Annotated in this window: 46 protein-coding genes (1 of these 46 running past the window's edge); 26 read left to right on the top strand and 20 right to left on the bottom strand. The window is 64.9% G+C overall.

Annotated features, from left to right (window positions below; genetic code table 11):
- A protein-coding gene (locus tag HXX15_RS08540) for a cytochrome b/b6 domain-containing protein (RefSeq protein WP_296515024.1) crosses the window boundary here: on the top strand, positions 1-357 show its 3' portion. Its footprint begins 210 nt before the window's first position; only the last 357 of its 567 coding nucleotides appear in the window; its start codon lies off the left edge, out of view; the stop codon is at positions 355-357.
- Positions 358-370: 13 nt separating this feature from the next.
- Here HXX15_RS08540 and HXX15_RS08535 read toward each other — a convergent pair whose 3' ends face one another.
- The gene (locus HXX15_RS08535) at positions 371-4,096 is read right to left on the bottom strand and encodes a DUF3971 domain-containing protein (RefSeq protein WP_296515022.1); all 3,726 of its coding nucleotides are present in this window, start codon (positions 4,094-4,096) and stop codon (positions 371-373) included.
- 194 nt (positions 4,097-4,290) lie between these two features.
- Between HXX15_RS08535 and HXX15_RS08530 the strand changes: the two genes are divergently transcribed.
- Positions 4,291-5,058 (top strand): redoxin domain-containing protein, encoded by a 768-nt coding sequence (locus HXX15_RS08530; RefSeq protein WP_296515020.1) that lies wholly within the window; start codon positions 4,291-4,293, stop codon positions 5,056-5,058.
- A gap of 92 nt (positions 5,059-5,150) precedes the next feature.
- The gene (locus HXX15_RS08525) at positions 5,151-6,521 is read left to right on the top strand and encodes a M23 family metallopeptidase (protein WP_296515018.1); all 1,371 of its coding nucleotides are present in this window, start codon (positions 5,151-5,153) and stop codon (positions 6,519-6,521) included.
- Here the strand turns inward: HXX15_RS08525 and HXX15_RS08520 are convergent, their stop codons facing one another.
- From HXX15_RS08520 to HXX15_RS08505, 4 genes are all read right to left on the bottom strand, one after another.
- Positions 6,522-7,403, bottom strand: a complete 882-nt coding sequence (locus HXX15_RS08520; protein ID WP_296515016.1) for an NAD(P)-dependent oxidoreductase — start codon at positions 7,401-7,403, stop codon at positions 6,522-6,524. It lies immediately after the preceding gene.
- Positions 7,404-7,405: 2 nt separating this feature from the next.
- Positions 7,406-8,537, bottom strand: a protein-coding gene (prfB, locus tag HXX15_RS08515) for a peptide chain release factor 2 (protein WP_296515014.1) whose coding sequence is annotated in 2 segments (ribosomal slippage) — positions 7,406-8,467 and positions 8,469-8,537 — 1,131 coding nt in all. Because the reading frame shifts where the segments join, the coding sequence is not laid out codon by codon here.
- 78 nt (positions 8,538-8,615) lie between these two features.
- Positions 8,616-11,108: a penicillin-binding protein 1A gene (locus HXX15_RS08510; protein WP_296515011.1), complete on the bottom strand. Its 2,493-nt coding sequence runs from the start codon at positions 11,106-11,108 to the stop codon at positions 8,616-8,618.
- 195 nt (positions 11,109-11,303) lie between these two features.
- A complete protein-coding gene (locus HXX15_RS08505; RefSeq protein ID WP_296515009.1) occupies positions 11,304-12,608 on the bottom strand; it encodes an N-acetylmuramoyl-L-alanine amidase in 1,305 nt (434 codons plus the stop codon).
- Positions 12,609-13,305: 697 nt separating this feature from the next.
- On the opposite strand from HXX15_RS08505, the gene HXX15_RS08500 reads away from it, so the two are divergent.
- A complete protein-coding gene (locus HXX15_RS08500) occupies positions 13,306-16,374 on the top strand; it encodes a ribonuclease E/G (RefSeq protein WP_296515007.1) in 3,069 nt (1,022 codons plus the stop codon).
- 89 nt (positions 16,375-16,463) lie between these two features.
- On the opposite strand, the gene dctA is transcribed toward HXX15_RS08500, so the two are convergent.
- The 3 genes from dctA to HXX15_RS08485 all read right to left on the bottom strand — a co-directional run bounded on the left by dctA (position 16,464) and on the right by HXX15_RS08485 (position 19,821).
- Entirely contained in the window at positions 16,464-17,792 is a 1,329-nt protein-coding gene (gene dctA, locus HXX15_RS08495) for a C4-dicarboxylate transporter DctA (protein ID WP_296515005.1), read from the bottom strand.
- Between the two features lie 117 nt (positions 17,793-17,909).
- Positions 17,910-18,464, bottom strand: a complete 555-nt coding sequence (locus HXX15_RS08490) for a biotin transporter BioY (RefSeq protein ID WP_296516882.1) — start codon at positions 18,462-18,464, stop codon at positions 17,910-17,912.
- Positions 18,465-18,612: 148 nt separating this feature from the next.
- Positions 18,613-19,821, bottom strand: a complete 1,209-nt coding sequence (locus tag HXX15_RS08485) for an aminotransferase class I/II-fold pyridoxal phosphate-dependent enzyme (protein WP_296515003.1) — start codon at positions 19,819-19,821, stop codon at positions 18,613-18,615.
- A gap of 125 nt (positions 19,822-19,946) precedes the next feature.
- On the opposite strand from HXX15_RS08485, the gene HXX15_RS08480 reads away from it, so the two are divergent.
- The 5 genes from HXX15_RS08480 to HXX15_RS08460 all read left to right on the top strand — a co-directional run bounded on the left by HXX15_RS08480 (position 19,947) and on the right by HXX15_RS08460 (position 25,394).
- The gene (locus HXX15_RS08480) at positions 19,947-21,359 is read left to right on the top strand and encodes a M48 family metalloprotease (RefSeq protein ID WP_296515001.1); all 1,413 of its coding nucleotides are present in this window, start codon (positions 19,947-19,949) and stop codon (positions 21,357-21,359) included.
- A gap of 214 nt (positions 21,360-21,573) precedes the next feature.
- Positions 21,574-21,948 (top strand): BA14K family protein, encoded by a 375-nt coding sequence (locus tag HXX15_RS08475; RefSeq protein ID WP_296514999.1) that lies wholly within the window; start codon positions 21,574-21,576, stop codon positions 21,946-21,948.
- 315 nt (positions 21,949-22,263) lie between these two features.
- On the top strand, positions 22,264-22,893 hold the full coding sequence (locus HXX15_RS08470) for a peroxiredoxin (protein WP_296514997.1): 630 nt from the start codon (positions 22,264-22,266) through the stop codon (positions 22,891-22,893).
- Between the two features lie 378 nt (positions 22,894-23,271).
- Complete coding sequence (locus tag HXX15_RS08465) at positions 23,272-24,474, top strand: ABC transporter substrate-binding protein (RefSeq protein WP_296516881.1); 1,203 nt, start codon at positions 23,272-23,274, stop codon at positions 24,472-24,474.
- A gap of 155 nt (positions 24,475-24,629) precedes the next feature.
- On the top strand, positions 24,630-25,394 hold the full coding sequence (locus tag HXX15_RS08460) for a DsbA family protein (protein WP_296514995.1): 765 nt from the start codon (positions 24,630-24,632) through the stop codon (positions 25,392-25,394).
- A gap of 120 nt (positions 25,395-25,514) precedes the next feature.
- Here HXX15_RS08460 and HXX15_RS08455 read toward each other — a convergent pair whose 3' ends face one another.
- A complete protein-coding gene (locus tag HXX15_RS08455; protein WP_296514993.1) occupies positions 25,515-25,739 on the bottom strand; it encodes a hypothetical protein in 225 nt (74 codons plus the stop codon).
- 489 nt (positions 25,740-26,228) lie between these two features.
- Here HXX15_RS08455 and aroQ point away from each other — a divergent pair, with 489 nt between their 5' ends.
- The 8 genes from aroQ (at position 26,229) to HXX15_RS08415 (ending at position 34,967) form a co-directional block, all read left to right on the top strand.
- On the top strand, positions 26,229-26,696 hold the full coding sequence (aroQ, locus tag HXX15_RS08450; RefSeq protein WP_296514990.1) for a type II 3-dehydroquinate dehydratase: 468 nt from the start codon (positions 26,229-26,231) through the stop codon (positions 26,694-26,696).
- Between the two features lie 39 nt (positions 26,697-26,735).
- Positions 26,736-27,230 carry an acetyl-CoA carboxylase biotin carboxyl carrier protein gene (gene accB, locus HXX15_RS08445; protein ID WP_296514987.1) on the top strand — a complete coding sequence of 165 codons (495 nt, stop codon included), beginning with the start codon at positions 26,736-26,738 and terminating at the stop codon, positions 27,228-27,230.
- 120 nt (positions 27,231-27,350) lie between these two features.
- Complete coding sequence (accC, locus tag HXX15_RS08440; protein WP_296514985.1) at positions 27,351-28,706, top strand: acetyl-CoA carboxylase biotin carboxylase subunit; 1,356 nt, start codon at positions 27,351-27,353, stop codon at positions 28,704-28,706.
- A gap of 182 nt (positions 28,707-28,888) precedes the next feature.
- Positions 28,889-30,418: a CHASE3 domain-containing protein gene (locus tag HXX15_RS08435; protein WP_296514983.1), complete on the top strand. Its 1,530-nt coding sequence runs from the start codon at positions 28,889-28,891 to the stop codon at positions 30,416-30,418.
- Entirely contained in the window at positions 30,415-30,855 is a 441-nt protein-coding gene (locus tag HXX15_RS08430; protein ID WP_296514981.1) for a response regulator, read from the top strand. The genes HXX15_RS08435 and HXX15_RS08430 overlap by 4 nt, the downstream gene beginning before the upstream one ends.
- Positions 30,852-31,937 (top strand): histidine kinase dimerization/phosphoacceptor domain -containing protein, encoded by a 1,086-nt coding sequence (locus tag HXX15_RS08425; protein WP_296514979.1) that lies wholly within the window; start codon positions 30,852-30,854, stop codon positions 31,935-31,937. The genes HXX15_RS08430 and HXX15_RS08425 overlap by 4 nt, the downstream gene beginning before the upstream one ends.
- A gap of 97 nt (positions 31,938-32,034) precedes the next feature.
- Entirely contained in the window at positions 32,035-33,462 is a 1,428-nt protein-coding gene (locus HXX15_RS08420) for a caspase family protein (RefSeq protein ID WP_296514977.1), read from the top strand.
- Positions 33,463-33,731: 269 nt separating this feature from the next.
- On the top strand, positions 33,732-34,967 hold the full coding sequence (locus HXX15_RS08415; RefSeq protein WP_296514976.1) for a sodium:proton antiporter: 1,236 nt from the start codon (positions 33,732-33,734) through the stop codon (positions 34,965-34,967).
- A gap of 191 nt (positions 34,968-35,158) precedes the next feature.
- On the opposite strand, the gene HXX15_RS08410 is transcribed toward HXX15_RS08415, so the two are convergent.
- From HXX15_RS08410 to HXX15_RS08395, 4 genes are all read right to left on the bottom strand, one after another.
- Complete coding sequence (locus tag HXX15_RS08410) at positions 35,159-36,979, bottom strand: radical SAM protein (protein WP_296514974.1); 1,821 nt, start codon at positions 36,977-36,979, stop codon at positions 35,159-35,161.
- 190 nt (positions 36,980-37,169) lie between these two features.
- Positions 37,170-38,399 (bottom strand): cytochrome c, encoded by a 1,230-nt coding sequence (locus HXX15_RS08405; RefSeq protein WP_296514972.1) that lies wholly within the window; start codon positions 38,397-38,399, stop codon positions 37,170-37,172.
- An 8-nt stretch (positions 38,400-38,407) separates the two neighbouring features.
- Positions 38,408-40,171: a GMC family oxidoreductase gene (locus tag HXX15_RS08400; RefSeq protein WP_296514970.1), complete on the bottom strand. Its 1,764-nt coding sequence runs from the start codon at positions 40,169-40,171 to the stop codon at positions 38,408-38,410.
- A 4-nt stretch (positions 40,172-40,175) separates the two neighbouring features.
- Positions 40,176-40,925: a gluconate 2-dehydrogenase subunit 3 family protein gene (locus HXX15_RS08395; RefSeq protein WP_296514967.1), complete on the bottom strand. Its 750-nt coding sequence runs from the start codon at positions 40,923-40,925 to the stop codon at positions 40,176-40,178.
- Positions 40,926-41,106: 181 nt separating this feature from the next.
- Between HXX15_RS08395 and aat the strand changes: the two genes are divergently transcribed.
- A complete protein-coding gene (gene aat, locus HXX15_RS08390) occupies positions 41,107-41,784 on the top strand; it encodes a leucyl/phenylalanyl-tRNA--protein transferase (RefSeq protein WP_296514965.1) in 678 nt (225 codons plus the stop codon).
- A 164-nt stretch (positions 41,785-41,948) separates the two neighbouring features.
- On the top strand, positions 41,949-43,661 hold the full coding sequence (locus tag HXX15_RS08385) for a thiamine pyrophosphate-binding protein (protein ID WP_296514963.1): 1,713 nt from the start codon (positions 41,949-41,951) through the stop codon (positions 43,659-43,661).
- 164 nt (positions 43,662-43,825) lie between these two features.
- Here the strand turns inward: HXX15_RS08385 and HXX15_RS08380 are convergent, their stop codons facing one another.
- Positions 43,826-44,734 carry a DUF2155 domain-containing protein gene (locus HXX15_RS08380; RefSeq protein ID WP_296514960.1) on the bottom strand — a complete coding sequence of 303 codons (909 nt, stop codon included), beginning with the start codon at positions 44,732-44,734 and terminating at the stop codon, positions 43,826-43,828.
- Between the two features lie 252 nt (positions 44,735-44,986).
- Here HXX15_RS08380 and HXX15_RS08375 point away from each other — a divergent pair, with 252 nt between their 5' ends.
- The 3 genes from HXX15_RS08375 (at position 44,987) to HXX15_RS08365 (ending at position 47,323) form a co-directional block, all read left to right on the top strand.
- Positions 44,987-45,766: an SDR family NAD(P)-dependent oxidoreductase gene (locus HXX15_RS08375; protein WP_296514958.1), complete on the top strand. Its 780-nt coding sequence runs from the start codon at positions 44,987-44,989 to the stop codon at positions 45,764-45,766.
- Between the two features lie 68 nt (positions 45,767-45,834).
- Positions 45,835-46,782, top strand: a complete 948-nt coding sequence (locus HXX15_RS08370) for an alpha/beta hydrolase (protein ID WP_296514956.1) — start codon at positions 45,835-45,837, stop codon at positions 46,780-46,782.
- A 160-nt stretch (positions 46,783-46,942) separates the two neighbouring features.
- Positions 46,943-47,323 carry a hypothetical protein gene (locus HXX15_RS08365; protein WP_296514954.1) on the top strand — a complete coding sequence of 127 codons (381 nt, stop codon included), beginning with the start codon at positions 46,943-46,945 and terminating at the stop codon, positions 47,321-47,323.
- Between the two features lie 55 nt (positions 47,324-47,378).
- Here the strand turns inward: HXX15_RS08365 and HXX15_RS08360 are convergent, their stop codons facing one another.
- Positions 47,379-48,101 (bottom strand): hypothetical protein, encoded by a 723-nt coding sequence (locus tag HXX15_RS08360; RefSeq protein WP_296514952.1) that lies wholly within the window; start codon positions 48,099-48,101, stop codon positions 47,379-47,381.
- 162 nt (positions 48,102-48,263) lie between these two features.
- Here HXX15_RS08360 and HXX15_RS08355 point away from each other — a divergent pair, with 162 nt between their 5' ends.
- On the top strand, positions 48,264-48,797 hold the full coding sequence (locus tag HXX15_RS08355) for a cytochrome b (RefSeq protein WP_296514949.1): 534 nt from the start codon (positions 48,264-48,266) through the stop codon (positions 48,795-48,797).
- 5 nt (positions 48,798-48,802) lie between these two features.
- Here the strand turns inward: HXX15_RS08355 and HXX15_RS08350 are convergent, their stop codons facing one another.
- Positions 48,803-49,741, bottom strand: a complete 939-nt coding sequence (locus HXX15_RS08350) for a GlxA family transcriptional regulator (protein WP_296514947.1) — start codon at positions 49,739-49,741, stop codon at positions 48,803-48,805.
- Between the two features lie 96 nt (positions 49,742-49,837).
- On the opposite strand from HXX15_RS08350, the gene HXX15_RS08345 reads away from it, so the two are divergent.
- On the top strand, positions 49,838-50,545 hold the full coding sequence (locus HXX15_RS08345) for a DJ-1/PfpI family protein (protein ID WP_296514944.1): 708 nt from the start codon (positions 49,838-49,840) through the stop codon (positions 50,543-50,545).
- Here HXX15_RS08345 and HXX15_RS08340 read toward each other — a convergent pair whose 3' ends face one another.
- Entirely contained in the window at positions 50,546-50,953 is a 408-nt protein-coding gene (locus tag HXX15_RS08340; RefSeq protein WP_296514942.1) for an NADH:ubiquinone oxidoreductase subunit NDUFA12, read from the bottom strand.
- Between the two features lie 231 nt (positions 50,954-51,184).
- Here HXX15_RS08340 and HXX15_RS08335 point away from each other — a divergent pair, with 231 nt between their 5' ends.
- Positions 51,185-51,721, top strand: a complete 537-nt coding sequence (locus tag HXX15_RS08335) for a BA14K family protein (RefSeq protein ID WP_296514939.1) — start codon at positions 51,185-51,187, stop codon at positions 51,719-51,721.
- An 89-nt stretch (positions 51,722-51,810) separates the two neighbouring features.
- Here the strand turns inward: HXX15_RS08335 and HXX15_RS08330 are convergent, their stop codons facing one another.
- On the bottom strand, positions 51,811-52,710 hold the full coding sequence (locus HXX15_RS08330; protein WP_296514937.1) for a DMT family transporter: 900 nt from the start codon (positions 52,708-52,710) through the stop codon (positions 51,811-51,813).
- Between the two features lie 120 nt (positions 52,711-52,830).
- Positions 52,831-53,013: a hypothetical protein gene (locus HXX15_RS08325; protein ID WP_296514936.1), complete on the bottom strand. Its 183-nt coding sequence runs from the start codon at positions 53,011-53,013 to the stop codon at positions 52,831-52,833.
- 65 nt (positions 53,014-53,078) lie between these two features.
- On the opposite strand from HXX15_RS08325, the gene HXX15_RS08320 reads away from it, so the two are divergent.
- Complete coding sequence (locus HXX15_RS08320; RefSeq protein ID WP_296516880.1) at positions 53,079-55,262, top strand: lytic transglycosylase domain-containing protein; 2,184 nt, start codon at positions 53,079-53,081, stop codon at positions 55,260-55,262.
- A 338-nt stretch (positions 55,263-55,600) separates the two neighbouring features.
- Here the strand turns inward: HXX15_RS08320 and HXX15_RS08315 are convergent, their stop codons facing one another.
- Positions 55,601-57,049 carry a porin gene (locus HXX15_RS08315; RefSeq protein ID WP_296514933.1) on the bottom strand — a complete coding sequence of 483 codons (1,449 nt, stop codon included), beginning with the start codon at positions 57,047-57,049 and terminating at the stop codon, positions 55,601-55,603.
- Positions 57,050-57,671 lie beyond the last annotated feature (622 nt).

Here is a 57,671-nt window from a genome sequence, read left to right as displayed (position 1 = left end):
CTGCGGATCCTGTGGCAACGGGTGCATGGCGCGCCGGACCTTGTGCCGACCACACGCGTCACCGACGTCCTCGCCAGGATCAGCCACGGCCTGCTCTATCTGCTGCTGCTGGCGCTGCCGGCCTCCGGCCTCGCCATGGTGTTGACCGCCGGGCGCGGCGTCACCCTGCTCGGCATCCCGCCGCTGATGGCGCCATCGAAGGAATGGGCCGGGCTGGCACACAACATCCACGAAGTGATCTTCGTGACGAGCGTCGCGGTGGTCGGCATCCACGTCATCGCCGCGCTGTGGCATCAATATATTCGCCATGATGCAACGCTCGGCCGCATGGTGCCGTGGCTGCGCGGCAAGGCGTAACAGCAACGCGAGGTCAGTTGTTCGGCACCGGGAAATCGCCGTTGTTCTGCTTGCCGGTGCCGAACTCAAAGATCTTGCGCAGCACGCCCGGCGCCATCGCCGAAATCGGATTGACCCGCAGCACCGGCTGGCCGGGCGAGCCGATCACCTCGTAGGTGACGCCGATCAGTCCCTCATTGCTGCCGCCGCCGAGAAACAGGCCGACGATCGGAATCTGGCCGAACATGTTGTTGAGGCCGTACATCGGAATCAGGGTGCCGCTCATGCGGACCTGATTGCCGGGGTAATCGATCTTGCCCTCGATGGTGGCGCCGATGATCGGACCTTTCACCACGCCTTCGCGGATCGTGAGCTGGCCGTTCTGCCGGGTGAATTCGGCGCGCAGCCGCGAGAAACTCAGCCCGGATTGCGAGACGCTGGGTCCGTTGGCCGCGACCTGGTCGAGCGCCGATTCGCCCCTGACCGAGAAATCGCGGACATTGATCAGGCCTTCCTTCTGCCTCGGCTCCGTGGTCGGCACGTCCATCGCCAGTGCGAGCTGGCCGCCATACATCTTGCCGTAGGTATCGGTGAAGCGGAAGAACGCGCCGGCGTCGTTGGTTTCCAGATAGATCACTTCGCGGCCCTGGGCGCGGCCGCGAATATCGCCGCTCAGCGGGGTATCGCGGCCAAGTTTTCCGCTCAGCGTGAACGCCCGGATCGCTCCGTTGCGTTGGGACATCTTGACGTCGACGCTGCGCACGGCTTCGCCGAGAAACCCAGCCACCGCGCCGAGCTTGAGATCGAGGTCGAGGTCGATGCTCTTGGCCTTGGTCTTGCTGTCGGCTTCCTTGCTCGACATTGCCGACTTGATGAAGCCGCGGCCGTCGAACACGTCGCCACGCATCGTGACCTTCAGAACGCCGTCCTGGCCACGCTCCGCCTTCAAGGTGGTCTTGTCGCCTTCCGAGGGCGAATAGATCGGAAAATTCGCGTTCAGCAGGTCGCCATTCTGATCGACCTCGAGCGAGCCCTTGATCTGCGCACCGCCGCCGTCGATCACGATATCCTCGAAGCGGGTCGATTGCGGCTTCTGTACCACGTTGAACACGGCGCGGCTGGATTTGCCGGGCAGCTTGGTCCAGCCCGGCAGAATGTTGTCGAGCTTCAGCGCCGTCAGATCGGCGTCGATGCCGAGGCGGTTTTCGCGGTCGGCGCCGCCAATCTTGCCGATCAGCTTGATCGGAATCGCGCCGCTGACGGCGGGGCCTAGATCGATTCCGAGCCGGGCACGGCTGGCGTCGTCGAGCGTGGCCAGCAATTTGACATCGGCGTCGCCGTCGTTCGGCTTGCGGTAATCCAGCGTCGCCGGCTGGCCGTTGATCTTGACGTCGCCCTTGACCTGATAGCCCTGGTTGTTGGCGGTCACCTTCAGGCTGCTGGCTTCGAGCTTCTGGTTCATTACCAGCTTGTCGGCAGAAAAGCCGGTGAGTTCGGCGTTGACCGAATAGGTGGTGTCGGCCTTGGTCAGTTCGCGCTGGATCGGCATACCGAGCGCGACCTGCGCCGTCACGTTTCCCTTGCTGGTGTTGGGATCGATCGGCATGCCGCTGAATTCGCTGAGCCGGTCGGAGGCGAGGATCTCGGCGACAGCGGGTACCTGCCCCTCGAGGCGAAACTTGACCCGCGCCGGCGCCGGTTTCGGCGCCATGTCGGGCACCTCGAAAACGATATCGTTGAGGCCAATCTTGCGCCCGATCGGAGTCTCGACCGTGCCCTGCCCAATCGTCACCGTCGCGGTGCGGCCGGTAACCCGGGCGCGCATATCGGCATCGCGCACCAGCGGCATGCCGTCGACCGGCCGCAGCACCGCGCCGGTGCCGATGATGTTGACCAGCAGGCCGTCGTCGGGAATCGGCGGGCCGCGGCGCGACAGATTTTTGGTGGGCGAATTGACGGCGACATCGATGCTCTGGATCGCACCCTTGTCGATCCGCTCGATCACCCATTCGCGAACCTCTGGCACGACCAGAATTGGCCACATCCGCTTCAGCGCCGACACCGACATCGGCGTCCCGGCCAATCCAAGCGTCAGCCGCGGCTCGCCAGAATAATCCAGGCTGCCGGTGCCGGCGACGCCGATCTCGCCGTTGCCGATATCGGCCTGGGTCAGCAGCACTCTTCGGTTGTCGGTATCGAAGCGCAGCTTGATTGCGACCCGGTTGAAGATCAGCGCCGGTTCGCCGCCGCTGTCCGGCAGCACGATGGTGCCGCCGCTGAAGCCCAACCGCCAGTCGTTGACATTGTCGTTCGGCGGTTCCAGCGACGCCAGCAGGGTGACGCGGTTCGCCCCTGAAATAATCTTGAAAGGCGCCAGCAGCACGCGGCGTCCGGAATCCCATTCGAGATTGATCTCGGCCTGATCGATCGCCATCGGGTAGCCGGGCGTATCGCTGTCGATCACCGTGCCGGCGCCGGCGACCACCTTGCCGCGGAAGAAAGTCGGCAGACCGTCGCGGCCGAGTTCGCCTTTCAGATCGCCCGTCAGCGGAAAATCAGCGCTGTAGGTCAGGTCCTTCATCCGCAACGCGAGCAGCACGTTCTTGGTCGAAACCCGGTTGGCGTGAACCTCGACCGAGCGCACGCCATTGGCCGGCGGACCGACCAGCACCCCCAGCGACCAGGCTTTGGCACCCTCCTCGCCGACGGTCATCGCCACCCCGCCATTGCTGGGGCGTCGAAGGCTGAGGGTAATGTTCTCGAAACTCCAGCGATTGCCGCGCTGCTGATCGTCGACGATCAGGTTTCCATTTCTCAAACCGATTTCATTGAGGTTCTGTCCGTCGAGGCCGGTCAGGCTGAGGCTGTCGAGCCAGTCCAATCCGGCGAGCAGGCCTCTGGCCACATCCTGATTGTCCGGGACCGCCGGCGTGCTCGGCGGCGCGGCGGAGAATGGCGACGGAAACTGTATCGGAGGCACCACCGCCGAAGCTGATGGCAGTTCGGCGGGCGTCAGTGGCGAAGTGCTGCGCCGGGTCGACGCCTTGCCGGTGGCCAGCGGCCTGGCATTGTCGCCGGTGGACACCGTGACCTGACCGTCGGGTGTGATTCTGATCGCCAGTTCGGCATCGACCAGCTTGAGGCTCTCGGCGCGAAGCCGCCCCGTCAGCAACGCCGAGCCGGACAGCCGGACTTCGGCCTTCGGGGCGCTGGCGACGATGACGTGATCGCGATCCCGCACCACGATGTCGCGGATCCGGACCGCGATCCGAATCCGACCGGCACGCTCGATTTGGGTGCCGCCGACTTCGACTGTATTGCCGTGGCCAATATTCTCCTCGATCGCCGACGCGAGCCAGGGCGTGGCCAAATCCAGATTGATCGGACCCGCGCCGAGCCTCCACCACAGCCCTGCGAAGCAAGCCGAGAAGATGAAACCGAGAACGAGGACGGCGACCGCGATCCGCTTCACCCAGCGTTCACCGGCGAACCAGTGCCGCACCGTACGAAACGAATCGCCGACTCGATGAAGTCTGGAGCTTGAGCCGGACAGCAACCGGCGCGCACGATGCAGCCCGGCCTCGTCATGGTCGTGATCCCAGCCGGCATCATCCCATTCCGAGAACTGGTGACTGGCGTGCGCCTCGGACGCTCGGGACGTTTTTTTGCTGGCCATAGCCTCTCGGTGCAAGCGCGAATTGTCAGCTGGATCGTCGGAGGACCGCGTGCCAGTGCGCAACCAGCGCGCTTTTGGCGGCATCGCGGCCGATCCTTCGTTGTAACTGTTACTCGCCATCGGCCCGGCGGGCCAATTCAACAAACGGGGATGGCCGGTGTCTCGAATCCCTGTAACCATACTCCGAGGTCGGCAGATTTGCCCAGCAGCGGCAGCGCCGTTGCACCATCCGCAATCCAGCGATTATTGACCCTCTGAAAGCGACGAAAGGAAGGCGTATGTCCAAGCAAACGCGCAAGAAAACCTCCAAGCCGGCGACCGCGAAGAAGGCCGTGGCGAAAGCCAAGGCCCCGGTGAAACGCGTGGCCCCCAAAGCCTCCGCCAAGGTTGCCGACAAATTGTCTAAAAAACCTGCGAAAGCATCGCACAAGCCGAAATCGAAAACGTTAAGCGCAAGCAAACCAGCCGCGAAGCCGGCCGTCAAAGTGGCGGTGCCGGCCACCAAGCGCGGCGCGGCCAAATCGCCCGCCGCAACCAAGCCGCGCCCGCAACAGATCGCCGCCATCGAGCCGGGCATCGCCGCGGAACTGAGCGAGGGGTCGAAGGCGCCGAGCTTCGCATTGCCGCGCGACGGCGGGGAAATCGTCAAGCTCGCAGACTATTCCGGCACCAAGCTGGTGATCTTCTTCTACCCGCGCGCCGCCACTCCTGGCTGCACCCGCGAAGCGATCGACTTCACCCGACTGGCGAGCGATTTCGCCGCTTGCGGAACCCAGGTGATCGGCGTCTCGGCGGATCCGCTGAAGGCCCAGGAATCGTTTCGCGACAAGCATCAGCTGGCCACTCCTCTGATTTCGGACGAAGCCCATCAGATGTTGCAGGCGTACGGCGCCTGGGGCGAAAAATCGATGTATGGCAAGACCTTCGAGGGCGTACTTCGGACCACGGTGCTGATTGGCCGCAACGGCCGAATCGCGAAAATCTGGCGCGGCGTAAAGGTCGACGGTCACGCCGACGAGGTGCTCGCGGTGGCGCAAAAGCTGTGACGCGCATTTCCCAAATATTAACCATGAGGGGGTCAAATCCGCCCGTGAGTTAAGCCGACGGGAACCGTTTTCCGGCCGGCGCGGGAGTGCCGATGTCCTATCGTTCCGGTCAATATTCCGAGTCGCAGCAACACCACGCCCACGATCACGGCAGATCGCCGCAGCGCCGCCCGGCGCAGGCCCATGTCGCGCCAAGGTCGCCATCCGGCCAGAGCAGCTACACCATCGCGCACGCCGGCAAGCAGGTCCGGATCGGCCCGGTGGTGTTCTGGATCGTGGTCGGCACCGTCACCGCGCTGGGTTGCTGGTCGGCGGCGACGGCGACCTATTTCGCGTTCCGCGACGACGTGTTGACCCGGCTGATCGCGCGTCAGGCCGAGATGCAATACGCCTATGAGGACCGGATCGCGGAACTGCGCGCCAAGGTCGACCGCACCACCAGCCGGCAGTTGCTCGACCAGGAGCAATTCGATCAGAAGCTCGACCAGGTGATGCGCCGCCAGACCATGCTGGAATCCCGCGCCAGCACGCTGAGCGGGCTGCCCGACACCACGGTCACGGGCAGCATCAAGCCGTCGCGCGGAACGCCGGCCAGCGAGACCGGCATCTCCGGAACCCCAAAACCGTCCCCGATCAGCGACACGGTGATCTTCGCGGCGCCGCCGGATCGCGAAGCCCGGCTGGAATCCCGCACGCCCGCGCCAATCGCCAGCCCGCAGCCGAACCGGTTCGCAAAGATTCAGGGCGTCGACAACGTGATCGTGCGGCTGCAGAGCTCACTCGATCAGGTCGAAGGACGCCAGCTCGCGGCGTTGAGCTCGGCCGAGGACGGCTACGAATCCCGCGCCCGGCGGATGCGCGGCGTGCTCAGCGATCTCGGGCTCGACGCCGGCCAGTTGGAAGCGGCCACGCCGCGCGCGGGGATCGGCGGCCCGTTCGTGCCGGTGATAAAGCCGAAGGCAGACGCCAGCGCGTTCGACCGCCAGCTCTATCGCATCTATATCAGCCGCGCCCAGGTCGAGCGCCTGAACCGCACGCTGGCGCTGGTGCCGTATCGCAAGCCGGTGGTCGGCCAGGTCGAATTCTCCTCCGGCTTCGGCGTCCGCACCGACCCCTTCCTCGGCCGGCCCGCGATGCATACCGGGCTGGATTTTCGCGCCAGCATGGGCGACCCGGTACGCGCCACCGCGGCCGGCAAAGTGGTGTCGGCGGGCTGGAGCGGCGGCTACGGCCGGATGATCGAGGTCGACCATGGCAACGGGTTGTCGACCCGCTACGGCCATCTGTCGGAGATTTCCGTCAAGGTCGGCGACGCGATCAAGATCGGCCAGGAAATCGGCGCGGTCGGCTCCACCGGCCGCTCCACCGGTCCGCATCTGCACTATGAAACCAGGATCGACGGCGAAGCGGTCGACCCGCAGAAGTTTTTGCGCGCGGGTGTCAGGCTCAGCGCGGCGGGGTGATCAGTGCTTGGCGTCTTTGGCGCGCGAGACGATCTCGATCATCTTGCCCTCGTCCTCATCCGGCGCCGCCACCTTGGCCTTGGCATAGGCAGCGACCGCGGCGCGGCCCAGCGGCACCTCGGGCAGCAAACTCTCCGCCAACGCCACCGCATAGGCCGCATCCTTGTGGCGCAGTGCAGCGGTAAAGGTCGCGCCGGAAAAATCCCGCGCCACCATGCGCGACGCATGACGGATCACCTGCGGGCTCGCGGCGACGCCGCTCTGGATCGCTTCCAGCACCAGCTTCATGTCGAGCCCGGCCTGTTCGGCGATGGCGAGCCCCTCGGCGAGGCCGGCGATCTGGATCGCACCCATCAGATTGTTGATCAGCTTGTAGGCCGTACCGGAACCGACCGGACCGAAATGCCGGATCGTGCTGCCGAGCGGCGCGAGATAGGGCCGCGCCTTCTCAAGATCGGCGGGTTCGGCGCCGACCAGCAGTGTCAGCTTGCCGCCGGCGGCGGCGTCCGGCAGGCCGGTGACGGGGCAATCGATGTACGTCAGACCGCGCGCGCGTAGCTCGGCCGCCAGATCGAGCGCATGCTGATAGGACACGGTGGAGCATTCGATCGCCAGCGCGCCGGGCTTGGCCGTGGTCGCGGCACCCTGCTCGCCCAGCCACACCGCCGTCGAGGCTTCGTCGTCGGCCACCATGGTGACAATAGCGTCGGCGCCCTGCGCGGCATCCGCGGGCGTCTCTGCCCAGCGTGCGCCGCGCGCGATCAGTTCGTCGGCTTTGACCTTGCTGCGATTCCACACCGCTACGCTGAAGCCGGCATCGAGATAGCGGCCCGCCATGCCCTGCCCCATCCGTCCCAGACCGATGAAGGCAACGTGAGGCATGATTAGTCCACATCCTCGATCGAGGGCGGCGGCGTGCCGAAGGCGCGCTGCGCCAGGGTCGCGGCCATGAATTCGTCGAGGTCGCCGTCGAGTACGCCCGAGGTGTCGGAGGTCTGCACGCCGGTGCGCAGATCCTTGACCATCTGATAGGGCTGCAACACGTAGGAGCGGATCTGGTGGCCCCAGCCGATTTCGGTCTTGGCGGCCTGATCGGCGGCGGCCTGCGCCTCGCGCTTCTTCAGCTCGATCTCATAGAGTCGTGCGCGCAGCATGTCCCAGGCCTGCGCCTTGTTCTTGTGCTGGGAGCGGCCGGCCTGACAGACCACTGCGACGCCAGTCGGCACATGCGTCAGCCGCACCGCGGATTCGGTCTTGTTGACGTGCTGGCCGCCGGCGCCGCCCGAGCGCATGGTGTCGACGCGGACGTCGCTCTCGTTGATGTCGATATTGATGCTGTTGTCCACCACCGGGAAGATCGCCACGCTGGAAAATGAGGTGTGGCGCCGCGCGTTGGAATCGAATGGCGAGATTCGCACCAGCCGGTGCACGCCGGCCTCGGTCTTCAGCCAGCCATAGGCGTTGTGGCCCGAGATCTGAATCGTCGCCGATTTGATCCCGGCTTCTTCGCCTTGCGTCTCTTCGAGATATTCGACCTTGAAGCCGTGCTTCTCGGCCCAGCGGGTGTACATCCGCAGCAGCATCGAGGCCCAGTCCTGGCTCTCGGTGCCACCGGCGCCGGCGTGAACCTCGAGGTAGGAATCGAACCGGTCGGCTTCGCCGCCGAGCAGCGCTTCCAGCTCGCGCCGGGCGACGTCCTTCTTCAGCGCCTTCAGCGCGGCCTCGGCTTCGAGCACCACGCCGTCGTCGTTCTCGGCTTCGCCGAGTTCGATCATTTCGACATTGTCGTCGAGCTCGCGCTCGACCTTGCCGATGCCGGTCAGCGAATCCTCCAGCGAGGTCCGCTCCTGCATCAGTTTCTGGGCCTTTTGGGGATCGTTCCAGAGATTGGGGTCTTCGGCGAGCTTGTTCAGCTCCGCGAGGCGTGCCGTCGATGCATCGACGTCAAAGATGCCTCCTCAGCAGCCCGACTGACTGCTTGATCTCTTCAACAAGGCGTTCAATTTCTGGGCGCATGGAATCTCTGATCTGCGGATCTGGCCGCGATAAAGGCTGGCAGGGATGTAGCGGCGAAAGCGCTGTCGCGCAATCGCCCTAATACAGCCCGCCGGTGCCGGAGCGCAGGATGGTCCGGTCGGCATCGGCCGGCACTGTCAGCGAGCGCCCCTCGGCGTCGGCGACGCCGATCACCGAATAGTTGTCTGGCGGCGCGGTGCCGGGCTTGAACGCCTCGAGAATCGTCCTGCCGCTGTCGCCGGGGCCGGCGCGCATCCCGGTCTTGGAGTCGACCCGGATCAGCTTGATGCCGGCGGGAACGCGGAACGGAACCGCCGGCTTGTCGGCCAGCGCCAGTTTCATGAAGTCGCGCGCGATCGGCGCTGCCAGATGGCCGCCAGTGGCGCCCTTGCCAAGATTGCGCGGCTTGTCGTAGCCGAGATAGACCCCGATCACCAGATCCGGCGAGAAGCCGATGAACCAGGCATCCTTTTCGTCGTTGGTGGTGCCGGTCTTGCCGGCGATCGGCTTGCCGACGTCGCGCATCACCGTCGCGGTACCGGCCTGCACCACGCCTTCCATCATCGAGGTGATCTGGTAGGCGGTCATCGCGTCCAGCACCTGTTCGCGACGATCGACCAGCTGCGGCTCAGGCTGGTTTTTCCAGCCCTGAGGCGCGTCGCAGCCGCGGCATTCGCGTGCGTCGTGCTTGAAGATAGTGTGACCATAGCGGTCCTGAATCCGGTCGATCAGCGTCGACTTCACCCGGCGGCCGCCATTGGCGAACATCGAATAGGCCGTGACCATTCGCATCACCGTGGTCTCGCCGGCGCCGAGCGCATAGGATAGATAGTTCGGCAGTTCGTCGTAGACGCCGAACCGCTTGGCGTATTCGCCGATCAGCGGCATGCCGACGTCTTGCGCCAGCCGCACGGTGACGGTGTTGAGCGATTTCTGCAACGCCATGCGCAGCGTCTGCGGACCGTAATACTTGCCGGTCGAGTAGTTTTCCGGCCGCCAGACGCCTGCGCCCTGTCCCTGATCGATTTCAATCGGCGCATCGACCACCACGGTCGACGGCGTGTAGCCATTGTCCATCGCCGCCGAATACACCAGCGGCTTGAACGACGAGCCGGGCTGCCGATAGGCCTGGGTGGCGCGGTTGAACTGGCTCTGGTCGAACGAGAAGCCGCCGACCATCGCCACCACGCGGCCGGTCCAGGGGTCCATCGCAACCATCGCGCCGGACACTTCAGGCAATTGCCTCAACCGGAACTGGCCCTCGACCAAGCTGCCGTCCTTGGCAAGCAACGGATCGGCATAGATGATATCGCCGGCCGACAGCACCTGCGACACCATCGTCGGCGTCTTTCCACGGGTCGGTCCCGCGGCGGCCTTGGCCCATTTCACCCCGTCGATCGTAACGATTCCGGTCTGGCGCTCCTTGGACACCGCGCCGCCGAGTTCGCGGCCTGGCTGAAATCCGATCCGTGCGGATTTCTCACCGCTCTCGAGCACCACCGCCAATCGCCACGGCGAGATGTCCGACAGCGACTTGACGTCGGCGAGCTTGACGCCCCAGTCGCCGCCGATGTCGAGCTTGTTGGCCGCGCCGCGCCAGCCCTGCGCCTCGTCGTAGTTGATCAGCCCGGCCACCATGGTCTTGCGCGCGGCCACCTGCAATTTCGGATCGAGCGTGGTGCGGACCGACAGGCCGCCTTCATACAGCTTCTTCTCGCCATAGCGCTCGAGCACGTCGCGGCGAACCTCCTCGGCGAAATACTCGCCGGCAAAGGTATGCGCGGCATTGGCTCGGTTGGTCACGGCGAGCGGCTCCTTGCGGGCCTTGTCGGCGTCGGCCTGCTTGATCCAGCCGTTTTCCAGCAGCCGATCGACCACGTAGTTGCGGCGCTCGACCGCGCGGTCGCGGTTGCGGATCGGATGCAGCGCCGCCGGTGCCTTCGGCAACGCCGCCAGATAGGCGGCTTCCGCGACGGTGAGTTCGTTGACCGACTTATCGAAATACACCAGCGAGGCCGCCGCGATGCCGTAGGCGCCGAGCCCGAGATAGATTTCGTTCAGATACAGTTCGAGGATCTTGTCCTTCGAATAGGCGCGCTCGATCCGCATCGCCAGCAAGGCTTCCTTGATCTTGCGCGTGAACGACACCTCGTTGGTCAACAGGAAATTCTTCGCCACCTGCTGGGTGATCGTGGAGGCGCCCTGCGGACGGCGGTTGGAGCCGAAATTCTGCGCATACAGCAATGCGGCGCGCGCCATGCCGGAATAGTCGATGCCGCCGTGCTCGTAGAAGTTCTTGTCCTCGGCAGCAAGGAACGCGTTGATCACCAGCTTCGGCACCGCCTGGATCGGCAGGTACAGCCGGCGTTCCTTGGAATATTCCCCGAGCAGCGCGCCGTCGGCGGCGTGCACCCGCGTCATCACCGGCGGCTCATAATCCTGCAGCTGCGAATAGTCCGGAAGGTCCTTGGAGTAATGCCAGATCATGCCGGCCACGGCGGCGACGCCGACCAGAAACACGATGGTCCCGGCGGCAAACAGAAATCCCATAAACCGCAGCAACAGGCGCATTCGAAAATATCCGTTTCAATCCCAGCCGCGTCAGGCGGCGAAGTTCCCGTCGGCGAGCCGATCCGCGTCCATGGAGATTCGCACCACCCGGACACAAGGCAATTTTACCCGATTACGCAAACCGCATACGGACTTTTCTATAGAACGCTCGCTGTGGCCAAACTAGGGCTCCAAGCCGCCGCCATCGGCGGTTTTTCAGTTCGGCGCGCTGGCCGACACCAATCGCTTGGCCAGGAAAGAATCGATCGCCTTGGCCACCGACCCCACCGTCTTGGTCCGCCAGCTTTCCGACACCAATTGCTTCAGATCGCCCTTGTTCGAGACGTAACCGAGTTCGAGCAGTACCGAGGGCACGTCCGGCGCCTTCAGCACCTTGAAGCCGGCTGATTTCAGCGGGTGCTTGTGCATTCGCGCCGTGCCCTTCATCTCGCCCATCAACTGCCGAGCAAATCGATTGGAGAAGGTCCGGGTCTCGCGTTGGGCAAGGTCGATCAGGATGTCGGCGACATCGGTCGGCTCTTCGGTCAGATTGACCCCGCCGATCGCATCGGCCTTGTTTTCCGCCTCCGCCAGCCGTTCGGCCTCAGCATCCGACGCCTTGTCGGACAGCGTATAGATCGTGGCGCCCTCGGCGTCGCCTTCACTGCGCGGCAGCGCATCGGCGTGAATCGAGACGAACAGCGACGCCGATTGCGCCCGCGCGATTTTCACCCGATCGGCCAGCGCAATGAAGGTGTCGTCGGTGCGGGTCATCACCACCCGGTATTTGCCGGCTTTTTCAATCCGGTCGCGCAAGGCGACGGCGAAATCCAGCACCAGATTCTTCTCGGCGATGCCGTTGCCGCCGGCCTGGGTGCCGTTGTCGACGCCGCCATGGCCGGGATCGATCACCACCACCGGCCGGGCATCCGGCTTGGCGGCTTCGATCGCGCGCGGAGCCGCCACGTTCGGCGCCGCCGATGCCTCGACCACGCCGACCGCTGGCCGCAGCTCGGGGCGACTCTCCGCGCCAAGCGATTGCACGAAGGTGGTGCGATCCACCGCTTCAAGTTCGATCACCATGCGCGGCGGCTGGCCGTTGGCCGCGTCCAGCACATAGGCCTTCTCGATCTTCGCCGGGCCAGTGAGATCCAGCACGATCCGCGACCCGCCGGGCATCACCAGGCCATAGCGGAACGCCTTGATCAGCCCGCGACCGGTAGCGCCGGAGCCGATGGGCAGCCGAAAGTTGATTTGCGGCAGATCCACCACGACCCGGTAAGGGTCGGCGAGCGCAAACGCCCGCAACGGGAATTTCTGGTCGAGATCGACAATGAAGCGGGTTTGCTTGTCGTCGCCGGCCAGCCGCACATCGGAGGCGAGCGGAAAATTGCTTGCAGTTACCGAGCCGGTCGATTCGGGGTCCGCCGTGTTACCAACGGTCGTAGAAAGACACAGCAATGCTGCGGCGCACGCAGAGATTGCGCCAAACAAAACAAAATGATTTGCGCGGCCTGACAACGAATCCCGTCCCTCCGACTGCTCTTTTACCGCAATAGAACCGTACGGTTAACCGATGCTTAAGGATCCCGAGGCGATTGAGCCGGGGTGTTGCCCAGGGGCGACGCTTCCCTTGCAAGCGCCAGCCATTCCTCGTATGAATCAATCGCTGACGGTCTAAACTCCCGGTTGTGTCGCGTTCAGCCTCCCGGTGCAGCGCCAGATCCCTCCCAATACCAACGGGATTTAGCGTTCTTCCGTCCGCTCCCCAGCCAGCGCAGCGCGCGGTTGTGCAGGAGCGGCGGTTCCAGCCCGAGCGGCGTCCGGTCCCAGGTCATTTTCGCTCCAGGGGCGGTTCAGACACTTCATGACCGACTATTTCGGCCGCATGGTCGGGATTTGCCACAGCTGGCGAGCGCTTCGGCGCTGCGCTGGTCCTTCAGCAAGAAGACACGGCGGACGCTTTACCGCCAATCTGTTCAGACGGGCCGACGCTTGATGCGCCAGACTGAGATGCCGACCAAGACCCACGCAAGGGCCGCGCCGATGCGAAGCGAAAGCTTCGCGCGGAGCTTCGGCCCGGGTTCACTGTCGGCACGGCGCCCCGGGTTGCGTTTCGGCCTTCCCCTCACCCCCGAATCAGGTGGACCCTCGCATCATCCGACCGCGCGATTTGCGCGTGTCGTCATGCGTGCGCTCCGCCGCCAAGAGTTCAAAAATGCCCAACAAAATGTTGATCGACGCCACCCACCCGGAAGAGACCCGGGTGGTTGTGGTCCGCGGCAATCGCGTTGAAGAGTTTGATTTCGAGACCGCCCAGCGCAAACAGCTGCGCGGCAACATCTATCTCGCCAAGGTCACGCGGGTCGAACCGTCGCTGCAGGCCGCCTTCATCGAATACGGCGGCAATCGCCATGGCTTCCTCGCCTTCAGCGAAATCCATCCGGACTATTACCAGATCCCGGTCGCGGATCGTCTGGCCCTGATCGAAGCCGACGAACGCGCCCACCGCGAGGCCGAGGAAGAGAGCGAAAATCGCTCCAACCGCCGCCGTCCCCGGCATCGCAACCAGCGCCGCCGCGGCAATGGCGAGCGGGTGCAGAGCGATGTTGTCGAGGGCGCGGGCCTCGATCCGTCGCAGGCCGAACAGCCGCACGCGGATCATGCCGACCACGAACATGACGGTCACGACCATCACGATCATGCCGAACACGCCACGCCGCTGGCGGCCGGCGATCGCGGCGGCGATGCTGAACCGCATGACGATGACGATCATGCACACGACGCCGAGTACGCCGCTGCGCCGTCCGTTGACCAAACCGCCGTCAGCGAGACGCCCGGCTACGAATCGCTTGCGGAGACGCCGGGGTTCGATCCGGCCACCGCCGTCGCACCAATCGTGCAAAACCAGTCCGAAGCCGACCAGGAACCGATCAGCTACGCCGAAGACGCGCCGTTTCCGATCGCCGCCACCGAAGCGCACGACGACGAAGATCATGTTGGCGACGACAATCATTCCGGCGACGACCACGCCGAAGATGAAGACGACGACGAGGAAGAAGCCGAAGAAGACATCGTGGAGTCGGTCGGCGGCGATGACGTGCTCGAGGAGGTGCCGGAGCGGTCCTTCCGGCCGCGCCGGCAGTACAAGATTCAAGAAGTCATCAAGCGCCGCCAAGTGATGCTGGTGCAGGTGGTGAAGGAAGAGCGCGGCAACAAGGGCGCGGCGCTCACCACCTATCTGTCGCTGGCCGGCCGCTATGCGGTGTTGATGCCGAACACCGCGCGCGGCGGCGGCATCAGCCGCAAGATCACCTCGGCGCAGGATCGCTCCCGCCTCAAGGAAGTAGTGTCGGACCTCGACGTGCCGGAAGGCATGGGGATCATCCTGCGCACCGCAGGTGCCTCGCGCACCAAGCCGGAAATCAAGCGCGACTTCGAATATCTGATCCGGATGTGGGAAACCGTCCGCGATATGACCTTGAAGTCGCAGGCCCCTACCCTCGTTTACGAGGAAGGCTCGCTGATCAAGCGCTCGCTGCGCGACCTCTACAACAAGGAAATCGACGAAATCCAGGTTGCCGGCGAAGCCGGTTACCAGGAAGCCCGCGACTTCATGCACATGCTGATGCCCTCCAACGTCCGCGCGGTGAAGCTGTATCGCGACGGCCAGCCGCTGTTCTCGCGGATGGGGGTGGAGAGCCAGCTCGACGCGATGTTCTCGCCCACCGTGCAACTGCGCTCCGGCGGCTACATCGTCATCAACCAGACCGAAGCGCTGGTCTCGATCGACGTCAATTCCGGTCGCTCGACCCGCGAGCATCACATCGAGGACACCGCGCTCAAGACCAACGTCGAGGCCGCGGAAGAAGTCGCAAGGCAGCTGCGGCTGCGTGACCTTGCCGGCCTGATCGTGATCGACTTCATCGATATGGACGAAAAGCGCAATAATCGTTCGGTCGAGCGCAAGCTCAGCGATTGCCTGCGGCAGGATCGCGCCCGCATCCAGGTCGGCCGGATCTCGCATTTCGGCCTGTTGGAAATGTCACGGCAGCGGATCCGCGCCAGCGTGCTGGAGAGCTCGACCGAGCCCTGCCCGCAATGCGGCGGCTCGGGTCATGTCCGCTCGGTCTCCTCGGTGGCGCTGCAATTGCTGCGCGGCCTTGAAGAGATCCTGATGAAGGGCGCCACCCACAATCTGATCGTGCGCACCCGCACCGACGTCGCGCTCTATGTACTCAACCACAAGCGCGGCCACCTGCGCGACCTCGAAAGCAGCTTCAAGGTCACGCTCGCGGTGATCGCCGACCCGACCGTCACCGCACAGCAGTCCTTCGTGATCGATCGCGGCGAGCAGGTTCATACGCTGGAAGCCGCCAAGGCGGTGCTCGCGGCGCAAGTCGCCGCCTTCCCGCCCGCGCTCGACGAGCCCTATGACGACGACGAACAGTTCGAATTCGAGGCCGAGATCGAAACCGAGGAGACCGTCGGACTGACCGACGACCTGCCCCCCGGCGAGGCTGGCGGCGACAGCGAAACCGACGCCGACGGTCGCAAGCGCAAGCGGCGGCGGCGGCGGCGTGGTCGTGCCGGCGAGCCCCGCGAGGGCGGTCCGATCCGCGACGATAATGAAGCGCCGCTGGCGGCCGATGCGCCCGAAGCAGGCGATACCGTCGCCGAGGGCGACGACGGTGTGGATGACGGATCAGAGGGACCGGACGAGCAGGACGGCGAGCTTCGCACCGATCCGGCGGCAAATGGCGAGCGCAGACCGCGCCGCCGCGGACGTCGCGGCGGACGGCGTCGTCGTGGTGGCCCGGAAGAGGGTTTGGCCGGATCGATCGCCGACGAACTCGGACCGACCGCCGCTCCGGAAGCGGCCTTTGCGGTCGCCGACATGGATGGCTCTGGCTCTGTGCCGGAGCCGCGCGAATACGAAGCACCGCGGGAAACCGAGATGCCGCGGGAAAGCGCTATCGCGATCGCTCCCGAACCGCAGCCGGCGCTCGTCAGCGAGCAACCGAAAATCCGGGAACAACAGCCGGTTGGCGACGAACCCACGCCGGCTCACGACGACAGCGCGCGCGACACCGACAAGGCTCGCCGCCGCTCCACCGTCCGGGAGAAGGTGAGCTTCGCAGTCGAGGCCCGACCGGAGGCCGAGAACCACGCAACTGTCGAATCGCAGCCCGAGGCGTCCCCGGCTCCTCAGCCGGAGCCCGCAGCGGCCGAAAGCCAGCCGCGCAAGGCGGGATGGTGGTCGCGCCGCTTCGGCGGCGGCGAATAGTCGCCGCGAAACTGTCGCGGCAACCGAAACAAAAGGAAACCGCCCGGCTCGCGCCGGGCGGTTTTTTTAGGGGCGCGATGGTTTGCCGATCAGCCGGTGGTAACCGCGGTCTCGATATCCGACGGATCGATGGTCTTGTTCAGGTTGGCATACAGCTTGTCGTGGTCGAGCTCGCCTTCCCACCACGACACGAAAACGGTGGCGACGCCGTTGCCCGTGATGTTGGTGAGCGCCCTCACCTCGCTCATGAACTTGTCGACCGAGAACACGATCGCCATGCCGGGCACCAGCGCCGGATTGACCGCCGCCAACGTCGCCGCCAATGTGATAAAGCCGGCGCCGGAGACGCCGCTGGCGCCCTTCGAGGTCAGCATCGCGACCAACAGGATGGTGAGCTGCTGGCTGAAGCTCAGTTCGACACCGAGCGCTTGCGAAATGAACAGCGTCGCCAGCGTCATGTAGATGTTGGTGCCGTCGAGGTTGAACGAATAGCCGGTCGGCACCACGAGTCCGACCACCGACTTCGAACAGCCGAGCCGCTCCAGCTTTTCCATCAACTGCGGCAGCGCGCTCTCCGACGAACTGGTGCCGAGCACGATCAGCAGCTCGTCCTTGATGTAGCCGAGGAACCTGAAAATGTTGAAGCCTACGAATCGGGCGATGCCGCCCAGCACCAGGAACACGAATAGCGCCGCGGTCGCGTAGAACACCGCGATCAGTCCGATCAAATTGCCGAGCGCCGCCGGGCCGAACTTGCCAATGGTATAAGCCATCGCGCCGAAAGCGCCGATCGGCGCCGCCTTCATGACGATGGCGATCACGCCGAACACCGCGTGTGCGGTGTCGTCGATCACGTCGCGCAGCCGGTGGCCGCGCTCGCCCAGCGTCATCAGCGCGAAGCCGAACAGGATCGCGAACAGCAGCACCTGCAGGATATCGCCCTTGGCGAACGCGCCGACCACGCTGTCCGGGATGATGTTGAGGACGAAATCGACCGATTTCTGCGCCTCGGCCTGCTTGACGTAGCTCGCCACCGCCGCCGCATCCGGCTTGGCGGCGAGGCCGTGGCCGATCGGAACCAGGTTGCCGATCACCAGCCCGAGGATCAGCGCGAAGGACGAGACGATCTCGAAATACACCAGCGCCTTGACGCCGACGCGGCCGACCTTGCGGGCGTCCTGGATGTGGGAGATCCCCGAGACCACCGTGCAGAAGATGATCGGCGCGATCACCATCTTGATCAGCTTGACGAAGCCGTCGCCAAGCGCCTTGATCCATTCATTGGTGGCAAGACTCGGCCACAACCAGCCGACCACGATGCCGAGCAGGATCGCGATCAGGACCTGAACATAGAGAACGTTGTACCAGGGCTTGGCCTTGCGCGCAGGGATTACCCCGCTCGCGATCATCGTCGACATCGCTTGTTCTCCCGGTCGAAGCTTCGCCTCGTCGCAGGCGAACGCTTAGTTGGAGCAGCCAAGATCGAACGGCCAAGTCTTGTCAATGGTCATGACCGGTCTTGCCGCTGGAAGTGATCAGCGATCGAGCGAATGCCGCAGTGCGGGAAGCAGCGCCGCGCCGAGTGCATTCTTGACCAGCGAGGCCGCCACGAAAGGCACGACGCCGACCAGCCAGGCCTTTTCGACGCCGAGATGCGCGCCAAAGGCGAGCCACGCAAAGCCAAGCCCCAGAATGACGATGTGGCCGATCGCCATCGCTACGAACAGCCGCGGCACCGAACCATCCCAACCGCGCTCGGCCAGCCAGCCGACGATAAAAGCCGCACCGACGAAGCCGGCGAGATAGCCGGCGGTCGGGCCGACCAGCGGCGCGATCCCACCGACCGGGCCGGCGAACACCGGCAAGCCGATCGCGCCTTCGGCCAGATAGGCGAGCAAGGTGGCGGCGCCAAGCCGCGCCCCATAGGCCGCGCCGATCATCAACACCACCAGCGTTTGCAACGTCATCGGAACGAAGGGCAGCGGAATGTTGACCTTGGCCGACAAGGTCAGCAGCGCGGTGCCGAGCGCGACCAGCAGGATTGCGCGCAGCGCGGCCGACGCGCCGCCGACGCGCGCCGGCCAGGCGATGGCAGCGAGCGAGCGATGCGGACTGGCGACGAAAGTCGTAGCGGTGGGTGTTGTCGACACGGGATGTCTCCTGAACGCGGGTGTCTCATGGTTTGGGGCAGCCTATAGCGGCGAACAAGATCGCCGCGCAAGCTGCCCGCCGCGCGGATCACCGATGCGCCATACCGCCCTGCGCGAGCCAGCGCGTGATGCGCTTCACCGCGTCGCGCATGTCCTGCGCCGAGCGGGCGTAGGAGAACCGCACATAGGCGCGGCCGCGAATGGGGTCGAAGTCGACCCCCGGGGTCGCGGCAACATGCGCCTCCTGCAACATCCGCTTGGTGAATTCGAAACTGTCGTCGGTGAATTTCGACACGTCGGCGTACAGATAGAACGCGCCGTCGGCCGGCAGGAAATCGCTGAGGCCGGCGCCCGGCAAGCCGTCGATCAGAATCTGACGATTCTCCTGATAGCCGTGCTTGACCGCTTCCATCTCGTCGCGGCCCGCGAACGCCGCTTCAGCGGCGATCTGCGACAGTGTCGGCACCGAGATCGCCAGATTTTGCTGCAGCCGCTCGATCGGACGGACCATCGGCTCGGGGACGACCATCCAGCCCACCCGCCAGCCGGTCATGCAGAAATATTTCGAGAACGAATTGATCACCACCGCGTGCGGCGATAACTCCGCCGCGGTGACCGCCGGGAACGCGTAATCGAGCCCGTGATAGATCTCGTCGGAGATGAAGCGGATGCGTTCACTCTCGGCGATCGTGATCAACTCGGTGAGCGCCTGCCGCGTCATCATCGTGCCGGTGGGGTTGGCGGGGCTGGCGACCAGCACGCCCTGCAGCGGCGTCTTGCGATGCGCCGCCAGCAGCGCCTCGCCGGTCAGCGCGTGGCGGGTCTCGCCATGGGTCTCGATCAACACCGGCTCGCAGCCCAGCGCCGTGAGGATATGCCGATACGGCGGATAGCCCGGCACCGTCACCGCGACCCGGTCGCCCGGGTTGAACAGCGCAAGGAAGCCCAGGATGAAGGCGCCCGACGATCCCGTTGTCACGACGATCCGTTCGGCATCGACAGCGCAGCCATAGGTCTCGCGGTAATGCCGCGCGATCCGCGCCCGCAATGAAGGCATGCCGAGCGCCGAGGTGTAATCGATCCGACCACCCTCGAGCGCGGCATGGGCGGCATCGATCGCGGTCCGCGGCGCAGGCGCCGCGGGCTGGCCGACTTCCATATGGATGACATGGCCGCCGGCAGCTTCGATCCGCTCCGCCGCCGCCATCACATCCATCACCATGAAGGGCGGAACGTCGCTGCGGGCCGATGCCGTCAACAGGCCGCGGGCGCGCTTGGTCAGTGTCGCATCAAGCATGGAAATCTGCTATCTCCCCGCGAGGTTTCGCTGCGGCAAACCCGCGGTGGGCGCCGCGCTGCTGCCGCAATAATCATATTGATCACGGATATCCCCTATTGCACCGATGGCCAATGCCTAAAGCCATGTTTGAAGATTCCCGCCGACAGCTGCGAAAAGCCGCACTCGCAAAGCTGTCGCAGCTGACGGCGCTGCTCACTACGATCGCGCTGGTGATCGCGCCGGTTCCGGCGCTGGCCCAGGAATCCAAGGGGCCGCCGCTGCTTCGCGACACCGAGATCGAGCAGCTGCTGCGCGATTACACCAGGCCGATCCTGCGCGTGGCCGGTCTCGAGAAGCAGAACATCCAGGTCGCCATCATCAACAACAGCGCCTTCAACGCCTTCGTTGCCGACGGCCACCGCATTTTCGTCAATTACGGCGCGCTGATGCAGTCGCAGACCCCCAATCAATTGATCGGGGTGCTGGCACACGAGACCGGCCATCTCGCCGGCGGCCACCTGTCCAAGCTGCGCGAACAACTGGCGCGGGCGCAGACCCAGATGATCGTCGCGATGCTGCTCGGGGTCGGCGCGATGGTCGCCGGCTCCAAGAACAGCAACAGCGGCCTCGGCAATGCCGGCGCCGCCGCGATCGCCGCGCCGCAGGAAGCGATCCGGCGCAACCTGCTGTCCTATCAGCGCCAGCAGGAAGAAAACGCTGACCGCGCCGGGGTCAAGTTCCTGACCGCCACCGGCCAATCGGCGAAGGGCATGTCCGAGACCTTCAGTCGCTTCACCAGTGAGAGCCTGTTCGCCGCGCGCGGCGCCGACCCCTATGTGCAATCGCATCCGATGCCGGCCGAGCGCGTCGCCGCGCTCGAGGAGCTGGCCCGCTCCAGCCCGTATTGGGACAAGAAGGACGATCCGGCGCTGCAGTTCCGCCACGACATGATGCGCGCAAAGACCTCGGGATTCATGGAGCGTCCGGAGACCGTGTACCGGCGCTATCCGCTCTCCGACGACACCCTGCCCGCCCGCTACGCACGCGCGATCACCAGCTATCTGCACGGCGACCCGCGCTCGGCCCAGGCCCAAATCGACGCGCTGATCAAGGCGCAGCCGCAGAATCCCTATTTCCACGAATTGCGCGGCCAGGCGCTGTTGGAAGGCGGCAAGCCGGCGGAGGCGATCGCGCCGCTGCGCAAGGCGGTGGCGCTGTCGAACGGCGCGCCGCTGATCGAGATGCTGCTCGGCCAGGCGCTGGTCGCCTCCGACAACAAGGCCTACAGCCAGGAGGCAATCGGCATTCTGCGCGCGGCGCTGGTGCGCGAGCCCGAGGCGCCGCTCGGCTACACCCAGCTGGCGATGGCCTATGGCCGCAAAGGCGACTTCGCGGAGGCCGATCTGGCCTCGGCGCAGGCGGCGTTTCTGCGCGGCGACAACAAGACCGCGCGCGAACTGGCCGCGCGTGCCAAGACCCGTTTCGCGATCGGTACCCCGGGCTGGGTCAAGGCCGACGACATCGTCGCCGCCAAGCCGATGCAGGAGCAGAAGTAACTCCGCGCTGCGGTGCATCAACAGACTTTGACGGCGGCCGATATCTTCCCTGCAGCAAAAGTGGCCCTTCCCTGAAATCGCCGTTTCCGTCCGAAATGATCTTCATTGATCTGGATCAAAGCTTGTGCCGGGTCACGATGCTCACGTTTCCAATTGATGGCTGCACTGATTTCTTGCCTGGTCATCAGCAACGATGAAATGGAAAGGCCGCGATATGACAATTCAAAAATCAGGTGGATCAGTTCGCAAGCTGGTGACGCGGGTGCTGGCAAGCGCCGTGCTGTTGTCGGTCTATATGTTGGGGCTGGTCGCCACGACCGGCGCGGTGATGACCGCCGGCATCACGCCGGCCCACGCGCAACGTGGTCGCGGACGCGGCTGGGGCGGCCGAGGACGCGGCTGGGGCGGCCCAGGGGTCGGCGCGGCGATCGGTCTCGGAATCGGCGCGGCGATGATCGGCGGCGCAATCGCGGCAAGCGAAGCCCAGCGTAGCAACGCGGTGGGCTATTGCATGCAGCGGTACCGGTCGTACGACCCCGCCAGCGGAACCTTTGTCGGCCGGGATGGTCTGCGCCATCCCTGTCCGTGACAGCGACGATCTAACAGGTCACGCCAGGATCAGTCGCGCGCCGGAACCGAACGACCGTTCGGGTGCGCGACTGAAATCATCAACCGGAGTTCGAGGCTGCTCGTTCTGTCGCGGGTGCCAAGCGAATCCTTCTGCATAAATCCTGCGTCGAAAGACTTCGCCCGCTACGACATTCGCGGGATTGCCGGCGATCCGGCTTGAGCAGAGTCAAGGCGCCTTTAACCAACCTCATAACGTTTGCTATCGTGGCCGATCCGAAAACACCGGCGCAGGACGATTCGGCGCGGCCTCCATCCAACCATCAGGATCAGAACAATGTCTCTTCATATCGGCGACACCGCGCCCGACTTTACCGTTCCCACCACCAAGGGTGAGATCTCGTTCCACAATTGGGCGGCGGACTCCTGGGTGTTCTTCTTCAGCCACCCGGCCGATTTCACCCCGGTCTGCACCACCGAGATGGGCAAAACCGCCAAGCTCGCGCAGCAATTCGCAGCGCGCAACGTCAAGCCGCTCGGGCTGTCGACCGATACGGTGCCGGAACATCTGAAGTGGATCGAAGACGTCAACGACACCCAGAAGACCGACCTGCAATTTCCGATCGTCGCCGACAAGGATCTCAGGGTCGCCAAGCTCTACGACATGATCCACCCCAACCAGAGCGACACCGCGGCGGTGCGGTCGGTGTTCATCATCGATCCAAACAAGAAGATCCGCCTGACCATGACCTACCCGATGAATGTCGGCCGCAACTTCGACGAGATCATGCGCGTCATCGACGCGCTGCAGCTCGCCGACCGGCAACGGATCGCCACGCCGGCGGACTGGCGTCCGGGCGACAAGGTGATCATCCCGCTGTCGATCACGGGCGACGACGCGGTCAAGGCGTTCCCGCAGGGCTGGGACGCACCCCGACCCTATCTGCGCTTGACCGATGTGAAGTAGCGGACGCACGTCCCTTGCCGGCCGCCGACATCGGCGACCGGCACGCGCTGTTTCAGCCAGTGCACCGCACTGCGCCGAACATCGCCGGGCGGATCGAAGCCTCGCGAACGGCCAAGTTCGGCCGCGCGCGTTCGGCGGCCGCAACACCACGGCCGATATCATGAGCGCGGTGATCAAGCTGCTTTGATCGTCGGCAGAAATACATGGCGCGCTGCAACATCGGTTTCGCCGGATCGATGCGGCAAACGACTGGCAATCCCGCGGTGCAGGCGTATGAAGGAAGCGCGCACGCCTCAACGGCGGCGTCCCACGAGAATTGCTCCGGGAGTTTTCGCCATGCTCAAGATGCCGTCGAGGGCCGGGACCCAATTCGCCACCATGCTGCTTGCCGCAACGCTCGCCGTCACCGCCAGCAACGCAGCGCTGGCGCAGAAGAAATACGACACCGGCGCCAGCGACACCGAAATCAAGATAGGAAACATCGTTCCCTATAGCGGCCCGGCCTCGGCCTATGGCGCGGTCGGCAAGGCGATGGGCGCGGTGTTCAGGAAGGTCAATGATGACGGCGGCATCAACGGCCGCAGGATCAATTTCATTTCCTATGACGACGCCTACTCGCCGCCGAAAGCGGTCGAGCAGGCGCGCAAGCTGATCGAGAGCGACGAGGTGCTGCTGTTGTTCGGCACGCTCGGCACCGCCTCGAACAGCGCGATCCACAAATACGCCAACGCCAAGAAGGTGCCGCAGCTGTTCGTCGCCTCCGGCGCCACCAAATGGAACGATCCGACCAACTTTCCGTGGACCATGGGCTGGCAGCCGAATTACCAGAGCGAGGGCCGCATCTACGCCAAATACCTGCTCAAGCAACAGCCCGACGCCAAGATCGCGGTGATGTACCAGAACGACGACATGGGCAAGGACTACCTGAAAGGCTTGAAGGACGGCCTCGGCGTGAAATCGTCGAACCTGGTCGCAGAGGAAAGCTACGAGGTCGCCGAGCCCACCGTTGACAACCACGTCGTCAGGCTGAAATCGCTCAACCCCGACATCGTGGTGTTCTTCACCACGCCGAAATTCGGCGCCCAGGCGATCAAGAAGGTCGGCGAGATGAACTGGAAGCCGGTCAACATCATTGTGGCCAATGTCAGCGCCTCGACCGCCACCGTGATGCGGCCCGCCGGGCTCGAGAACTCACAGGGCGTGATCTCGGCGGCCTATGCCAAGGACGTCAGCGATCCGCAATGGGCCACAGATCCCGGGATGATCGCCTACCGGGAGGTGCTGGCGAAGTATTTGCCGGAGATCAACCCGGCGGATCAGTCGGCGCTGACCGGCTATAACATGGCGCAGACGATGGTCGAGGTGTTGAAGCGATGCGGTGACAACCTGACCCGCGCCAACATCATGAAACAGGCCTCCAGCATCAAGAACCTGGAACAGGGCGGCCTGCTCCCCGGGGTCAAGGTTTCGACCACCGCCACCGACTTCTCACCGCTCGAGCAGCTCAACCTCATGCGGTTCGAGGGTGAGCGCTGGCAGTTGTTTGGCGACGTGATCGACGGTCGGGCCAACGGCGGCTAGCGCCCGCGGCATCGCTGCCAGCAGGCGCTGCCCGGCGGTGGATCAAGGAATTCTGACCGGATCGTGTTCATAAATTACGCGTATTCTCTCGGCAGAACGTCTATGACGCTTTGATCCGCCCGCCTTTCCAGGAACCGACCCCAAGGGGATTGCCCATGCCTTCGCTTCGCCTGCTCGCCGCCGCCCTGTTCGCGCTCGCCATCGGCGCCCCACAGGTCGCATCGGCGCAACAATTCTCCGACGATCAGCGCGGCCAGATCGAAAGCATCATCAAGACCTACCTGCTGAGCCACCCCGAGGTCCTGGAAGAGGTTTCGGCCGAGCTGAGCAAGCGGCAGGCTGCCGCCGAGGCCGAGAAGCATCAGTCAGCTATCAAGGACAACGCCGCGACCATCTTCGATTCGCCGCGTGGCGTCATGATCGGAAACAAGGACGGCGACGTCTCCTTCGTCGAGTTCTTCGATTACAATTGCGGCTACTGCAAGCGCGCGATGACCGACATGATCGAGCTGATGAAGGCCGATCCGAAGCTGAAGGTCGTGCTGAAGGAATTTCCGGTGCTCGGGCCCGGCTCGATCGAGGCCGCGCAGGTCGCGGTCGCGGTGCGGATGCAGGATCCGACCGGCAAGAAGTATCTCGACTTCCACCAGAAGCTGCTCGGCGGCAAGGGCCAGGCTGACAAGGCCCGCGCGATGGCCGCGGCCAAGGATGCCGGCCTCGACATCGCCAAGCTTGAAAAAGACCTCGCCAGCCCGGAAGTGCGCGCCACCCTCGAGGAAAATTTCAAGCTGGCCGAAGCGATGGGCATGAATGGCACGCCCAGCTACGTCATCGGCAAGCAAGTGGTTGTCGGCGCTGTCGGACTCGAAACGCTGCGTGAGAAAGTCGGGATCGCCCGTTGCGGCAAGGCGACCTGCTAGGGACGGGACGCGGCGAAGCACAAACCGGTCGCCCGTCCGGTCTGATCTGGACACCCGCAAGCGGGTGTCCAGGACAACATCGGTGGCTAATTACAACTCATGCCGCGATAGCGACTGCGGCTATGACGCCGCCTTGGTTTCTACCTTGTTTTCGGCGACGTGGACCCGGTCGGCATGCAACGACCATTCCTTCAACCGCTGTTTTTCGCAGAACTTCTTCTTTGCCAGCTCTGCCGCATCGCCGCTATTGGCGGCCTCGATTTCCAGCAAGCTCTGGCAGATCTCCGCCTGCCGACCATTCTCGCCGAGAATGTCCTTCAAAAATCGCACGGTGTAGCGAGCCATTAAAAATCTCCCACCTGTCCGAGCCCTTCGCAAAAGCATATACCAAAGTTGAAGAGTGAGTTTGACTTTTCTCAAGGCAATTGGAGAAGCCCCAGCGCCGCCGGCACGGCTGGGGAACCCGGCTCTCGCCGGAAAATCTCGGCCGGAGGCGAAAGCATACCGCCGACCTCGGCATCGGCGACGAACAGCCGCCGCGAGATCGCCTGCCACCCCGTTAGACCAAAAGCGGACTCCCCCACGGGGCGCCCGACGGCTTCGCCCCGAACGAGGTTAGCGAACGAATTCCGCGCGTTGCGGGCGGCTTCTGGCGCGGTGCCGGAGCCGATTCAACTACTGTCTGAACGTCTTGAGGCTTCCCCTTCGCCGCGAGGTTACCTATAAACCCGGCAGCAAGGTGAGTTCCGCCCGATTCCGAACAGCCAACGCAATTTGGATTTGGGCTAGGCGGCGCGCCCGCCATGCCCCACGCAGACATTGCCGGAAGTCGGGATGCCCAACACAACTCCCAAGACAGTTTACGTGCTGAACGGCCCGAACCTGAATTTGCTCGGAACCAGGGAACCGGAGATCTATGGCCGCGCCACGCTGGCCGACGTCGACCGGCTGTGTGCGGAGACCGCGGAGCGGTTCGGCCTCATTGCGCTGTGCCGGCAGTCCAACCACGAGGGCGAGCTGATCGACTGGATCCACGATGCTCACGCCGGCAAGGCGGCCGGCATCGTGCTCAATGCCGGCGGCTATACCCACACCTCGATTGCGCTGCACGACGCCCTGGTTGCGGTACAGATTCCGACCATCGAGGTTCACGTCTCCAACGTTTACGCCCGCGACAGTTTCCGCCATCACTCTTTCATTGCGAAGGCCGCCTTCGCCAGCCTGTGCGGCTTTGGCATCGACGGCTACCGGCTCGCCATCATGGGCCTCGTAGCAAAAATCGGCGCCGTCGCCAAAGCCTGACGGCCGCGCCCTCACCCACGAAAGTCTGGATCAAAGAATATGGCCCGCCCGCCTGAAGACAAACCAGCCGCGAAGCCCCATGCGACCGACGCAAAGCCGGTCGACGACAACGCGCTGATCCGCGATCTCGCGCTGCTGCTCGACGAGACCAATCTGACCGAGATCGAGATCGAGCGCTCGGGGCTGCGGGTCCGGGTCGCCCGCAACATCAGCATCAGCGCCGCGGTGCCACAGAGCTACCACCCGCCCGGCATCGCCGGCGCGGCGGTGCCGGCGCCGATCGCCGACATCTCCAAGCATCCCGGCGTGGTGCCCTCGCCGATGGTCGGCACGGTGTATTGGGCCTCGGAGCCCGGCGCCAAGCCGTTCGTCGAGGTCGGCAGCAAGGTGTCGGCCGGCGAGACGCTGCTGATCATCGAGGCGATGAAGACGATGAACCAGATCCCGTCGCCCCGCGCCGGCACCGTGACGCAAATTCTGGTCGAGGACGGCCAGCCGGTCGAATTCGGCGAACCGCTGGTTGTGATTGAATAGCAGCGTCTCCGTCGTACCCGGTCGACGCGCGCAAGCGCGCGTCCGGGACGACATCACGGATACCAACAGGCCGTCCCCTTCGAGACTCGCAGCTCAGGGTGACGGGAGAAGGCAGAGACGATGTTCGACAAGATCCTGATAGCCAATCGCGGCGAGATCGCGCTGCGGGTGCTGCGCGCCTGCAAGGAACTCGGCATCGCCACCGTCGCGGTGCATTCCACCGCGGACGCCGACGCCATGCATGTCCGGCTCGCCGACGAGAGCGTCTGCATCGGTCCGCCGCCGTCGAAGGACAGCTATCTCAACGTCCCGGCGCTGCTCGCCGCCTGCGAGATCACCGGCGCCGACGCGGTGCATCCGGGCTACGGCTTCCTGTCGGAGAACGCCCGCTTCGCCGAAATCCTCGCCGATCACAATCTGCATTTCATCGGCCCCAAGGCCGAACATATCCGCCTGATGGGCGACAAGATCGAGGCCAAGCGGACCGCCAAGCGGCTCGGGATTCCGGTGGTCCCGGGCTCCGAAGGCGCGGTCGGCCCTGACGACGACGCGATGGCGATCGGCAAGGCGATCGGCTTTCCGGTGCTGGTCAAGGCCGCCTCCGGCGGCGGCGGCCGCGGCATGAAGGTGGCGCAGACCGCCGACGACCTGTTGCTGGCGCTGTCCACCGCCGGCAACGAGGCCAAGTCGGCATTCGGCGACGCCTCGGTCTATCTGGAGAAGTACCTGCAGAAGCCGCGGCACATCGAAATCCAGGTGCTCGGCGACGGCCGCGGCGGCGCGATCCATCTCGGCGAACGCGACTGCTCGCTGCAGCGCCGCCACCAGAAGGTCTGGGAGGAAGGCCCGTCCCCGGTGCTGAGCCCGGAGGCCCGCGCCAAGATCGGCGCCACCTGCGCCAAGGCGATGCAGGACATGCAATATCTCGGCGTCGGCACCATCGAATTCCTCTACGAGGACGGCGAGTTCTATTTCATCGAGATGAACACCCGAATCCAGGTCGAGCACCCGGTCACCGAGATGATCACCGGCATCGACCTGGTACTGGAGCAGATCCGCGTCGCCGCCGGCGGCGACCTGCCCTGCACCCAGGACGAGATCGTGCTCAACGGCCACGCCATCGAGTGCCGCGTCAATGCCGAGAGCCCGGTGACGTTCCGGCCCTCGCCCGGCAAGATCACGCGCTACCACCCGCCCGGCGGATTGGGGGTCCGGATCGATTCCGCCGTGTATCAGGGCTACACCATCCCGCCCTACTACGACTCGCTGGTCGGCAAACTGATCGTCCACGGCAAGACCCGCGCGGAATGCCTGATGCGGCTGCGGCGTTCGCTCGACGAGATGGTGGTGGACGGCATCGAGACCACGCTTCCGCTGTTCCGGGCGCTGGTCCGCGAGCCCTCGATCATCGACGGCGACTACCACATCCACTGGCTCGAACAGTATCTGGCCGCAGGCGACGCCCAGACCGGCTAATTGCCGCGCTGGCGGCGTTCCCCTTGTCCGAACGGATCTTGTCCGGCGCGGCCGCTGCCCGCTGGCAAAGGTCGTTGGGCTAAAAGGCTGATCGCGGAACCAATGGCCGACTTTGGCGTTGTCGCATGATTTCGCTGACTGACCGGGGTGGCTGCTTTTGCTGACGTTGTCGAAGGTGCGCGGTGACGGTTGAACGCGCGCGGGAACGGGCTCTTGTCCAGATCGCCCTGCTGACAGTCGCTTTCGCCGTGCTGGTCGCGGTGAGCATCGCGTCGGTTTACTGGCTGGCGAAAGCCCGCGAGGATAGTGCATGGGTCGCCCATACGCTCGAGGTCGAGAACCAGATTTCGCTGGCGCAATTGCAGATGCGCCGCGCCGAGAGCGCCGAACGCGGCTTCCTGCTGACCAGGCAACCGGAATTCACCACCGACTATGAGGAAGCCGCGGCGCAGATCATGCCGCTGCTGACGCTGTTACGGTCGCTGGTCCAGGACAATGCCAGCCAGAGCGCGGCGATTGCCGAGATCATCGCGCTGACCGAGAGCCGGCTCGATCAGTTTCGCCGGGTGATGACGCTGGCGAGCCAGAGCAAACAGGACGAGGCCAACGCCATCATCCGCGGCGGCGCCGGCCGCGAGACCATGAACAAGATCCGCGATCTCGCCGCCGAGATGCGGCAGGAAGAGCACCGCCTGTTCCTGCTGCGCACTGCAGCGGCCGACCGCAGCCAGTCGCTGGCCTCGATCGTCACCACCACCGGATCGGGACTGGTGCTGGTGCTGGCCGGAGTCTCGATCTTCCTGGTGCGGCGCTCGGCGCGCGCCCGCGACGACGCCGAGGCGCAATTGCGCGACAACAACGTCAACCTGGAAACCACCGTCGACGAGCGCACCGCCGATCTGCGCGAGGCCAACGAGGAGATCCAGCGCTTCGCCTATATCGTCAGCCACGATCTGCGCTCGCCGCTGGTCAACATCATGGGCTTCACCAGCGAGCTCGAGGAATTGCGCACCGACATCTTCCGTCGCATCGCCACGCTGAGCCGCGCCGCCTCGCCCCAGGCGCTCGACGCCAGCCTCGACGACCAGGGCCAGCCGCTGCTGGATGAGGCCGACCGGCAGCTGTCGCAGGACTTCACCGAGGCGCTCGCCTTCATCAAGTCGTCGATCGCCAAGATGGACCGGCTGATCAGCGCCATCCTCAACCTCACCCGCGAGGGCCGGCGCGAATTCCAGCCGGTGCCGATCGACACCCGCGAGCTGATCGAAAACATCGTCTCCACCATGGCGCATCAGGCCGCCGAGGCCGCGGCGGAAATCCGGATCGAACCGCTGCCGGAGATCGTCAGCGACCGGCTCGCGCTGGAACAGATCTTCTCCAATCTGATTGACAACGCGTTGAAGTATCTCAAGCCCGGGGTTCCCGGCGACATCACCGTGCGCGGCCGGCAGCGGCTCGGCTTCGCGATTTTCGAGATCGCCGACAACGGCCGCGGCATCGACCCCAAGGACCACCAGCGGATCTTCGATCTGTTCCGCCGCGCCGGCACCCAGGACAAGCCGGGACAGGGAATCGGGCTGGCCCACGTCCGCGCCCTGGTGCGGCGGCTTGGCGGCACGATGTCGGTGGCCTCCGAACTGGGCAAAGGCAGCACATTCACCATCACCCTGCCGACAAAATGGACGGCGACCAAACCGGAAACCCGCGCATGAGCAACCCAGTGACGATCATCATGATCGAGGACGACGAGGGCCACGCCCGCCTGATCGAACGCAACATTCGTCGCTCCGGCGTCAACAACGAAATCATCCCGTTCACCAACGGGACGGCGGCGCTGGATTATCTGTTCGGCGCCGACGGCAGCGGCCTCGACCACAAGGGCCGCGCGTTGCTGATCCTGCTCGACCTCAATTTACCGGACACCAGCGGCATCGACATCCTGCGGCGGGTGAAGGACAACGACCACCTCAAATGCACGCCTGTCGTGGTGCTGACCACCACCGACGACGCCCACGAAATCAAGCGTTGCTATGAACTTGGGTGTAACGTCTACATCACCAAGCCGGTCAATTACGAGAGTTTCGCCAACGCGATCCGCCAGCTCGGGTTGTTCTTCTCCGTGATCCAGGTTCCGCAAGCCAACGCATGACCTCAACCGCGCCCACCCTGCTGTATATCGACGACGACGAGGCGCTCGGTCATCTCGTGGCCCGCGGTCTCAAGCGGCAGGGATTCCGCGTCGAGCACGTGCTGAGCGGCGAAGCCGGCCTGGCACGGCTGCGGCAAGGCGGCATCGACGTGGTCGGGCTCGACCAGTACATGCCCGGCCTCGACGGGCTGGAGACGCTGGAGCAGATCCAGACCATTCCGGATCCGCCGCCGGTGGTGTTCGTCACCGCCTCGCAGGATTCCAGCATCGCGGTGACGGCCCTGAAAGCCGGCGCCGCCGACTATCTGGTCAAGGACACGAACGGTGATTTCATCCCGCTGCTGCATGTTGCCGCCGAAAGCGCGCTGCGGCAGGCTGCGATTCGTAAGGCGCGCGACGAAGCCGAGGCCGAGGTTCGCGCCTCGCGCGACCGCTATGCGGCGCTCGCCGCCGAGCGCGAGATGCTGCTGCGCGAGGTCAATCACCGGGTCGGCAACTCGCTGCAGATCATCGCCTCGCTGCTGCATCTACAGGCCTCCTCGAGCAAACAGGAAGAGGTCAAGGCGGCGCTGACCAACGCGATGGGCCGGGTCGCGGCGGTGGCGCAGGTGCATCGCCGGCTCTACACCTCGCACGACCTCAAGAGCGTGATGCTCAACCAGTATCTCGAAGCCCTGCTCGAAGACCTGCGGCGCTCCGCCGAAGGCAACCGGATGTCGCGGCTGACCCTGAAAGCCGAAGCCGTGGAGATCGATCCCGACCGCGCGGTGGCGATCGGCATCATCGTCAACGAGCTGGTGATGAACGCGGTGAAGTACGCCTATCCCAACGGCGCCGGGCCGATCCATGTCGAGCTCAAGGCCGAAGGTGACGAGCTCGAACTGGCGATCGCCGACGGTGGCGTCGGCCTCAACGTCAAGGTCAATCCGGACTCCACCGGGATGGGCCAGCGCATCGTCAACGCCATGGCCTCCAAACTGAACGCCTGCGTCGAACGCGACCCCAGCCATGCCGGCACCCGGATCGTGCTGCGGTTTCGCCGGGTCGATGCACCGGCGACGACGCAGGCGGCGGTGGACTGACGGCGGCCGTCGCTCACATTCCCTGCCCGCGGCTTAATCTGGATCAAGGCCATCGGTCCGAATGCACGCTTGTGTCGCGTGCTCGGAGAGATCGATCATGCGTGTGGATTTGGTGTTTCGAATCGCAATCGTGCTGCTGGCGCTTGCGATCACATCGCCCGCGTTCGCCGAGCGCAAAGTGGCGCTGGTGGTCGGCAATTCGAATTACGCCAACGTGGTGCGGCTACCCAATCCGCGCAACGACGCCGGCGACGTCGCCGCCAGTCTGAAGACACTCGGCTTCGACGTCACGCCCGGCCTCGATCTCGATCGTAACGGACTGCTCAATGCGCTGGTGGCGTTCGGACGCGCGGCGGAAGGCGCCGATGTTGCGCTGTTCTTTTACGCCGGCCACGGCCTGCAGGTGAACGGCCAGAATTATCTGGTGCCGGTCGACGCCAAGGTCGAATACGAGGCCGAGCTCGATCTCGCATTGGTCCCGGTGCCGCTGGTGATGCAGCAGCTCGCCCGCGGCAGCCGGGTCAACATCGTGATGCTCGACGCCTGCCGCGACAATCCGTTCGCCAAGGAGCTGTCGCGCACGCTCGGCACAAGGAGCGCCTCGGCACTGGGCCGCGGCCTCAGCCGGATCCAGTCGGCCTCCGGCACCTTCCTCGCCTTCGCCACCCAGCCCGATAACGTCGCGCAGGATGGCGACGGCCGCAACAGCCCGTTCACCCGCGCTTTGCTCGCCAACATGGCCAAGCCGGGCCTGTCGCTGTCCGACATGATGATCGAGGTTCGCAATGACGTGATGCAGCAGACCAACGGCAAGCAGGTGCCGTGGGATTCCTCATCGCTGACCGGGCGGTTCTCGTTCAAGGTCGAGGGCACGGTGACGGTCACGCGTGAACGATCGTCGGAGCCCGCGGACAGCGGCACCGACACCCGCCTGGTCGAGCGCGGGGCCTGGAATGCGATCCAGGACTCCGGCGACCGATCGGTGTTCGAGCGCTTTCTCAAAGATTATCCGGACAGTCTGTATGCGCCGCTGGCGCGCGAAAAGCTCGCCAAGCTGACGCCGGAGAAAAGGCGCGAGCCGGAGATTGCCGTGGCGCGACCGATGCAGCCACAGGCCAGCGCGCGGGCAATCGTCGTGCCGGCGACCTCCGTCAATATGAAACGCAGTCACCACGTCGAGGTCGGCGGCGGGCTTGCTGCCGCCTACGGGCCGGATGTGATCCACAACGCCCCGCCCTACACGCTCTCCGCCAACGCGGCGGAATGGACATTCGCGGCGCCGGCCGCCGGCCTGTACCAGCTCGATATCGAATTCGCCGCGCTGGAACGTCGTCCGGTGAACATCACCATCAACGGCGTCACCGTCCGCGCCGACGGGCTCAACGAGACCACCGGCGGCTGGACTCCGGAGTATCAGCAATTCCGACCACAGGGCTGGTACGGGCTGCGCGCCGGCGAGAACCGCATCCGGCTCGAGACCGCCAGCGTCTTCCCACACATCCGGACGCTGCGCTTCACGCCCTGAGAGCCTGGATTTCGTCATTGCGAGCGAAGGTCGGCGCGTAGCGCCGACCGAGAGCGAAGCAATCCAGGGGCATCAAGCGTGGCCCCTGGATTGCTTCGTCGCAAGGGCTCCTCGCAATGACGAACTTAAGCGCCCGATTTTGCAGCGCGCAAGACATGGTACGCTTGCCATTTATCGGCCGCTCGGGCAGTTTCCGCGCCGCGCGAACGGCGAGCGACGACATCAGCCGACGCACCAGTTGCATTTGTTTATCATCGGGGGAAAATCCATTGGAAGCGTCCGGGATCGAAGTCGCCAAGCAAACATTGTTGTCCTGTGGGCTGATCCTGACCATCGGTACGCTCACCGGCCTCTTGGCGCAGAAGATCAAGATCCCAGACGTCGCGCTGTTTCTGCTGGTCGGCATGGCGATCGGCCCTGAGGCGCTCGGCCTGATCGACATCAAGGCGGATTCGGCCCTGAATCAGATCATCCTGCTGTTCGGCGCGAGCTACATCCTGTTCGACGGCGGCGCCTCGCTGCGCTTCAACGTGCTGAAGCAATGCTGGATCACCATCGTGGTGATCGCGACCGTCGGCGTGCTGATCACGGCCGCGATCACCGGGCTTGGCGCCTATCTGATACTCGGCGGCCCCTTCATCGTGGCGCTGTTGCTCGGCGCGACGCTGGCCTCGACCGATCCGGCGACGCTGGTGCCGATCTTCAAGCAGGTCAAAATCCGCGATCGCGTGGCGCAGACCGTGATGAGCGAATCCGCCTTCAACGACGCGATGGGGGCGATCGTCACCTTCGGTGTGCTCGGGGTGGCGATGGGGACCGGGGAATTCTCGCTGGCAACGTCGACGCTCGACCTTTGCAAGCAGGTGTTCGTCGGCATCATTGCCGGCGGCGTGCTGGGCTATCTCGCCGCGCTGCTGATCGCGCATGAGCGCTGGGCGTTTCTCGCCGAATACGCGCCGGTGGTGACGCTGGTGGCGGTGATCGGCGCCTATTTCGCCGCCGACGGCCTACAGGCCTCCGGTTTCATGGCCGTATTCGTGTTCGGCATCGTGCTCGGCAACAAGGACTCTTTCGGCTTCGCGATGGTGCCGGGCGAGCAGCAGAAGCTCGAGGAATACGTCGCCACCACCGCCTTCATCATGCGGCTGTTCATCTTCCTGCTGCTCGGCGCGCAGGTCGATTTCGCGCTGATGGGAAAATACGCGTTGGGCGGCGTCGCGGTGGTGACGATCCTGATGCTGGTGGCGCGGCCGGCTACGGTGTTCCTGTGCGCGCTGCCGGATCGCCGCGCGCGCTGGAGTTTCAACGAGATGCTGTTCATGTGCTGGACCCGCGAGACCGGGGTGATCCCGGGAGCGCTCGCCGGCCTGCTGCTCGGCATGAAGGCACCGGGCGCCGACATGATCGCCTCGGTGACCTTCATCGCCATCCTGATGACGATCCTGATCCAGGCACCGACCACGAAGTGGCTGGGGCGCAGGCTCGGGCTATTGGAAGAACAATAGATTCCCCGCGCCGCCATAATTCACGTTCGTCATTCCGGGATGGGTTTCAGTCGGCGCAAGCCGGCTGAAACGCAGGCCCGGAATCCATACTCCGCAGTATCGCGGGATAACGATATGGTCGATCACTGATGCTAGGGGTTATGGATTCCGGGCTCGCTCGCAGCTTCGCTGCTCGCGCCCCGGAATGACTCCTAAGCTGACGCCGCGCGGACCGGCGCGACCGGACGCGCCGCGTTGCTGTTCTCGCGGATCGTCTCGTCACGGCGCTTCCGCGCCAGCGCGTCCTCGCCGCCCGCGGTGGCGTGATAAAGTTCGAGCGCCTCGAATTCGTCGGCGCGTGGCGGCGCGATCGCCAGATCCGTATAGGTCCAGCGGTCCGGCGCGGCCTCGAGCTCCTTTAGCAACGCGTTGGTCTGCAGCAGGAACCGCAGCGCCTTCCAGCCCTTGTACAGCGAACTGGCGACGTAGCGCGGGTAGAACAGCAGCGGGTTTTCTTTCGGCATGCCGTAGCGGCGATCGGCGCGGAACTTGAGCCGGAAAATCCCGGCCTCCAGCGGGTGCACGCCCTCATAGCTGTAGGACAGGAAGAACCACAGGATTGTCTCCCGTGTGACCCGCAGCCGTCCGCGCTTGCAGGCGGCGGTCCGCTTGAGAATGGTGCGGATATGTTCCGGCGTGTAGTAGGTTTCCCAGGCAACCTTGTAGGCCTCTTCCCACTCGGCGTCCGACATCTTCGAATGATGCGCGACGCGGTGGTTGAGGTCGTATTTGTTCATGTCGCCGTCCATCCAGGCCTTCTTGGTCCACAGCACCTTGTGGTCCTCGGAGCCCGGCAGCGGCGTCAGGTAGAAGAATTCGAGAATATCCAGCGGCAGTTCGCGCTTGATGATTTCAACGTCGCGCTTCACCGACTCCTTGGTATCGCCGGGGAAGCCGATGATGTAGCCCGCATAGGTCAGTGCGCCGTGCTCGCGCCATTTCTGCAGCATCAGGCGGTATTCGGTGATCTTGTTTTGGCGCTTGTTGGCGGCCAGCAGATTGTCCGGGTTGATGTTCTCGAGTCCGATGAACACCCGGCGAACGCCCGCTGCGGTGGCCTTCTCGATGAAATTCGGAATCTTGTGGCACAGCGTATCGACCTGGATGGTGAAGCCGATATTCATGCCCTCGGCGCGCAAACCGATCAGCCGGTCGAGCAGTTCCTCCCAATGCTTGTTGCGGGCGAAATTGTCGTCGGTGATGAAGAAGCGCCTGACGCCCTGCGCGTAGTTCTCACGCACGATGCGTTCCAGATCGTCAGACGAACGGAACCGGCTCTTGCGCCCCTGGACGTTGATGATGGTGCAGAACGAGCATTGATAAGGACAGCCGCGGCCGAGATCGACGCTCGACAGCGATCCCGCGGTGCGCCGAACGTGTTCGCGCGGCAGGATGACGATTGGCTCGCCTTCCAGCGACGGCAGATCGTCCATGTAGTTGTAGAGCGGCTTCATCTTGCCGAAATAGGCGTCGTGCACCACTTCATCGAGCCGGTGGTTCTCGGCCTCGCCGGCAAACAGGGCGATCCCCATCTCCTGCGCCGCGCGGATGTCGGCCGGAAGCTCGGGCAGCATCGCGATGCAGCCGGAAACATGGAAGCCGCCGATGCAGACCGGAAGCTTTGCCGCAAGAAACGGGCGCGCAATATCCATCGCGCGGGGAAACTGGTTCGATTGGACGCCGACCAGGGCGATCATCGCCCGGCCGCCGTCGGCCCGGATCATCTCGATGATCTTGTCCGGCCGCACCCGACGGTTGGTCTCGTCGTAGGTGTGGATCTTGATATCGACGTCCGGCCCGAGCACGTAGCGATCGCGGACATCCTGGGCGAGGCCGTTCAGACAGGCCAGCGTATTCGAGGGAATGGCGGAGCGCACCCACTGGATCGGGTAGCCGTCGTCGTCGTAATGCGTCGGCTTGATGATGACGAAGTGAAATACCGTCCGATCGCCGCTTGAAATTGACGATGCCATTGTTACCCCCCATCCGATAAAGGACGAAAGTTATCAGCTATCGACCCGGATTCAAACGCCAGATCATGGGCGGCACACCTATTTATGACTTGACCTCGCCGAGGGGAGCCTGGCGGCGATGCCGTTAGTCGCGCCAGCGACATCGTGGCCGGGTTCGACCCGAGACGCGCCCCGTCTCTCGCGCCTAATTCTAAGGCGCGGCTGCTAATGATTGGCGCTGCTTGGTAACCGCGCCGGCCGCAACCGGCGCGGCGGCGTTGCCCCAACTATTACGGACAAAGGTCAGCACCGCCGCGATCTGCGCGTCGCTCAGTCGCCAATCGAACGCCGGCATCGCCGGCGCCGTCGGCATCGCCGAGGTGGCGACGGCGCGCGTTCCATGCAGCACCACCCGCGCCAGCGTGGTCGGATCGTCGGCTTGCACCAACGCGCTGCCGGCGAGCCGCGGGAACAGATGGGCTTCGCCGAGGCCGCTGTCCTTGTGGCAGGCGGCGCAGGAATCCTTGAAGATCGCCGCCCCTGCCCGCATCGCGTTGTCGCTGGCCGCGATGGCGACGGCAGCCGCCGTCGCGCCACCGAGTCCGCTGTCCTTCAAATACGTCGCGATCGCGGCGATGTCCGCGTCCACCATCTGCGAGGTCGAATGCGAGATCGCATCGGCCATCGGGCCCGACGCCAGCGTCCACGAATTCGTGCCGGTCTTGAGATACTGCACCACTTCGTCCTTCGACCAGGTGCCGATGCCGGTGCGGGAATCGTTGGTGATGTTGGGCGCGTACCAGCCCTGCAGCATCCCGCCCGCCAGCGGCGTCTCGGCCTTGTCGCCCCCGAGCACCGTCTTCGGCGTGTGACAGGTGCCGCAATGCGCCGGACCCTGCACGATATAGGCGCCGCGATTCCACTCCGCGGATTTCTGCGAATTGGGCTGATAGCGGCCGGGGGTGAAATTCAGCCAGTTCCAGCCCAGCATCGCCATGCGGATGTTGAACGGAAACGGCAGCTGGTTGGAAACCACGGCATTGCTGACCGGCGTCAGCGTCGCAAGATAAGCGCGGATCGCCAGCACATCGTCGTCGCTCATTTTGGTATAGGCGGGATACGGCATCGCCGGATAGAGCAGCTTGCCGCCCCGGCTGCGGCCTTCGCGCAGCGCGGACAGAAATTCGGCATTGGTGAAGTTGCCGATGCCGGTCTGCCGATCTGGCGTGATGTTCGGCGCCACGATCTTGCCGAACGGCGTTTCCAGCGCCAGCCCGCCGGCGAACGGCTTGCCGCCCGGCGCGGTGTGACAGGCGCCGCAATCGCCGAGCACCGCGAGGGTGCGGCCGCGTTCGATGCGGTCGAAGCTTTGGCCGTCCTGCGCAACGGCGTCGCCGGAGACGGCCGCCAGCACCGCGGCGATGGCAAGGGCTGAGCGCATCACCGGCTTCATACCAGCGGTCCCGGATTCTTGAGATAGCGATCCTTGATCGCATCGGCGGTCCAATAGGCCAGCGCACCGACCGTATCCGTCGGGTTGTAGCCGTGGTTCTGCGGAAACACCGAGGCGCCGCCGGGCACGAAGACGTTGTGCACGTCCCAGCTCTGGCAGTAGCGATTCACCACGCTATTGGCGGGATCGGCGCCCATCACCGTGCCGCCGGTGTTGTGGGTGGTCTGGTAGATGTTGACGTTGTAGGGCCCCTTGCGCGGGCTCGCCGTCATTTCGGCGGGGTCCATCGCGCGCCCGATCTCGGCGAGCCGCGCGGTGAGATACGCCGACATCTTCAGCTCATTGTCGTGGAAATCGAACGTCATCCGCATCAACGGCCGACCGAGCCGATCCTTGTAGGTCGGGTCGAGATCGAGATAGCAGTCCTTATAGCTGTAGGAACTGCCGTGGGTCGAAAGACTGAAGGCGCGCTGATAGGTCTCCGCGGTCGCCTTCTTCCACTGCGCGCCCCATTTCGGCGTGCCCGCCGGCACCGGCCGGGTCTGGATCGGACGGGCGCCCGTCTGGCCCGCGCCCATATAGCCGCCGCCGACAAAGCCGAGCCCGCTGTGGTCGAAATTGTCGCCATTGTAGTCGTCGATCATCATGCCGTGGGCGCCGGTGGCGATGAACGGATTGAGGATCTTGTCCTTCAGGATCAGGCTGACACCCGACGTGGTCTGATAGGCGTAGTTGCGCCCGACCACGCCCTGCCCGGTCGCGCCGTCATAGGGCTGGCCGATCCCCGACAGCAGCATCAGCCTCACGTTGAACAATGAGAATGCGCAGACCAGCACGATGTCCGCCGGCTGCTCCCATTCCTCGCCGGAGGTGTCGACATATGTCACGCCAGTGGCGCGCTTGCCGGTCGAGTCGAGATTGATCTTGGTGACTTCGGATTCGGTCTGCGCGGAAAAATTCGGAAATCGCAGCAGCGCCGGCAGCACGCAGGTCTGCGGGCTGGATTTGGCGTAGTTGCCGCAGCCGAACCGTTCGCAGAAGCCGCAATAGGTGCACTGGCCGAGCTTCAGTCCGAGCGGATTGACATACGCCTCGCTCATGTTGGAGGCGGGCTGCGGAAACGGCGTATGCCCGGTCTTGTGCGCGGCCTCCGCGAACAGCGCGGCGCCAAGCCCCTGCTTCAGCGGCGGGTTTGGATAGTCCGAGGAGCGCCAGCCCTCGAACGGATTGCCGCCGGGCTGCACCGTCCCCTTGAGGTTACCGGCCTTGCCCGAGGTGCCACAGAGTTTCTCGAACCGGTCGTAGTAAGGCTCCAACTCGTCATAGCTGACCGGCCAATCCTGGATCGTCATGTCGCCGGGCAGCGCATTCTTGCCATAGCGTTCCTCGAGATGACTGCGCAGCCGGAAATCGGTCGGCAGGAAGCGCCAGGTCTGGCCGTTCCAGTGCACGCCGGCGCCGCCAACGCCGTTGCCGGGAAGAAAGCCGGCAAAGCTGCGGATCGGCAGCGCCGACTGGCTGGCATTGTTGCGGAACGTGAGCGTCTCCTGCTCGGGCCGCAGGAACAGATCGAGCCGAATTGCGTAGCGCAATTCGTCCTGCGCATAGGCCGGCGGAAAATCGGTCGCGGTGTCGCGCCACGGGCCGCGCTCGATCGCCACCACGTCGAGACCGGCCTTCGCCAGCTCGTAAGCGAGTATCGAGCCGGTCCAGCCGAGCCCGACGATCACCACATCCTTGCGGGGAAGCTTGCGTGCCATCGTCCTACTCCCGCACGGTCCAGTCGGACCGCCCCATGATGCTCACCGGCGGCAGCGGGTAGGCCTTGTCGTGTTGATCGACCCAGTCGCGATAATCGTAACGGCTGCCCGGAAAGCCGACGAGCTTCCAGCCGGCCATGTCGCGATTGCCGCCATAGACCGGATCGGCGAAGAACCCCTCCTGGGTGTTCTGCAGCAGCAGCGCGAAGAACTCCGCGCCGTTGACGTCCTTCAGCACGATGGCGCCGGTCTCCAGGCCGCCGAGCACCTTGTCCTGATCGGCCGGCGCGAGCTCGCGAAATGTCTTGCCGGCGAAGGCGGTGCGGACGTGGTCGGCCAGCGCGAGCAATCCGGCGCGGTAGCGCGCAGCGGGCGAACCCGGCAGTTGATAGCCCTGGGTGGCGGCGCCCGGCATGAAGGGCGGACGCATATAGAGGCCCGCGGCGCCGCCATAGGGACCGGCGAGCTGCCGATCGATATAGACCGCGCAACCAGCATCCTTGCCGCCGGGGCCGCGATCGTCGGGCGGAATTAGCCGATCGACCGCGGCTTCGACTAAAGCTGCTTCGTCGGCGGTGAAGAACATCCACGGACCGGGGCGTACCTGAACCGGCGGCGTCGCGCTGCCCGGCTCCCATGGCATCCGCCCGACAATGGTGCGCGCAAATCCGGGCGTCGACCCCGCGACAATCAGCGCCGCGGTCGAGGCCAGAAAGGATCGGCGTGACAGGCTTCGCACGACAATATTCGCCACCGGCGGAACTCACTTGATCTGGAGCGGCGACGGATGCCGCCGATGCCGATCACCTATCGGTCGATTCCAACCGAGTGTCTCCAGCTATATTTTTGCTTTTTGCGGGAACAATTATAGCGTTCAGAAAATACTCAGTCCGCAGCGGAGTCGCCGGGACGTTGCCGACGTGCTAGGAATAGTCATGGCTTCACGCGACTCCGCTTCGTCCGAGATCACGCCGGAAGTGCTGCTGCGCGCCTATGCCTGCGGCATTTTTCCGATGGCGGAGAGCGTCGACGATCCCACCCTGTTCTGGGTCGAACCGGAACTGCGCGGCATCATTCCGCTGAAGGGATTCCACGTCGCCTCGCGGCTGGCGCGGACGGTACGCTCGGACGCTTTCACCGTCACCGTGGATCGCGATTTCAAGGCGGTGATCGGCGGTTGCGCCGCGCCGCAGCCGGATCGCGACGACACCTGGATCAACCGCCGGATCCGCGAGCTCTATACCGGCCTGTATGAGATCGGGCATTGCCACAGCGTCGAGGTCTGGCAGGACGGCGACCTCGCCGGCGGGCTGTACGGCGTCAGCCTCGGCCGGGCGTTCTTCGGCGAGAGCATGTTCCATCGCACCCGCGACGCCTCGAAAGTGGCGCTGGTGCATCTGGTGGCGCGGCTGCTCGCCGGCGGCTACGTGCTGCTCGACACCCAGTTCGTCACCGAACATCTGCGCTCGTTCGGCGCCATCGAGGTGCCGCGGCAGCGCTATCGCGCGATGCTCGACGCCGCGCTGAAAGGCATGGCGTCGTTCGACGCGCTGCCGATTGACGTCCCGGTCCGCGGCGCCGACGCGCTGGCGATCATCGCGGCGGCAAGATAGTCGCGCGCGCAGCGTGTCGCGATTGGCCGGGCTGGCGACGAGATAGGCAGCCGCCGCGGCAGTCTGCGCAACATAAGCGCATACGCGCGCAAGCGAATTCAACTAGGCTTCGGCGGCAGCTGCCGTCCGAAATCCAGGGGGGCGAAATGCAGGAAAATCAACCGATGACATCGCTGCCTGCGACCCAGATCAATTCGGCGCTGACCCCGGTGTGGCGCGAGGTCGCCCGCGCCATTGCCGATGCGGGAGCCAGGCGCTGTTTCGGACTCGTTGGCGGCGCCAATTTCAAGGTGACGCTGGCGCTCACCGATCTCGGCATCGAATTCATCGCCGCACGCCATGAGGGCGGCGCGGTCAGCATGGCGGACGCCGCCGCGCGTCTTGACCGCGCACTCAGCGTCGTCAGTGTGACTGCGGGTCCCGGACTGACCAATGCGATCACCGGCATCGCCGAAGCTGCCAAGAGCGACACGCCGCTCTTGGTTCTCGCCGGCGACGTCGTGCGTGGCGACCGTCGCTCCGCCTTCGCCTTCACCCAGGCCGATCTGGTGAGGTCCGTCGGCGCAATCTGGCTGCAGATTGCCGACGCGAAAACGGCCTATGACGATGCCCTGCGCGCCGCGACCACGGCGCGGCGCCAGCGTACCGCGGTGGTGCTGAGCCTGCCGATCGATGTCCAGGAAATCGGCGTCGACGCAGCACCTGCGGCCGATCCGGCGGCGATCGCGCGCGCCGCGTCGGAGCCGGCGCGGCCGCCGAATCTGACGGCGTTCCGCGAGCTGATCGCCACCATCAAGGCCTCGCGCAGGCCGGTGATCCTCGCCGGCCATGGCGCCGTCGTCGCCGATGCCGAGCCGATCCTGCTTGAACTCGCCGACCGCCTCGGCGCGCTGCTGGCGACCTCGGTGCAGGCCCATGGCATGTTCGCCGGCCATCCCTGGAATCTCGGCATCGCCGGCGGCTTCTCGTCGCCGGCCGCGGCCGAACTGATCGCGCAGAGCGATCTCATTCTCGCCTTCGGCACCTCGCTGAACATGTGGACCACCAAGAAGGGCAAACTGATTTCCGAATATGCCCAGCTGGTCCAGGTCGACGTCGAGAAAGGCCGCTGCGGCCTGCACCGCCCGGTCGACCTCGAGGTCGAGGGCGATGCGGCGTCGGTCGCGTCGTCGGTGTTGCGCGCGCTGGAAACCGCCGACGACGGCGCAGCTCCGAACGGCTGGCGTTCCCCAGAGGTCGCCGACCTGATCGACCGCCGCAGCAGCCGCCGCGTGCCCTATGAGGATGTCGGCACCGCCGACTACATCGATCCGCGCACCCTGAGCAAGGCGATCGACGAGATCCTGCCGAAAGACCGCGTCGTGGTGGTCGACGGCGGCCATTTCGTCGGCTGGGTGACGCGCTATTTCGCCGTGCCCGATGCGCGCGGCTGGTGCATCCCGATCGCGTTTCAGTCGATCGGGCTCGGGCTTGCGGCGGCGATCGGCGCCGCGGTGACGCAGCCGGACCGCCTGATCGTCTGCGCCGCCGGCGACGGTGGCTTCCTGATGTCGATCGCCGAACTCGAGACCGCGGTGCGGTTGAAGATGCGGATCTGCATCCTGGTTTACAATGACAGCGCCTATAGCGCCGAAGTGCACCATTTCGGCCCCGAGGGCTATTCGCCGAAGATGGCGCAGTTTCCGGTGACGGATTTCGCGGCGATCGCACGCGGCTATGGCGCCGACGGGGTGGTGGTGCGCTCGCCCGCCGATCTTGGTCCGTTGCGGCGCTGGGTCGAGGCCGGCGCGCCGGGCGTGTTCATCGTCGACGGTCGGATCAATCCGAACCTCGCCGCCGACTGGTATCGCGAAGTGTTCGGCGCGGCGAATTTATAGTCCGGACGCCGAGCAGCCCGGAAGCTCACTCGACAAACGCTCAAGCGCTCGCGTTCGTCATTGCGAGGAGCACTTGCGACGAAGCAATCCAGTCTTCGTTCGCGGCTTCTGGATTGCTTCGCTGTCGGCCGGCGCTACGCGCCGACCTCCGCTCGCAATGACAACTACTGCCTGAAAGTCGGGAACGGATTCGGCTGCGCCGGCTGCGGCCGTGGCTGTTTCGGCGGCGCGCGCTTCTGCGGCGGCGGTGGCGCCGGCTTCGGCGGATCGGGCTGCGCTGTGACTACGGTGGTTTCCGGCCCTTTGCAGTCGGTCAGCCAGATATCGTAGATCGGGTGCTCGACGCCGTGCAGGCCGGGACTGGCCGCGAACATCCAGCCCGAGAAGATTCGCTTCACCTCGCCCTGCAGCGTGATCTCGTCAACCTCGACAAAGGCGTCGGTGTTGGCGGCCTCGGTGGCCGGCCTGGTGTAGCAGGCGTCGGTCTTCACCCGCAGAGCGCCGAACTGAACAGTTTCGCCGATGTCGGCGTCGAAATTAATGATCCGGCCGGTGATCTTGTCGAGCCCGGAGAAGCTCGCCTTCTTGTTGACGATCTTCTGCGCCGGCGGCTCGGTGACCACTTCGTCGCCGGGCTGCAGCGTCGCCGGCGCCGGCGGCGCGGTCTTGGGCTGGCGCTGCCCCGGCGGCAGTCCCGGCAGCGGATTGACAGCCGGCGGCACCGCGGCAACGCCGGTGTTCGGCTGGGCCGGCTGCGCCGCGCTGGGCGAGGTCTGCGGAACAATGGTGGTGCCGGGAGGCGGCGGCAGCGGCTGCGATTGCACCGGCCCAGGCGGCGGCGCGCCCTGCCCTGGCGCCACCCGGTTCGGGGCTGGCAGCAGCCGACCCTGTTGCGGCAGATCCGGCACTTCCTCTTCGTCGTCGGGCGCAGCATCGCGCGGGATATTGCCGGGCGGACGCGGCGACGGCTCGGAGAATATATTGCCGATCTGCGCCCGCGCCGGCGACGCAAGCGCAATCAACGGGGCGGCGAGAAGCGCCGCAAGACCAGCAATGCTCAGGGTTCGAAACATTTTGCGCGGCTTCAATCGACGAATCAGGCTCGCGACATTGTACAGGTTTGGGCCGCTCGCATCGGCCCCCGGTTAACACGCCGAATACGGCGGGGAAAGGGCGGGTTCCCCCGGCGCCGCGAACGCCGCCCTCCAGCACTGGTCATGCGGCGCCACACCTGAAATAATCGGCCAAGGCGCAAGCGCGGGACAACTCCGATGCCCGCCGCAACATTCCGGATCAAACCGGAAGGAACCGAGGAAACGTCTGACATGACCGATCGTATTCGGCTCGACGGCAAGATTGCGCTGGTCACCGGCGCCGCCGGCGTGATCGGCACCGCGACCATGAAACTGCTGGCGGCGCGCGGCGCCTGCATCGTCGCGGTCGACCGCGACGCGGAAGCGCTCAAGCACGCGGTCGCCGGGCTTCCCGACCATGCCGAGACGCTGGCCATTCTCGCCGACGTCACGCGCGAGGACGACGTCGCGGGCTATGTCGGCCATGCGCTGGGCAAGTTCAGCCGCATCGACGTATTCTACAACAATGCCGGGATCGAGGGCGAGATCGCGCCGATCGTACGCACGTCGCTGGAAGCGTTTCGCCGCGTGCTGGACGTCAATGTGGTCGGCGTGTTCCTAGGGCTGAAGCATGTACTGCCGGTGATGCTGAAGCAGAACACCGGCAGCATCGTCAACACCGCCTCGATCGCCGGATTGATCGGCTCGCCCGATATCGCCGCCTACAGCGCCAGCAAGCACGCGGTGATCGGGCTGACCAAGAGCGCGGCGCTGGAATGCGCCGGCACTGGCGTGCGGGTCAACTGCGTCTGCCCGGGATTGATCGACAGCCGAATGCTGAGTTCGATCATCGAGGGCCGCAATCCCGGCAACGCGCCGATCCCGAACGAAAGGATCGTCGAGAGGATCCCAGCGCGGCGATTGGGCCACGCCGCCGAAGTCGCCTCGGTGGTGGCGTTCCTCGCCTCCGACGAGGCCAGCTACGTGACCGGCTCGGCCTACACGGTCGATGGCGGGCGCACCGCCAGTTAGCGCGTCATCTCCGACAACGAACCTCCATCACCACGCAACTCCATAGCCAAGCAACAGGTGTAGTTCAAATGCCAGCGATCCTCGATCCCGACGCCGCCGCCGTGTACAAAGCCTTTCAGGAAGCCGGCCGGCCGGCCTATGAAGACCTGACGGCGCAGGAAGCACGGGACTATTATCTGGCGGCCCGCGTCGTCAGCAATCCGGAGCCGCCGGAATTGGCCTCGGTGCAATCGACCTCGATTCCTGGCCCGGCCGGCGAGATCCCGGCCCGCGTCTACACACCGAAGACGCTGCGCCAGATCGGCGGATTGGCGCCGGCGCTGGTGTTCTTTCACGGCGGCGGCTGGGTGATCGGCGATCTCGACACCCACGACGTGGTATGCCGTGCGCTCGCCGACGACGGGCAACTGATCGTGATCTCGGTCGATTACCGGCTGGCGCCGGAGCACAAATTTCCCGCCGCGATCGACGACGCGCTGGCCGCGACCGCCTGGATCGCCGACCATGCGGCGCAGCTCGGCATCGACGCCGCGCGGATCAGCGTCGGCGGCGACAGCGCCGGCGGCAATCTCGCCGCGGTGGTGGCGATCGCCGCGCGCGACAAGGGCAGTCCGAAGCTCGCCGGCCAGGTGCTGATCTATCCCGCCACCGATTTCGCCATGACCCATCCGTCGCACAGCGAACCCGAGACCAGCGTCCTGCTGACCCATTCGGTGATCCGATGGTTTCGCGATCACTATCTCAACGGCGCCGCCGAGATTCACGACTGGCGTGCTTCGCCGGCACGGGTGAAAGACCTCTCCGGGCTACCGCCGGCGATCGTGATCACCGCTGGCGCAGATCCGCTGCGCGACGAAGGCGACGATTATGCGAAGCGCCTCGCCGACGCCGGCGTGGCGGTTCAGCACCGCAATTTCCCGGGCCAGTTCCACGGCTTCTTCACCATGGGCAAACTGCTGCCGCAGGCCCACGTCGCGGTGCGCGAGATCGGCGGCTGGCTGAAGGCGCTGGGCTGACAACGCCCACCGGCACTCAGATGGCTGTCGGAACTCGATCAAGAGCGGCGGCTGTTTTGGGATCTGCCTTGAAAAAACCGGCAAGACCAAGGAACCTTGCTCCTGCAAATCAGTTGCCGCTTGCCAAGCGACTTTTTGTGCGGCCAGCAAAGGAAATCCAATGGAAAAGAAGATCGCAGGCCTGCTCGGCGCCATGGCGTCGATCGGGGCCTTCAACGCAGCTCAAGCCGCCCCGACCGTCACCCCGGACCCAACCGCGATCCTGAGGGCGAGCTCATTCGCGGAATTGCTGGAGCCGATTGCCAACGCCTCGGAGCTGTTGCGTGCGGTCGACGAATCCCGATCGAACCAACCGGCCGACCCCAATATTCAACTCGCGCAGTACTATCACCACCACCACCATCATCATCACCACAGCAACTATCGCAGGTATTACGACGACGAACCCCGGATTGTCGTCGTGCCGCGCTACCGGCGCCACCACCACCATCACCATCATCACCACAGCTTCTATCGGCGCGATTATCGCAACGACTACTGAGGCGGGAAACACCGAGCGGGGCCCTTTGGCCCCGTTTTGTTATGATGGCGCACCGTCATGACTGACGCGCTTTGTCCTTCGCGGCGCGATGCAAATGCCGGTAAGTGCCGTCGAACACCGTGTCAGTTGAAGAGGTCCATTCCGTGCCCGCCGACAGAGTCGGCCGGCTGGAATAGATTCGCCGTGCTTGCAGCTCGCGCTCCGCGGCCTCTTCCTCATTCATCTCTTCAAGTTCGAAATCTGCCTCTTCCGGGATCACGATGATCTGCAAGAACGGCTCGTTCGGCCGAAAGATATGGGTGCACCCCTCAGCCGGCGCCTTGAACACCGTGAAGAACAGCATCGGCCACCAATTGCGCACCAGCGCCGGCACCGCGATCGGCACGGTGCCGGTTGGATCGGTGTAGAATCGTGGATGCGGCTCGGTTCGGATCGCAAAACCCTTCTCGACCTTGAGGTCCAGAAGAATCTGGTAGGTGTAGAAACCGTCGCCGAAATTGCGGAACGGCGGCCATTGCACCCCGCCGTCGGGCGGGTCGCCGAAATCTCCGACCAAGCTCAGCTTTCCGTCCTTGGTGCTGACGTGCAGCTCGTTCTTGTAAGGATAGAACAGCTCGATGCCATATTGCGCCCCTTCGGAAAACGGCACGCAGTGCCAGACTTGCTCGCGCGAACCGTCGGCGCGAGGCTCCCGCTGACCGGCCCATCCAGGAATTTCCAGCTTGGTACGGCGGGGCGCCAATCGACGGTCGTTCAGGCGAAATTTCACTTTGTGCATCGGGGCCTCAAACGGTTGCTCGCTGCGCGACCGGGACGATGAGCCAATCTCACTCGGTTTGCGCCACATCATGGCTTGGCTTGGGGGCGCAATGCAAACTATGGATGGTTTCCAGCTTTTTACTCGCACTTGAACGTGCCAACTCGCCGTCGAGGAACCCCAATGCCTGCTCAGTCGCAATACGGAACCACCGCAAAACTCTTTCATTGGCTGATCGTAGCGCTGCTCACCGTGCAATACGCGATCGGCTGGCTGATGCCGGATCTGCATCGCGACATGAAACCCGGCGCGCCGATGACGTTGCATGTCTCGCTCGGGCTCACCATTCTTGCGGTGATTGCGCTGCGGTTGGTGTGGCGCCTGACTCATCCGGTGGCGCCGGACAGTTCGCTGGTCGGATTGCAGCGGTTAGCTTCGGAAGCCATGCACTGGCTACTCTATCTGCTAGTGTTCGTGACCACCCTCACCGGCTGGATGTTTGCCTCTTTCCGCGGCTGGAGCATTTCCTATTTCGGGATGTGGCCGTTGCCGATGCTGTCGCCCGCCAATCCCGCCTACAACAAAGCGATCGACGGCTGGCATCAGGCTGCCGAATGGTCGCTGCTGATCATAATCGTGCTTCACGTTTCGATGGCGCTGGTGCACCGCTTCATCTATCGCGATGGCATCATGCAGCGGATGCTGCGGGGAAACTAAGCGACTCAGGCCACGCGCGCGGCGCGGCGCAGCGATTGCGGCGGCTGGCCGAAGGCGCGGATGAAGGCGCGCCGCATCCGCTCGGGATCGCCAAAGCCGGTCGCCTCGGCGACCTGCTCGATCGCCTCGCCGGATGCCTGCACCCGGCTTCGCGCTACTTCGATCCGCAACCGCTCCACCGCCTTCGATGGCGTGGTGCCGGTTTCGGCGATGAAGGCGCGGGCGAAATGCCGCGAACTCATTCTAGCCTGCTCGGCCAGTTGCTCGACCGTCAGCCGCTGATCGAGATGTTCGCGCACCCAGGCCAGCAATGGCCCGAACCGTCCGTTCGGCGCCTGCAATTCCAGCAGCGACGAGAACTGCGACTGTCCACCGGCGCGGCGATGATACAGCACCAGCTGCCGCGCGGTGTCGCGCGCCACCGCGTCGCCAAAATCCTCCGCGACGATCGCCAGCGCCAGATCGATGCCGGCGCTGATCCCGGCGGAGCTCCAGATCTCCCCGTCGCGCACATAGATCCGATCCGATTCCAGCCGGACATTAGGATAGCGTCGGAGGAAATCCTTGGTGCGGCCCCAATGCGTGGTGGCGCGACGGCCATCGAGCAGACCGGCTTCGGCCAGCAGATAGGCCCCGGAACAGACGCTGGCGACGCGACAACCGCGCTTGGCCGCCGCGTGCACGAAGCCCAGCGTGCGTTCGCAGCTCGCGGCCGCGCGCACGCCCTCGCCGCCTGCGACGATCAGCGTCCGCATCGTGGCATCATGGCGCAAGCCGCGCGCCAGAAGTTCAACGCCCGATGAGCTACGCACCGCGCCGGGCACGGCCGCGATCACCTTGATGGTCGCGCGCGCGCTGGCGAGACGACCGGCGATCTCGAACACCGAGATTGGCCCTGCAGCGTCGAGCAGTTGGAAGTCCGGATAGACCAGGACGCCGATCATGATTGCGCTCCGCGTCTGAAAACGAGGGAAAATTGCCATTTCGGCCATCAGCCGACCATGGCAATCTCGTCCCGTCAAGCCCAGCGGAGGTTTCCCATGGCGGCATCGTTGCAGATCGGATTGTTGCTGTTCCCGAAACTCACCCAGCTCGATCTCACCGGTCCGCTGCAGGTGTTGTCGCGCATTCCCGGCGCGTCGGTGCACCTGATCTGGAAACGGATCGAGCCGGTGCCGAGCGACACCGTGCTGACGCTGATGCCGACGGTGAGCTTCGCCGATTGCCCGCAGCTCGAGGTGATCTGCGTGCCGGGCGGGGTCGGCACCGACGACATCGTCAATGACGAGGAGACGCTGGCATGGCTGCGCCACCAAGCCGCTGGCGCCCGTTACATCACCTCGGTCTGCACCGGATCGCTGGTGCTGGGCGCGGCCGGATTGCTGCGCGGCTATCGCGCCGCCACCCACTGGTCGGCGATGGATGATCTCGCCGCGTTCGGCGCGATCCCGACGCACGAAAGGGTCTGCGTCGATCGCAACCGCATCACCGGCGGCGGCGTCACCGCCGGCATCGATTTCGCGCTGATGCTGGCGTCGCTGCTGGCCGATCGCGCCACCGCGGAGGCGATTCAGTTGATGCTCGAATACGATCCGGCGCCGCCGTTCAATTCTGGTTCACCGGACCGCGCGCCGCCGCAGATCCTGGCGATGCTGACGGATCGGATGACAGGTGCGAGGCAGCGACGCCGCGATGCGATCAGCCGCGCGGCGGCTCGGCTCGCGGCGCAGACGTTGCCGGCGGACTGATTAATTCGGAGTCCAGGGCTGATAGTCGCCGGTGGCCTTGGGCCGGTGGCCGCTCGCCAGCGTCGATCCCGCCGGCCGATAGGCCGCTGCCGTCCCGGTCAGGTTCGGCAAATGCGGCTTCTGCCATTCGCGCGGCTGATAATCTTCCTCGGTCGGCGGAACGTCCACCGTGTGATGCAGCCAGCCGTGCCAGGCCGGCGGCACCCGGGTCGGCTCCGCATAACCATTATACAGCACCCAACGCCGCTCGAAGCCGAGCGACGGATCGATCTTGCCGCCCCTGGTGCGGAAATAACGGTTGCCGCCCTCGTCCTGCCCGACCAGTTCGCCGAAGCGCCAGGTCCAGAGCTGGGTGCCAAACGTGTAACCCGACCACCACGTGAAAAACCGGAGCAGAAACAGTTTCATAGGGCGCGCCCGTTGGAGACGATTTGCAGGATTGTGATGCCACCGGACGCACGGATTGTCCAGCCGGGGGAAGCCGGCGGCCAGCAGAGGCGCGATCATCGCGGATTCACCGCAATTCGTTCATTTGGCGTACAGTTCCATGTGCCCACCTTGGCGCGGCGATTATACCGGAGGATCGGGAACTTCCGACGCCCGAGGGGATTGAGAACTGACCCGTGTAAGGAGCCTGCGATGATCAGTCTGAAGATTTTGAGTGCCGCTGCAATTCTGGTTCTGGCCGTACCGGTGGTTGGTTCGACCGACAGCTATGCGCAAGCCTTGGGTGGTGGCGGCGACAAAGGTGGTGGCGGAGGCGCTGCCCTCGGCGGTGGTGGTGGCCGAGGCGGCGGTGGCGCTCCCCTTGGCGGCGGCGGAGGCGGTCCACGCTTCGGCGGGGGTGGCGGTGGTGGCCCACGGTTCGGCGGCGGTGGTGGTGGCGGCCCTCGATTTTACGGCGGCGGCGGTCGCCGCTTCGGCGGCGGCGGTTATCATCGCGGCTACGGCGGCGGAATCGGCCCCGGGATCATCGGCGGTGCGATTCTGGGCGGAGCGCTGGGGGCGCCTTACTATTATGGCGGCGACCCCTATTACTACGAGGATGAGGCCCCCGTTGTCACGGTAGTGCCGGGCGGCAATTCCGACGCCTACTGCATGCGGCGCTACAAGTCCTACGATCCGGAGTCCGGCACCTATCTCGGTTATGACGGCTTGCGCCACCCCTGCCCGTGACCTGAGCTGAACAAATTGTTAGTTTGAACGGCGCCTTCACGGGCGCCGTTTGTTTTTGCGGTCGCGGATCGAAGTGATCGCAAGAACAACTACGACCGCAGCGCCAGCGCCACGCCGCCGAGCGTAACCGCGAGGGCGGTGAGCTCACGGGCGCCGAGCGGTTCGTGCAGCATCGCCGCCGACGCCAGCACGCCGACCACCGGCACCAGCAGAGTGCCGATCGAGGCGGTCGCCGCCGGCAGCCGCTCCAGCGCGGCGAACCAGCAGACGTAGCAGACGCAGAACTGCACCAGCGTCATGTAAAGCATCGAAGCCCAGCCGATGCCGGAGAGTGCTGCGAGCTGTGGCTGCTCGACGACAAGGCCGATGATGGCAATCGGCACGCAACCCAATCCGACCTGCCACGCCGCCAGCGCCAGCGGCGGCATCGCCAGCGGGAAATGCTTGGTCAGCACGGTGCCGAGCCCGACGCACAGCGCGCCGGCCAGCGCGCACAGGATTCCAGGCAGCTTCGCCAAACTGGCGTCGAGTCCGCTGCCACCGATCAGCACGGTGATGCCGCCCAGCGCAATCAGCAGCGCCACAGCGCGGGTCACCGACACGTGTTCGCCCAACACCGGCCAGGCGATCACCGCGACCCACACCGGGATCGAGATCCCCAGCACTGCGGCGTCGCTGGCCGTCAGCCACAGCAACGCCAACCCCATGAATGCCACCCAACCGCCGATCGTCAGCATCGATACCAGCAGGAGCCGCGACCACATCGCGCGCGGCACTGCCAATGTCTGTCCGCGATAGATCGCGAACAACGCCAACGCCGCCGCGCCGACGATGCCGGACAGTCCGCGCGACGACAGCGGCGGCCATTCGCTGAGCAGATTCTTCATGATCGGAAAGTTGAGGCCCCAGCCGACCGACGCGACGACGAGGAAAACCAACCCGAGCGGCGAGATCCGGCCGCTGGCAGCGGCATGGCGTAGCGTCGACATGAATGCGATGACCCCGGCGAGACGCTACACGATGGCGGAAATTTGCCGATGCCGCCATCCGGAAACCGCGGCGAACGCGGTGGGCGCTGGCAGGGGCCGATCCGGAACTGCCGGGTGAACTCACAAAGCGGCAACAAAATCGCCGTGCTTTTGCCGCGGTGCTCGGCTGCAAACTGCGATTGATCGACGCGTGGCCGGTTCCAGCGGTCTGAAGCCTTCACTTGCGACGTCGATGCTGACAGAATCGGTCGAATCACCAAGCCGGGCATCGGTATTTGCCTTCGCCAGCAGGACCACCGCCATTGCGTGACAAGCCACCAGAGAAGCCCACGATCGCCTTGGCGGCGCTGTTGCGCGCGTCCACGGCGATGCTGACGCTTGGCATCGGCCTGAGCGGCTTTGCGGTCGAGGCGCAGTCCGAAACCAAGAAGATCCCGATGCCGAAGCCGCGCCCGATAGCGCGCAGCGTGGTGCCAAAGACAACGCCTCAGTCGGCGCCGGTTGCGACCGTGGCGGCAGCGAAGCCCGCGCCCGCGCAGGCGACTATCGCAGCTCCCGCGATTGAACCGGCCACGAGGCGGCATGCCGCTGCGGCGCCGGTCCGCAAGCAGGCCACAGCATCGGCGATGTCCGCGTCATCCACCACGCCGCAGGCGGATGCCGACGCTGTGGAAGCCGTGATCGAACTGGTGCGTAACCACAAACCGGCCGACGCGACGCAAGCGATGGCGACGATTTCAGACCCGGTCGCGCGCAAACTCGCCGAATGGATCATTCTGCGCAGCGACGACAATGGCGCCACAGTGGAGCGCTATCGCGCCTTCGTTCAGGCCAATCCGAGCTGGCCGTCGCAGACGTTCCTGCGCCGGCGCGCCGAGGCGGCGCTGTGGGACGACCACCGCGACGATGCCACCGTGCTGGGTTATTTCGAAGATGAAACGCCGCTGTCCGCCAAGGGCAAGCTGGTGCTAGCGCGCGCGGCGCTGGCGCGCGGCGACAGGCGCAATGCGGAGCGCTACGTCCGCGACGCCTGGCGCAATGATTCGATGTCGGCCGATACCGAGAGCGCCGCGCTCGACCTGTTCGGCGCGCTGCTGACGCCGGGCGATCACAAGGCGCGGATGGACCTTCTGCTCTATGGCAGCGACAGCGAGGCGGCACTGCGCGCGGCCAAGCGGCTGGGCAGCGGGCAACTGGCGCTGGCCAAAGCGCGGATCGGCGTCAACCGCAAGGCCTCGAACGGCGCCGCCCTGCTCGCCGCCGTCCCCGCCGAACTGCACGGCGATCCTGTCTACATGTTCACCCGGATCCAGTTGTTGCGCCGCGAGGAGAAATTCGCCGAGGCCGCGCGACTGATGCTGGCCGCGCCGCGGGATCCGAACCGGCTCTACAATCTCGACGAATGGTGGATCGAGCGGCGATTGCTGGCGCGCAAGCTGCTCGACATCGGCGAGCCTCGCAACGCCTACCTGATCGCGCGCGACGCCGCATTGCCGGCGCGCGACATCTACAAGACCGAGCAGGAGTTCACCGCCGGCTGGATCGCGCTGCGATTCCTCGAGGACCCGGCGCTCGCCGCGCAGCACTTCGCTCGAATCGGCGTCGGCAGCGTCAATCCGACCGCGCTGGCGCGCGCCGGCTACTGGCAAGGCCGCGCCGCCGAGGCCGCCGGCCGCAGTCAGGACGCTCGCGCCGCCTATGCGTCGGCCGCCGAGCAGTCGACCAGCTATTACGGACAACTGGCGCGCGCCAAGCTGGGCCTGCCGCAGATTGAATTGAACGGCGCGCCGAGCGCGCGCGGTCGCGGCGTCGAGCGGATCGAGGTGGTTCGCGCGGTGCAGCTGCTCTATGCGCTGGACGAGCGCGAGATCGCGATCCCGATCTTCGGCGACATCGGCGAAAACGGCGACGTCGACGCGCTGGTCGGGCTCGGCGAACTGGCCTCGCGCAACGGCGACGCCCGCGGCATGCTGCTGATGGGCAAGGCCGCGCTCAATCGCGGGCTGCCGTTCGATTTCTACGCCTATCCGGTGAGTGGGATTCCACCGTTCAAGCCGGTCGGGCCGGAGGTCGAACAAAGCATCGTGTTCGCGATCGCGCGACAGGAAAGCGCCTTCAATCCGGCGGTCGTCTCCCCTGCCAATGCCTACGGCCTGATGCAGGTGACGCCGGATGCGGCGAAATACGTCTGCAAGAGGCACGGCTGTAGCTACGATCTCACCCGGCTGAAGACCGACCCGGTCTACAACGCCGCCCTCGGCGCCGCCGAACTCGGCGGCCTGATCGAGGATTATCGCGGCTCCTACATCATGACCTTCGCCGCCTACAATGCCGGGCGCGGCAGCGTGCGGAAATGGGTCGAGCGCTATGGCGATCCGCGCGATCCCAAGGTCGACGCGGTCGACTGGGTCGAACAGATCCCGTTCTCGGAGACCCGCAACTACGTGCAGCGGATTATGGAAAACCTGCAGGTCTATCGCGCCCGCTTCGGCGGCGGCACCAGGCTGCAAATCGAGGCCGATCTGCGCCGCGGCGCGCAGCAGGTCGAGTAGCGGTCGGCATTGCCCTCTCGGGCGCTGCCGGCGCATGGCGGCCGGCGTCGCCGATCGTCCACATGCTGCGGCGGGCGATGAGCCTGATGCCCGAGCAGCGGTTTCGGCCGCAGGTCCTGGTTGCCTTTTTGTTCGTTGCCGCTGCGCGCGGTGCAAAGCCCTGCCCGCCCCCGCTTCCCGGCCAATTCCCATGCCTGTCATCGTCGACCGCCGCGCGCGGTACCGGACTTGTGCGCTACGCCGCTCCGATCCCGCGCTGCCGCAGCACAAACAAAAACCCCGGCGGTTGCCCGCCGGGGTCTCTGAGATCAATCGAGTTCGTCCGAGGACGATCTGGATCAGAACACGCGCTGAGCGCGCAGCGAGCCAGTCCAGGTGCCCTGGTCCTTGAACTCGTAGGTGGTGGTCGGCTTCAGACCACCCGGAGCAAGCACAGCAGTTCCAGTGTAGCTCTGATCGAGGTTGGTATACATCAATTCGCCCGAGAAGGTCAGGTTCTTGACCGGAGTCCAGCGAGTGACGAGACCAATCTGAGCAATCCGGAAGTCCGGGTTGCAGCTGAAGGTCGCGGGTCCAGCGATAGCGGCGCAGATGCGCGCGGTCGCAGTTCCGTTGTAGTCCACCGAGGTGTACGAACCGAACAGCGAGGTCGACCAGTAGGGGTTCCAGTTGTGGTTGAACGCACCGCGAACGCCCCACAGGCTGGTCTTCTCGATGCTGGTGCCGACAACGTTGTTGGCGCCGGCGAACACGCCATCCGAAGCACCCGCGATCGCGACGCTCTGATAGGCAATGCCCGAGTTACCAAACATCGCGAAGCTGTTCCCGGTCACGCCACCCAGAACGTAGCGGCTCGCGCCGTTCGAATAACCGGCCGACAAGTTGATGCTGTCGCCAGCGCCGGTCGGCAGGTTCTTGAGCGAGAGTGCAGCCTGCACCGCATAGCCCCACGTGTCGCTCGGATGACCAGAGGTTTCCAGTGCGCCGTAGTAGCTGGCGCGGACCTGATGCGCAGCAGCCGACAGCTGGAACAGACCCCAAGCCTGGTCAACACGGAGCTGACCGACGATGTCCGGAACCTGAGCACCAGCGTAGGAGTTGGTTCCGTAGACGCCGGAAGCAACACCGGCGGCGGTCATGCCGGAGACGTTGTACAGCGCCGACTGGGTGTAAGTGACGGGATCTTCAACCGAGATCGACGCCGACACGCCGTTGCCGAACTGGGCGGTGTAGGCGATCTGGTTGATGCCGGTCACGTCGTCGTAGCCGCCGAGCAGGTACGAGGTGTTGTTGCCCGGATAGCCCGACCAGGGCGCATCGAACTGCGACACGGCCTTACCGATGGTGAACCCAGCGAACTGGATGAAGGCATAGTACACGCCGAGCGTACCGCCGGCGATGCCGTCACCCGTGGTCCAGTTGAAGGTCGCATCGAAGTAGGTCCGAACAACGCCGTATTCGGTGGCGGTGCGGGTATCGATGTTGAGGTCCTGGCGGGAACGGAAAACGTAGCTGTTCGCGGTGCGGAGCTTCTGACCGGCAGCGCCCGACCACGCCGGCGCGTCGTATGCGCCGGAGGCGTTGAACGAAACGTCAGCGCGCAGGTAGCCGCCGAGCTTGATGCAGGTGTCGGTGCCGGGGATGTAGTAGAAACCCGCGCCGTACAGAGAGCAGATCTTCACGTATTCGACCGCTTTGGCCTTCAACGGAAGATCGGCTGCCTGGGCTCCGCTCATTGCGACCAGGGCCGCTGCCGAGCCGAGAATAAGGCTCTTAACCATCTTCATGTAAACCTCCAAGTTGCTCTGTAGGGAAGGTTCCGGATCCGCTGGATGCAAAGCACCCGAAGGTTGGTTCCCTTGTCCCTTGAAACCCGCTTAGCCGCTTCGCGCCTTCGGACACACCCGCTCAACGCGAGGGACTTAAGCGAACCACCTAGTACGGGACGACCTCGGGATGCCCCCCTCCGTCGCAGTTATGACAATTGCTCAACACCCGGCGGCGCGCAACAATGGAACTGCTCTGAACGCCTTCAGCGGTATCCTTTTTGGGACGGTGTTGCACAAATAACACTCAGAGGCCGACCAGAGAGACAAATAACCACTTGATTTAACACGTTTTCTTTGCGCGACGCGAGTTCGCCGCAAAATGCACGGTTTCGGCGCGCCGCATCGGCCTTACTTCGAAAGGCCGGTTTCCCGATCGAATCGACGACCGCAACCGTGCGATTCTGGGATTCCAGCAGCTCACACCCGGCCGCAGCGGAGATTCGTTACAAAGATGCCCCGGCGAGGTTATCGCCGGGGCATCTCTTGAGCAGCTTATCGATCTCGAATGAGGCCGATTAGAAGTTGCGCTGGGCGCGGACGAGTCCGGTCCAGGTATTTTGATCCTTGAACTCGTAGCGGA

The organism is Rhodopseudomonas sp., assembly GCF_013377015.1.
Lineage (GTDB): Bacteria > Pseudomonadota > Alphaproteobacteria > Rhizobiales > Xanthobacteraceae > JARJEH01.
Note: the sequence above shows the minus strand (reverse complement) of the source record. Positions and strands in the feature narration are given on the sequence as shown.

Bases quoted from the DNA above. Each gene is read 5' to 3' on its own strand.
- dctA (WP_296515005.1), bottom strand. From the start codon at position 17,792: ATGTCGACGATGATCGCGAGCGGGGTAATCCCTGCGCGCAAGGCCAAG.
- HXX15_RS08485 (WP_296515003.1), bottom strand. From the start codon at position 19,821: ATGCTTGATGCGACACTGACCAAGCGCGCCCGCGGCCTGTTGACGGCA.
- HXX15_RS08365 (WP_296514954.1), top strand. From the start codon at position 46,943: ATGGAAAAGAAGATCGCAGGCCTGCTCGGCGCCATGGCGTCGATCGGG.
- HXX15_RS08400 (WP_296514970.1), bottom strand. From the start codon at position 40,171: ATGGCACGCAAGCTTCCCCGCAAGGATGTGGTGATCGTCGGGCTCGGC.
- aroQ (WP_296514990.1), top strand. From the start codon at position 26,229: ATGCCCAACACAACTCCCAAGACAGTTTACGTGCTGAACGGCCCGAAC.
- aat (WP_296514965.1), top strand. From the start codon at position 41,107: ATGGCTTCACGCGACTCCGCTTCGTCCGAGATCACGCCGGAAGTGCTG.
- HXX15_RS08500 (WP_296515007.1), top strand. From the start codon at position 13,306: ATGCCCAACAAAATGTTGATCGACGCCACCCACCCGGAAGAGACCCGG.
- HXX15_RS08345 (WP_296514944.1), top strand. From the start codon at position 49,838: ATGGCGGCATCGTTGCAGATCGGATTGTTGCTGTTCCCGAAACTCACC.
- HXX15_RS08350 (WP_296514947.1), bottom strand. From the start codon at position 49,741: ATGATCGGCGTCCTGGTCTATCCGGACTTCCAACTGCTCGACGCTGCA.
- HXX15_RS08380 (WP_296514960.1), bottom strand. From the start codon at position 44,734: ATGTTTCGAACCCTGAGCATTGCTGGTCTTGCGGCGCTTCTCGCCGCC.
- HXX15_RS08475 (WP_296514999.1), top strand. From the start codon at position 21,574: ATGACAATTCAAAAATCAGGTGGATCAGTTCGCAAGCTGGTGACGCGG.
- HXX15_RS08355 (WP_296514949.1), top strand. From the start codon at position 48,264: ATGCCTGCTCAGTCGCAATACGGAACCACCGCAAAACTCTTTCATTGG.
- HXX15_RS08510 (WP_296515011.1), bottom strand. From the start codon at position 11,108: ATGCGCCTGTTGCTGCGGTTTATGGGATTTCTGTTTGCCGCCGGGACC.
- HXX15_RS08465 (WP_296516881.1), top strand. From the start codon at position 23,272: ATGCTGCTTGCCGCAACGCTCGCCGTCACCGCCAGCAACGCAGCGCTG.
- HXX15_RS08370 (WP_296514956.1), top strand. From the start codon at position 45,835: ATGCCAGCGATCCTCGATCCCGACGCCGCCGCCGTGTACAAAGCCTTT.
- HXX15_RS08525 (WP_296515018.1), top strand. From the start codon at position 5,151: ATGTCCTATCGTTCCGGTCAATATTCCGAGTCGCAGCAACACCACGCC.
- HXX15_RS08320 (WP_296516880.1), top strand. From the start codon at position 53,079: ATGCTGACGCTTGGCATCGGCCTGAGCGGCTTTGCGGTCGAGGCGCAG.
- HXX15_RS08340 (WP_296514942.1), bottom strand. From the start codon at position 50,953: ATGAAACTGTTTCTGCTCCGGTTTTTCACGTGGTGGTCGGGTTACACG.
- HXX15_RS08360 (WP_296514952.1), bottom strand. From the start codon at position 48,101: ATGCACAAAGTGAAATTTCGCCTGAACGACCGTCGATTGGCGCCCCGC.
- HXX15_RS08480 (WP_296515001.1), top strand. From the start codon at position 19,947: ATGTTTGAAGATTCCCGCCGACAGCTGCGAAAAGCCGCACTCGCAAAG.
- HXX15_RS08425 (WP_296514979.1), top strand. From the start codon at position 30,852: ATGACCTCAACCGCGCCCACCCTGCTGTATATCGACGACGACGAGGCG.
- HXX15_RS08315 (WP_296514933.1), bottom strand. From the start codon at position 57,049: ATGAAGATGGTTAAGAGCCTTATTCTCGGCTCGGCAGCGGCCCTGGTC.
- HXX15_RS08405 (WP_296514972.1), bottom strand. From the start codon at position 38,399: ATGCGCTCAGCCCTTGCCATCGCCGCGGTGCTGGCGGCCGTCTCCGGC.
- HXX15_RS08375 (WP_296514958.1), top strand. From the start codon at position 44,987: ATGACCGATCGTATTCGGCTCGACGGCAAGATTGCGCTGGTCACCGGC.
- HXX15_RS08535 (WP_296515022.1), bottom strand. From the start codon at position 4,096: ATGCCGCCAAAAGCGCGCTGGTTGCGCACTGGCACGCGGTCCTCCGAC.
- HXX15_RS08385 (WP_296514963.1), top strand. From the start codon at position 41,949: ATGACATCGCTGCCTGCGACCCAGATCAATTCGGCGCTGACCCCGGTG.
- accB (WP_296514987.1), top strand. From the start codon at position 26,736: ATGGCCCGCCCGCCTGAAGACAAACCAGCCGCGAAGCCCCATGCGACC.
- HXX15_RS08530 (WP_296515020.1), top strand. From the start codon at position 4,291: ATGTCCAAGCAAACGCGCAAGAAAACCTCCAAGCCGGCGACCGCGAAG.
- HXX15_RS08330 (WP_296514937.1), bottom strand. From the start codon at position 52,710: ATGTCGACGCTACGCCATGCCGCTGCCAGCGGCCGGATCTCGCCGCTC.
- HXX15_RS08460 (WP_296514995.1), top strand. From the start codon at position 24,630: ATGCCTTCGCTTCGCCTGCTCGCCGCCGCCCTGTTCGCGCTCGCCATC.
- HXX15_RS08470 (WP_296514997.1), top strand. From the start codon at position 22,264: ATGTCTCTTCATATCGGCGACACCGCGCCCGACTTTACCGTTCCCACC.
- HXX15_RS08430 (WP_296514981.1), top strand. From the start codon at position 30,415: ATGAGCAACCCAGTGACGATCATCATGATCGAGGACGACGAGGGCCAC.
- HXX15_RS08325 (WP_296514936.1), bottom strand. From the start codon at position 53,013: ATGGCGGTGGTCCTGCTGGCGAAGGCAAATACCGATGCCCGGCTTGGT.
- accC (WP_296514985.1), top strand. From the start codon at position 27,351: ATGTTCGACAAGATCCTGATAGCCAATCGCGGCGAGATCGCGCTGCGG.
- HXX15_RS08420 (WP_296514977.1), top strand. From the start codon at position 32,035: ATGCGTGTGGATTTGGTGTTTCGAATCGCAATCGTGCTGCTGGCGCTT.
- HXX15_RS08335 (WP_296514939.1), top strand. From the start codon at position 51,185: ATGATCAGTCTGAAGATTTTGAGTGCCGCTGCAATTCTGGTTCTGGCC.
- HXX15_RS08410 (WP_296514974.1), bottom strand. From the start codon at position 36,979: ATGGCATCGTCAATTTCAAGCGGCGATCGGACGGTATTTCACTTCGTC.
- HXX15_RS08455 (WP_296514993.1), bottom strand. From the start codon at position 25,739: ATGGCTCGCTACACCGTGCGATTTTTGAAGGACATTCTCGGCGAGAAT.
- HXX15_RS08520 (WP_296515016.1), bottom strand. From the start codon at position 7,403: ATGCCTCACGTTGCCTTCATCGGTCTGGGACGGATGGGGCAGGGCATG.